Source organism: Devosia honganensis, assembly GCF_042648785.1.
Taxonomy (GTDB): Bacteria; Pseudomonadota; Alphaproteobacteria; order Rhizobiales; family Devosiaceae; genus Devosia; species Devosia honganensis.
The window spans coordinates 239782-296938 of the sequence record NZ_JBHRYD010000013.1; the positions used below are offsets into that span (position 1 = coordinate 239782).

Below are 57157 nucleotides of genomic sequence, written 5' to 3' on the forward strand. Positions count from 1 at the left end.
TTCTTCCAGATCGCCTGCGAGGCTCGGTGATGGCGCGGCTCGGTGGTGCGAATGAAATCGTCATTCGAAAGGTTCAGCACCTGGGCCAGCCTCTGGAATTCGCCGGCATTGCGGTCGGCCAGCTCACGCACCGGAATGCCTTCCTTCGTCGCGGTCTGCGCCATCTTGATGCCGTGCTCGTCGGTGCCGGTGAGGAAATAGACCTCGCGGCCCTCCAGCCGCTTCCAGCGCGCGATGGCATCGGTGGCGATCATCTCATAGGCGTGGCCGATATGGGGCGCGCCATTGGGGTAGGAAATCGCGGTCGTGACGTAAAATGGCTTGGCGGTCATGCTGGCTCGGCGGGGCTGGCGGATAGGGCGCGGTGCTTCCGGATGGCGTCGAAGATGACGGTCAGGGTCTGCTTCATGTCGAGATTGACGCTATCGGCTTCGTCCAGAAGCGCGTGTGCCTTCTCCCATAGCTCGGAAGCCGAGGCAAGTCGCAGGCGGCCGCCCTGCTGCATGGCCGCGTCGCGCATTTCGCCGGCCAGCCAGTCCCCGATTATCTCGCGGGCAAAGGACATGTCCGGTCCCTGCGGGTTGCTCCCAAGTGCCTCGGCCAGTTGCAGGCCGGCGGCAATGGGCGCCTCCTCCGGCTGGCGCAGCCAGGCCTGCAGTGCCCCGACCGGCGAATCCTCCGCGAGGGCAAGGGTTTCGAAGGCCCGGCGCGGTCGCCCTCCGGCCAGTTGCACCGCGCGCTGCCGCGCTCCGATATCGAGTTCGGGCAGGCTGGCCGAAATCACCGCTTCCAGCGATGCGTCGTCGAGCGGCCGCAACGCCAGATTATGGCAGCGCGACCGGATCGTGGGCAGCAATTGCCCCGGCCGGTGCGAGATGAGGAAGAACGTCGTATCGGCCGGCGGCTCTTCCAGCGTCTTCAGCAGCGCGTTGGCCGAGGACGGATTGCACTCGTCGATACTGTCCAGAATGGCGATGCGGTGCCCCGCCCGGCCGCGGGTATGGTTGAGCGCCTCGCGCAGCGCGCGCACGTCCTCGATGCGGATGACCGAATAATAGCCCTTGCCGTCCCTGGGCCGGCGGCGCAGCACCGATAGATTGGGATGAGACAGCGCGGCCACCTGCTCGCGCACCCGCCCGAACTCCTCGTCGCCCGTCGCCGTCAATATGGCCGCGGCCAACTCGAACGCCAGCGTCGCCTTGCCGATGCCTTGCGGGCCGTGTAGCAGGATGGCTCCGGGCAGGCGGCGTTCGGCGAGCTGGGCCGATATGGCAGCCCGCGCGGCGTCATGGCCCTTCGCCTGCTGCCGCTGTTCAGGCAGTTGCAGGCCCTCGAGTGCGGAAGGATCGCTCATGCCTCCGCCCTGCCCTGCAATTCGGGGAAGCGCGTGGCGACAACATCCCAGATCGCCGCTTCCAGTGCCTCCTCGGGCTGTTCGGCGGTGATCACCACGCAGCGCTCCGGATTGTTGCGGGCGATGTCGAGGAAATTCTGCCGTAGCCGCCGGTGCCAGTCGAGCTCCTCCTTTTCGAACCGGTCCCCAGTGAGTTGCAGCCCATCCTCGACGGCACGCTGTTCGACGCGGCGGAATGCGGTTTCGGGGTCCATGTCGAGCATGATGGTGAGATCGGGCGCATGCCCGTCCAGCGCCAGGTTTTCCAGCGCGTCGATCAGCCGGTCGTCCACCCCGCCGGTCAGGCCCTGATAGGCGCGGGTGGAATCGCAGAACCGGTCGGAAAGCACCCAGGTGCCCTTGTCCAGGTTCGGCCCGATAAGCTGGCTGACGTGATCGAGCCGGGCGGCGGCGAACAGCACCGCCTCGGCGCCGGCGCCCCAGGCTTCGGAGCGCCCCTGCAGGATGAAGGAGCGGATGGCCTCGGCCTTCGGCGTTCCCCCGGGTTCGCGCGTGCGCACCGCATCGATGCCATGCTTCGCCAGATTGCCGAGAAGGCGCCGCACCTGCGTGGATTTGCCGACGCCTTCGCCCCCTTCAAAGGTTATGAAGCGGGCGGGACGTCGAGGGGGCGCTTCGAGCATGGTCGAGATCGTATCCGAAAGAGCCGGTCAGAGCCAGCCGAGGGCAAGCTGCTTGAGCGCGTCGGTGGCCCGGCGCAGCAAATCGCCCTGCCGTACGCTTTGCGCGGCATGCAGGGGCGCGGTTTGCACGAGCTGGTCGTTGCAGTAGACTCGCAGTTCGGCCACCTTGTCTCCTTGGTGAACCGGAGGCAAGAGCGGTCCGTTATAGTTGACCGTGGCCGAGAGGCACTGGCGCGATCCGCGCGGCAGGTAAAGCGCGATCTCGCCGTCCCCCACTAGCCCGACGCTGGGAATTTCTCCGCCATAGACGTCGGCATAGGCCACGATCGTGCCCTCGGGATAGGGCGTGAAACGCTCGAAGGCCCTGGCGCCCCAGGTCAGGAGCTTGCGCCCTTCTTCCGCCCGCTCGCGCATGGAGCCGAGCCCGTGCACCACCGCGACCAGGCGTCGCCCGCCTTCTTCTGTCGAGACCACCGATCCGTAGCCGGCAGCCTCGGTATGCCCCGTCTTGAGGCCGTCCACGCCGATGCCCATTTCCACCAGCGAGTTCCGGTTGGACTGCCTTATGCCGTTCCATTCCATGTCCGGCTCGGAAAAATAATGGTAATATTCGGGGAATTCCCGGATCAGGTAGCGGCCCAGATCGGCGAGGTCGCGGGCGCTCGAATACATGGCCGGGTCCGGCAGGCCGGTGGGATTGGTGAAGTGCGACTCGGTCAGGCCGATATCCTGCGCCATCTCGTTCATCATCAGGGCGAAGGTCCCCTCCGAGCCGGCGATCCCCTCTGCCAGCACGATGGCCGCATCATTGCCGGACTGGATGACCACCGAGCGGATGAGATCTTCCACGCGGACCTTGGAGTTGAGCTCGGCGAACATGGTCGAGCCCCCCGACGCCGCCCCACCGGTGCGCCAGGCATGTTCGGAAACGAAGAACTCGTCGTCCATGCCGACCCGCCCTGCCCTGATCTCGTTGAAGACCACCGCGAGCGTCATCAGCTTGGCCATGCTGGCCGGCTCCAGCCGGCCGTCGGCGTCCTTCTGGAAGATCACCGTGCCGGATTCGTAGTCCATCAGCACCGCGAATTTGGCCTTGGTGTCGAATTCCACCTGAGCCGCCGCAGGCATCGCCAGGGCGAGGCAGGCGGCAATGGCGATCAGCAGTCTCACGAGCCGTTTCCCTTGCGTTTCGGGCCGAGCCATGCGTCGCCCCGGACCCGCAAATTAATAGAGAATTATGTCGGCGAGGCCAAGTTCCCGGGCCATGTCGAGCGCGTCCTGCCGGCTGACGCCGGGCTTGAGCCGCGTCAGCGTGAGCCTGGTGGCCGGTCCGCCGGTAAGCGCCACGGCTTCTTCGGAGACGGCGCCCAGCAGGGCGAATTGCTGCGCCAGCCGCGCGGCGTTTTGCGGGTCGGCGTAGACGCCCAGCCCGATGCGGACCGCTCTTGCATCCGCATCCACCGAGGCGGCCCAATCGGCCAGTTCGGTGCCAGCGGCCATGGCGTTGACGGCGGCATGGGCGCTGCCGATTGCGGCGTCGGCCTGTTGCGGCGACGCATCCGCATATGAGAACAAACCATTGAAGAAATTGGTGGTCATGCCGACGAGGCTGCGGCCGCTCTGGCCGCCCTCCGACGCGCTCGCCACGCGGATGGGCCCGCTGTCGTAATTGGCCGGGCCGCTATAGCTTGCCACCAGCATTCTGGTGTCGTCGCCCTCGAGCGGGGCCTGCCCGACATATTCGACCTGCACATTGGCCGAACCCTTGTTGACATAACCCAGCATCGAGGCAGCGCGATGGGACAGGTCGATGATGCGGCCGGACACATAGGGGCCGCGATCGTTCACGCGAACCACCACCGAGCGGCCGTTGTCCTGATTGGTGACACGGACATAGGACGGCAGCGGCAAGGTCGGATGGGCGGCGGTGATGGCATTGGCGGAGAAGATTTCGCCATTGGCGGTGCGGCGGCCATGGAAATCGGCGCCATACCACGACGCTGTCCCGGAGGCGGAATAGCTTGGATCGTGCTGCGGCACATAGGTTTTGCCGCGCACCGTATAGGGCTGCCCAACCTGGTAGCGCCCGCCGCCCTTGGGCGGGTTCGGATTGCTGGTGACGCGTGGCGAGACGGCGACGCCATATTCCTTGGAGGTGAAGGCGGCACGTTTTACCGTGGGTCCCACGCCACCCGTGGCGCAGGCGGCGATCATCGGGGCGATCAGGGCGGCCAGGGCCGCGGCTCGGACGGCGCTGCGCCAGGTGGTCGTCACGGTACGCAATACTCTACTCGACGGAACTCTCGCGCGGAAAGATAACCTTCCCCGGCGCGTCTTCACATAAAGGAACAATTTTCTGGTTTAGGAGCGGTTAAGATCAACGGCGCGTTAGCATCGTGGGTGGCATTTTCATTGAAATGCGCCATTCGCCGGTCATGCTTGGACCTTGACTGATATAAAGATATCTTTATGTGATGCCTCAAGCGCCCGTACGCGCCATCAATCCAGAAAGAGAGGACGGCAGATGAGCCCCTCCCCCGCCCCGATCGACGATCCCGTCCTGCCCGACTGGAAGGAGGTGCGTTCCGCCTTGGCGAGCGCCATGCGGGAGCGCATCCTGATCCTCGACGGCGCCATGGGAACGATGATCCAGCGGCTGGGGCTTGCCGAAGAGAATTTTCGCGGCGAGCGGTTCAAGGACTGGTCGGTGCCGCTCAAGGGCAATAACGACCTGTTGGTGCTCACCGAGCCGCAGATGATCGAGGATATCCACTACGCCTATTTCAAGGCCGGTGCCGATATCGTCGAGACCAATACGTTTTCGGCCACTTCGGTGGCGCAGGCCGACTATGCCTGCGAAAGCGCGGTCTATGACATCAATTATCAGGGAGTGATGGTAGCGCGCCGGGCTGCGCTGCGGGCCCAGGCCGAGGACGGCCGGAGGCGATTCGTCGCCGGAGCGCTGGGGCCGACCACCAAGACCTCCTCCATGTCCACCGACGTGACCAATCCCGGCCATCGTTCCATCACCTTCGACCAGCTGGTGGCGGCCTATGGCGAGGCCTTGCGCGGGCTGATCGACGCCGGCGCGGACCTCTTGCTGTTCGAGACCATCACCGACACGCTCAACACCAAGGCCGGCATTTTCGCCGCCCGCCGCCTGTTCGATGAGCGCGGCATCGACGTGCCGATCATGCTCTCGGGCACCATCACCGACCTTTCGGGGCGCACCCTCTCGGGCCAGACGCCCACGGCCTTCTGGTATTCGGTCCGTCATGCCAATCCGCTGACCATCGGGCTCAACTGCGCCCTCGGCGCCGATCTGATGCGCGACCACATCTCCGAGCTTGCGGCGGTGGCCGACACCTTCATCTGCGCCTATCCCAATGCCGGCCTGCCCAATGAGATGGGCGCCTATGACGAGACGCCCGAACAGATGGCGGCGCAGTTGCAGACCTTCGCCAGCGACGGGCTGCTCAATATCGTGGGCGGGTGCTGCGGCTCGACCCCAGATCACATCAGGGCGATCGCCGAGACCGTGCGGCAATATTCGCCGCGCAAAGTTCCCCATGCCGAGCGCCGGCTGCGGCTCTCCGGGCTGGAAGCCTTCACGCTGACCAAGGACATTCCCTTCGTCAATGTGGGCGAGCGCACTAACGTCACCGGCTCGGCCCGCTTCCGCAAGCTGATCACCGCCGGCGACTACACCGCCGCGCTCGACGTGGCGCGCGACCAGGTAGCCAATGGCGCCCAGATCATCGACATCAACATGGATGAGGGCCTGATCGACAGCAAGCAGGTGATGATCGACTTCCTCAACCTGCTGGCCGCCGAGCCCGATATCGCCAAGGTGCCGCTGATGATCGACTCCTCCAAATGGGAGGTGATCGAGGCCGGGCTGAAATGCGTGCAAGGCAAGGCGCTGGTCAATTCCATCTCGCTCAAGGAAGGCGAGGAAGCCTTCATCCGACAAGCCCGGCTGGTGCGCTCATACGGCGCCGCCGTGGTGGTGATGGCGTTCGATGAGACCGGGCAGGCCGACACTATGGAGCGCAAGGTCGAGATCTGTACGCGCGCCTACAAGATTCTCACCGAAGTGGTCGGCCTCCCCCCCGAGGACATCATTTTCGACCCCAACGTGTTCGCCATCGCCACCGGCATCGAGGAACACAACAATTACGGCGTCGATTTCATCGAGGCGACGCGGGAGATCATCCGGACGCTGCCCCATGTGCATATTTCGGGCGGTATCTCCAATCTTTCCTTCTCGTTCCGCGGCAATGAGCCGGTGCGCGAGGCCATGCATGCGGTGTTCCTCTACTATGCCATCCAGGCGGGCATGGACATGGGCATCGTCAATGCCGGGCAGTTGGCCGTTTACGAGACCATCGACAAGGAGCTGCGCGACGCCTGCGAGGACGTGATCCTCAACCGGCGCGCCGATTCCACCGACCGCATGCTGGACATTGCCGAGCGCTATAGGGGCCAGGGCGGCGGTGCCGGCAAGGCGAGAGACGATAGCTGGCGCGAAATGCCGGTCAACGAGCGCATCACCCATGCGTTGGTCAACGGCATCACCGAATTCATCGAGGCCGATACCGAGGAGGCCAGGCAACAGGCCGAGCGCCCGCTGCACGTCATCGAGGGCCCCTTGATGGCCGGCATGAACGTGGTGGGCGACCTGTTCGGTTCGGGCAAGATGTTCCTGCCGCAGGTGGTCAAGAGCGCCCGGGTGATGAAGCAGGCCGTGGCCTATCTCCTGCCCTATATGGAGGAAGAAAAGGCCCTGACCGGGGCCGTCGAGCGCCAGAGCGCCGGCAAGGTGCTGATGGCGACGGTGAAGGGCGACGTGCACGATATCGGCAAGAATATCGTGGGGGTCGTGCTGGCCTGCAACAATTACGAGATCGTCGATCTGGGCGTCATGGTGCCGCCGCAGAAGATCCTCGAGACGGCGCGGCAGGAGAAGGTCGATATCATCGGACTTTCGGGCCTCATCACCCCGTCGCTGGACGAAATGGTGCACGTCGCCGCCGAGATGGAGCGCGAAGGCTTCGATATTCCCCTGCTCATTGGCGGGGCCACCACCAGCCGCGTGCACACGGCGGTGAAGATCCATCCGCGCTATGCCCGTGGCCAGGCGGTGCATGTCAACGACGCCAGCCGCGCCGTGGGCGTGGTCTCGAACCTGTTGTCGGCCGAGGCCAAGCCCGGCTTCATTGAGCAGGTGCGCGCTGAATATGCCCGAGCCGCTGCCGCGCATGAGCGGGCCGAGGCGGAAAAGAAGCGTCTGCCGCTGCCGGCGGCGCGCGAAAACGCTTTCCGCCCCGATTGGGACGCCTATACGCCGCCCCGGCCAGGCTTTTTCGGCCTGCGCAGCTTCGACGATTTCGACCTGGAGGAACTGTCCGCCTATATCGACTGGACGCCCTTCTTCCAGACCTGGGAGCTCAAGGGCCGGTATCCGGCCATTCTCGAGGACGAGCGGCAGGGCGAGGCGGCGCGGGCGCTCTGGGCCGACGCCAGGAAGATGCTGGCCCGGATCATCGAGGAAAAATGGTTCAGGCCCAAGGCCGTGCTCGGCTTCTGGCCGGCCAATGCGGTGGGTGACGATGTGCGGCTGTTCACCGGCGAGGACCGGAAGGAGGAGCTGGCGACCTTCTATACGCTGCGCCAGCAGCTGACCAAGCGCGACGGCAAGCCCAACATGGCGCTGAGCGACTTCGTCGCCCCGCTCGAAAGCGGCAAGCCCGATTATCTGGGCGGCTTCGTGGTGACGGCGGGCATCGAGGAAGTGGCCATTGCCGAGCGCTTCGAGCGCGCCAACGACGATTATTCCTCCATCCTCGTCAAGGCGCTGGCCGATCGCTATGCCGAGACCCTGGCCGAATTCATGCACCTCAAGGTGCGCCGCGAGCTCTGGGGATACGCCCCCGACGAGGATCTGGCGCCCGACGAGATCATTCTCGAGAAATATCGCGGCATCCGCCCCGCCCCCGGCTACCCGGCCCAGCCCGATCATACGGAAAAGACCACTTTGTTCCGCCTGCTCGACGCCGAGAACACCGTGGGTGTCACCCTCACCGAGAGCTATGCCATGTGGCCCGGGTCCTCGGTCTCCGGTCTCTATTTCTCCCATCCCGACGCCTATTATTTCGGCGTCGCCAAGGTGGAGCGCGACCAGGTGCTCGACTACGCGCAGCGCAAGGGCATGGCAGTGGAGGACGTCGAGCGCTGGCTCGGCCCCATCCTCAACTACATGCCGGGCACGGTGGCCGCGGCATGAGCGAGGTCGTCATCCCCGTCACTCTCCTCACCGCGCCCGGCCAGTTCGTGCCGCTCGATCCCGATACGGCGCTGATCCGGCTGCCGGCCAATTCGGGCCATGGCCATGCCGATGGCGAGGTGTGCATCGCCTGTGCGGCGCAGACCGATGTGCGGGCGCTGCTGCATAATCTTCTCGAGGAACGGCGCCGCGGCCTGCGGCCGCCTTTCACGCGCGTCGTGGTCGACGCCAGCGCCGTCGCCGATCCGCATCAGGTGGTCCTGGCCCTGACCGGAAAACTGCCCGCCCAAGCGCTGCGCGATCACACCGTGGCGCGGAAATTCCATCTGGCTGGATATTCCTCCGCCCCCTAGAACCGGACCAGTGGCGTATCCGCCCGCAGGTAAAGTGGATGCTTGGGCGAGCCGTCGGCATTGGTGCCGAAGCACCAGAGTTCGATGCCGTCCTCGCGCAGCGCTTCGACGATGGCGCGGCCAGCCGGGGCCAGCGCCCGGTTGAGCTTACCATGGCAGAGGACCACCTGCCCCGCCCCGCGCGCGACCCGGCGGATCGTGGGGATATTGGCCTCGGACACCGCCACCACGCCCGGCTGCACCAGCATTTTGGGGTCGGTGGCGCGATAATCGCCAACATTGCATTTGGCCATGCCCGAAAAACCCTCGCGCCGGGCGAAGCTCCATTCGCGGGCACAGGTGGGATCGTCGACATTGGCGTCGGCGGTTGAGGGGTTCATGCCGATGAACATGATGTAGCGCTGGGGAAAGGCGTCTCCGAGCCAGCGGCGCATGAGCTGGCGGTGGCGGCCGTCCGCGCTCATCACCACGTCGCCATGGACGCCCGGGGCGAGACGCAGCCGCACCTTGCCGCCCGGATCGTGGGCCTCGATGGTCATGCCGTGAGGTCGCCCGGGGGTTCGAGGCCGTTGATCAGCGAGGCCGTGGTGATCGTGTTGGCCAGCAGGCAGGCGATGGTCATGGGGCCGACGCCGCCCGGCACCGGGGTGATGGCTGCAGCCACTTCCGCCGCGCCCGCATAATCGACATCCCCGACGAGCCGCGTCTTGCCCTCGCCCTTTTCCGGGGCGGGGACGCGGTTGATGCCGACATCGATGACCACGGCGCCCGGCTTGATCCAGTCGCCCTTGATCATCTGCGGCCGCCCCACGGCGGCGACGACGATATCGGCCCGGCGTACCACCTCGGCGAGGTCGCGCGTGCGGGAATGGGCCACGGTGACGGTGCAGTTGTCGCGCAGCAGAAGCTGCATCATCGGCTTACCCACGAGGTTGGAGCGGCCGACGATGACGGCGTTCTTGCCCTCGAGCGAGCCCAACTCGTCGCGCAGCAACATCAGGCAGCCCAGCGGCGTGCACGAGACCGGGCCGGGCAACCCGATCTGCACCTTGCCCACATTGGCGGGGGTGAAGCAGTCAACGTCCTTGGCCGGATCGATGGCCTCGATGACCTTGTTGGGATCGATATGGTCCGGCAGTGGCAATTGCACCAATATGCCATGCACGGCGGGGTCGGCATTGAGCTGCTCCACCAGGGCTAGCAACGCGGCCTCGGACGTATCCTCGGGCAGTTCGTGCTTGTAGGAATTCATCCCCACTTCGGCGGTCTGCTTGGCCTTGCTCGCCACATAGACCTGGCTGGCCGGGTCCTCGCCGACGATGACCACGGCGAGGCCCGGCGTGACACCGTGCTCCGCCTTGAGCCGCGCGACATGACCCCCGATACGGCGGCGCAGATCCTCGGCAAAGCGTTTCCCGTCGATGATTTTTGCGGTCATGTCGGCCCCGATCTGCTTGAATGGAGACGCGGGAGGCGAGGCCCCCGCGTTTGGCTTCGACATAAGGGATGCGTGATGATCCGTCCATTGCTTTGCCTGCCGTTCGCCGCGCTTTTGCTGGCAACCCCGGCGCTGGCTCAGGAAACTTCGCTGGAGGAGCGGGCCCGCCAACTGCATGCCCTGGCGGGCGGGGACTGGTGCGACGAGCCGGGCGAGGGCTTCGCGCCCGAGGACGATTTTACCAGTTGGACGCTGACCTACCAGCCGAGCTGGAGCGACGAGGCGCCCGAGGAATCCGTCGATCTGGTGCGGCTCTATTGCATGTCGGGTGCCTATAACGTTACCCACAATTACTATGTCCGGACCGAGTTCGAGGGCTTGCGGCCACTGGCACTGGCCGAGCCCGACTACGACGTTCAATATGAAAACGACGATTACGAGGGAGCGGTGGAGGCTATCACCCTCACCGGCATGATCGCGACCACTACGCTGGTCAATTCCGATTTCGATCCCGACACGGGAAGGCTAGTGTCTTGGTCCAGATGGCGCGGCCTGGGCGATGCCAGTGCTTCGGGAACCTGGGAGTTCCGCGAGGGCAATTTCATCCTGGTGAAATATGATGTCGATGCCAGCTATGACGGGGAGATAAACCCCGAAACCGTATTGGACTACACCGGCGCCCGATAGGCCGGCTCCCCAAAAGCATAGGGGCCGCCGCGGCATCTCTGCCGGGCGGCCCCTATGGGAGTGCGGTCCGCCGCGCTGTTGAGGGCTTGGGGGACAAGCGGGGAACCGCCTCCCGCTCACCGGTTGCATGGGTCGCTTGCGTCGCCGATGAACTGCCCTGAAGATGGGCGTCAATTGCGGCGAGAAAAGAGCGGGTCACCGAACTGTGAAGGCTCGATGAAGTGCGATGGCGGCGCGTTGAGAAGCCGTCATGCGGTCCCTATAGTGAAGGCGAAGAACGATACGATTCCCGCCCGGTCCGGGCTGTTGCGCGGCCGGCATCACGAGGAACAGCATGACCGTACTGAGCCCCCCGCGCCTCGAGAAGCAATCTTTCACCGAGCCGGAGGAGGCCTGGGCCCATATCGCCCGAATCTATCACCGCAATTGCGATTTCATCCGCGGCCATCTCGATGGACTGGCCAGGGGCATCGTGCCTCCCGGGCGGGTGCGGGCCTGTTATCCGCAGGTCGAGGTGCGCTCCACCAGCTACTCCAAGCATGAGAGCACCCTGCCCTACGGCTATCTGCACACGCCCGGTCTCTACCGCACCACGGTGACGGCGCCCGATCTGTTCCGGAACTACCTGCAGGAACAGTTCACCGTGCTGCTGCACAATCACGGCGGAACCATCGATATCGGGGAATCGGACACGCCCATCCCCCTGCATTTCGCCCTCAATCCCCACGAGCATCTGGACGGCGCGGCGATCCATGCGCTGGAAGTGCCGCTACGTGACGTGTTCGATGCCCCCGACCTCGCCAATACCGACGACGAGATCGCCAATGGCACCTATGTGCCGCCGCGCGGCGGGCCCTATCCGCTTTCGGCCTTCACGGCGCCGCGTGTGGATTATTCGCTGTTCCGGCTGACCCATTACACCGGCACCGATGCCGAGCATTTCCAGAACTTCGTGATCTTCACCAATTACCAGTTCTATATCGACGAGTTCTGCCGCGTGGCCAAGGCCTGGATGGCCGAGAAGCATCCCCATTACCGGCGCTTCGTCGAGCCGGGGAACGTCGCCACCGACAACGCGCTGACCGGCGGCGGCGTCACCGGCACCCCGCCGCCCCGCAGCCCCCAGATGCCGGCCTATCACCTGATAGCCGACCGTGGCCGCGGCATCACCATGGTCAATATCGGCGTCGGGCCGGCCAACGCCAAAACCATCACCGACCACATCGCGGTGCTGCGGCCCCATGCCTGGATCATGCTGGGCCACTGCGCCGGCCTTCGCAACAGCCAGGATTTGGGCGACTACGTGCTGGCGCATGCCTATGTGCGCGAGGATCATGTGCTGGATGCCGACCTGCCGCTTTCCGTGCCCATTCCGGCCCTCGCCGAGGTGCAGGTGGCGCTTGAGCAGGCGGTGCATGAAATCACCCAGACCGAGGGTGTCGAAACCAAGAAGATCATGCGCACCGGCACGGTCGCCACTTTCGACAACCGCAACTGGGAACTGCTCGACCAGACCGAGATCACCCGGCGGCTGAGCCAGTCGCGCGCCGTGGCGCTGGACATGGAGAGCGCTACCATCGCGGCCAACGGCTTCCGCTTCCGCGTTCCCTACGGCACGTTGCTGTGCGTTTCCGACAAGCCCCTGCACGGCGAGTTGAAGCTGCCGGGCATGGCGTCCGATTTCTACCGCACCCAGGTCAACCGGCATTTGCAGATCGGCCTGAGGGCGATGGAGATCCTGCGGGACGAGCCGGCCGAACGCCTGCACTCGCGCAAATTGCGCAGCTTTGCGGAAACGGCGTTTCAGTAGTCCTTCTCCAACAAAAAGCCCGGCGTCTCCGCCGGGCTTTCCGTAACGTCATGCGAACCGGTCAGCGGCCCTTGACCACCGAGTAGCCGGCATATTTCGCCGAAGAACCGAGCTGTTCCTCGATGCGGATGAGCTGGTTGTACTTGGCCAGGCGGTCGGAGCGCGACAGCGAGCCGGTCTTGATCTGCCCGCAATTGAGCGCCACCGCCAGATCGGCAATGGTCGAATCCTCGGTTTCCCCCGAGCGGTGCGACATGACCGAAGTATAGGCGGCGCGGTGCGCGGTATCGACGGCGCTGAGCGTCTCGGACAGCGAGCCGATCTGGTTGACCTTGACGAGGATGGAGTTGGCCACGCCCATCTTGATGCCGGATACGAGCCGCGCCGTATTGGTGACGAAGAGATCGTCGCCCACCAGTTGCACCGTCTTGCCGATGGCCTCGGTCAGCGCCTTCCAGCCGTCCCAGTCGTCCTCGGCCATGCCGTCTTCGATGGAGATGATCGGATAGCGGCCCACGAGGTCTTCGAGAAACCGTACGTTCTCGTCGGAAGAGAGCGACTTGCCCTCGCCCGCCATTTCGTATTTTCCGCCCTTGTAATATTCGGTCGCGGCGCAATCGAGACCGAGGAAGACGTCCTCGCCCGGCTTGTAGCCGGCCTTTTCGATCGAGCGCATGATGAAACCCAGCGCTTCGTCGGTGGATTTGAGATTGGGGGCGAAGCCGCCCTCGTCGCCCACATTGGTGTTGTGGCCGTCCTCGGCCAGGCCCTTGCGCAGCGTATGGAATATTTCCGAACCGATGCGGACGGCGTCCGCCAGGCTCGTGGCGCCCACGGGCATGACCATGAATTCCTGCATGTCGATGGGATTGTCGGCATGTTCGCCGCCATTGATGATGTTCATCATCGGCACCGGCAGCACATGGGCGTTCGGGCCGCCGATATAGCGGTAAAGCGGCAGCTCGCTGGATTCGGCGGCGGCCTTGGCCACGGCCAGCGACACACCCAGAATGGCGTTGGCGCCCAGCTTGCCCTTGTTGGCGGTGCCGTCCAGGTCGATCATGGCCTGGTCGATGGCGAGTTGGTCGAGCCCGTCCATGCCCAGGATCTCGTCGGCGATGGTGGTGTTGACGTTCTCGACCGCCTGGGTGACGCCCTTGCCCAGATGCAGCTTGCCGCCGTCGCGTAGCTCGACCGCCTCATGCGCGCCGGTCGAGGCCCCTGAGGGAACGGCGGCGCGGCCGAAGCTGCCATCGTCCAGCACCACATCGACCTCGACGGTCGGATTGCCGCGGCTGTCATAGATCTGGCGGCCGTTGACATGGATGATAGAAGACATTCCTGCCCTTCCTCTTGATTTCCGGGGATGTTCAAGCCTGTCTAGACGCGCCGTGTGACAAGGGAAAGAGGGACAGCACAAAAAACCTCGCGCACAGGCCTCTGCCCTTCATATCCCAAGGCGGCTGCCGCGTGAGGAGGCCCCTTCAATCCTCCCGCTTGTGCCCCTCGACATGCTTGTCTGCCCGGGCCCGTTCCGCGTCCTGCCTCTGCCGCTCCGCCTTGGTGCGGCCGAATTTGAGCCGGTTGGCCTCCGCCTTCGCTTCTTTTTCGGCGCGGGCCCTGGCCTTGCGGGCAGTTCGAAGATTGATCGGCTCCGCCATGGCTAGACCAGCCGGCTCTGGTCCAGCGCGGCGGCAACGAAGCTGGTGAAGAGCGGGTGCGGCTCGAAGGGTTTCGACTTCAGCTCGGGATGGAACTGCACGCCGATGAACCAGGGATGGTCGGTGCGCTCGACGATCTCGGGCAGCTTGCCGTCGGGCGAGACGCCGGAGAACAGCAATCCGTTCTTTTCCAGCACTTTGCGATAATCCATGTTCACCTCGTAGCGGTGGCGATGGCGCTCGGAAATGCGGGTGGTGCCATAGATGTCGGCGACGCGCGAGCCGCGGGTGAGCTGGGCCGGGTAGGCGCCCAGGCGCAGCGTGCCGCCCAGATCGCCTTCGGCAGAGCGGCTTTCCGTCTCGTTGCCCTTCACCCATTCGGTCATCATGCCGACGATGGGCTCCTTGGTGGGCCCGAATTCGGTAGAGGAGGCGTTCTTGATACCGGCCGTGTTGCGCGCCGCCTCGATGCAGGCCATCTGCATGCCGAAACAGATGCCGAAATAGGGCACGTCCTTGATCCGGGCGAACCGGGCCGCCTCGATCTTGCCGGCCGAGCCGCGCTCGCCGAACCCGCCCGGCACCAGTATGCCGTGCACATGCTCGAGATAGGGCGCCGGCTCGTCGCGCTCGAAGACTTCCGAGTCGATCCATTGCAGATTGACCTTGATCTTATTGGCGATGCCGCCATGGATCAGGGCTTCCGAGAGCGATTTATAGGCGTCCTTGAGGCCGGTATACTTGCCCACGATGGCGATGTTCACCTCGCCTTCGGGATTGTGGTAGCGGCGCGATACCTCTTCCCAGACGCTCAGGTCGGGCTCGGGCGCATCGGCGATGCCGAAGGCGGCGAGGATTTCCCGGTCGAGGCCTTCCCGGTGATAGGCGATCGGCACATCGTAGATGGAGGCGACGTCGAGGCCTTGGATGACGGCGCTTTCGCGCACATTGCAGAACAGCGACAGCTTCTTCTTCTCGCCGTCCGGGATGGGGCGGTCGCAGCGCACCAGCAGCACGTCCGGGGCGATGCCGATGGATCGCAGTTCCTTGACCGAATGCTGGGTCGGCTTGGTCTTCAATTCCCCCGCCGAGGGGATATAGGGCATCAGCGTCAGGTGCAGATAGGCGGCATGGCCGCGCGGCAGTTCGTTGCCGAGCTGGCGGATGGCCTCGAAGAAGGGCAGTCCTTCGATATCGCCCACCGTGCCGCCGATCTCGACCAGCACGAAATCGAAATCCTCGTTTCCCTCCAGCACGAAATCCTTGATGGCGTCGGTGACGTGCGGAATCACCTGCACGGTGGCGCCGAGGAATTCGCCCCTGCGCTCCTTGGCCAGCAATTCCGAATAGATGCGGCCCGAGGTGATGTTGTCGCGCCGATTGGCCGCCCTGCCGGTGAAGCGCTCGTAATGCCCCAGGTCGAGGTCCGTTTCCGCCCCGTCATCGGTGACGAAGACCTCGCCGTGCTGGGTGGGCGACATCGTTCCCGGATCGACGTTGAGATAGGGGTCGAGCTTCCTCAGGCGGACCTTGTAGCCGCGTGCCTGCAGCACCGCGCCGAGCGCCGCCGAAGCCAGACCTTTGCCAAGGGAGGAAACCACGCCTCCGGTGATAAAAACGTACCGAGCCATGGGCGATCACCATAAGCATATCAGAAACGATTCGCGGAAGTGCCTCCGCGCGCTACACAAAAGAATAAGGGGATGTTGCCATCCCCTTTTCCCGTTTCGCCTCTCGGCGGGTCAGTTGCCCTCGGGCGCGGCGGGCGTTTCGCTGGGAGCCGCGGGGGCGGTGTCGGTGCCTGCGGCGGGAGCCTGCGGAACCGGCAGGTCGCTCTCGATGCCGCCCGGCGCCGGCGTCTGCGCCTCGGCGGGCAGCGGCAGGTCGGAGAAGTCGCCCTGCATGGCGTTGAGCGCGTCCAGGACCGTCGCCGGCTGCTGGCCGTCGGGCATGGTGACGGCGCTGTCCAGGATGCCGCTGGTGCCACGGTCGAACTCGCTCAGCACGGTCAGGCCGATGGCCGCGGCGAAAAACAGCGTCGCCAGGATCGCCGTGGTGCGGGTGAGTAGATTGGCCGAGCCGCGCGCGGTCATCAGCCCGCCGCCGCCCCCGCCGCCGATCCCCAACGCGCCGCCTTCGGACCGCTGGATCAGGATAACGACGATCAGCGCCAGCGCGATCAGCAGATAGGCGACGAGCAGAACGTTGGCCATGAAATTCTTGTCTTCGCTTCGGGCCGGGTCCCGCGCCGAGGCCGGACCCAGGGTTCATGAGGATGCGGGGTCATACACCCCTCGAACGGCGAATACCAGCCGATTGCGGCGATTTTCGCCGCGATCGGGGCATGAGCCGTCCTGCTATACGGCGGAGATAATCGTATAGAAGTCTTTTGCCAAGAGGCTGGCACCGCCCACCAGCCCGCCATTGACGTTCTCGACCGCCAGGATCTCGCGGGCATTGTGGGGTTTCAGCGAGCCGCCATAGAGAATGCGGATGATCTGCCCCCGCTCGCCGAACCGCTCCACCAGCCGGTCTCGGATGACTCTGTGAATCTGGGCGATCTCCTCGAGGCTCGGCGTGCGGCCGGTGCCGATGGCCCAGATGGGTTCGTAGGCGACGATGATCTCGTGCTGCTCGGCCGCGTCGGGAATGGCTCCGTCGATCTGGGCGATGACCACCGCCTCGGCATCGCCGGCATCGCGCTGCTGCTCGGTTTCGCCCACGCAGATGATCGGCTTGAGCCCGGCCCCAATGGCCGCTTCGGCCTTGGCGCGCACCTCATCGTCCGTTTCCGCGTGATCGGTGCGGCGCTCCGAATGGCCCACGATCACATATTGCGCGCCCGCATCGGCCAGCATCCCGGCGGCGATGTCGCCGGTATGGGCGCCCGAGGCATTGACGTGGCAGTCCTGCCCCCCCGCGATGATGCCGCTGGAGGCGCCCTGGGCGGCCACTGCGGCGAGCAGCGTTGCGGGCGGACAGACGACGACGAGGGCCCGGGGCGCCTCGCCGGCAGTCAGCAGCCGCGCCAGCTCAGTCAACTCTCCCAGCGAATGGGTGAGCCCGTTCATCTTCCAGTTTCCGGCGATCAGCGGTGAGATGGTCGTCAATCTTGCTACTCCTGCCTCTTGCGCCGGAGAGGGCTTTGCCCTAACCCCGGCTGTCGGATTGTCTTAGTAGTCTGCCCTTGCTTCTTTGGCAAAGGGTCGGCCCCTGAACTGGAACGCTCGAAGATGCTCGATGGTTTGCGTGATTTTGCAAAATCCTGGCCGGGAAAGATCATGGGAGGCTTCCTTTTGGTCGGGCTCGCAGGGTTCGGCATCAACAATGTGATCCTCGATCTGGGCAGCAATACCGTCGCGCGTGTCGGCAGCGAGGAAATCAACGCCCGCGAATTCCTGCGCGCCTATCAATCCCAGGTGAGCCGCGTGGCCACCCAGCTTGGCTCGGTTCCTACCACCAGCCAGGCCGAAGCCATGGGCCTCCCCTCCGCCGTGCTGCTGGGCCTGTCCGAAAGCGCCGCGCTCGACCTGCTCGCCAATCAGTTCGGCTTGGGCGTATCCGATGCCAAGCTGGCCCAGATGCTGCGCCAGGACCCTTCCTTCCACGGCACGCTGGGCACGTTCGAACCCGGCATCTTCAATCAGGTTCTGCAGGGCGCCGGCTGGACCGAGACCGAATATTTCGAGGCCCGCGGCAGCGAAGCGCGGCGCGAGCAGATCCTCCGCGCGGTGCTGGCCGACACCGCCCTACCCGCCGTCGCCACCGATCTCATCAACGACTACGCCGCCTCCACCCGCACTATCGACTACATCACGCTGAGCGATGCCAATGTCGAGCCGCCGGCGGCGCCCACCGAAGCGGAGCTGGCGGCCTATCTGGCCGAACATCAAGGCGAATATCGCACGGTCGAGACCCGCACCGTGACGCTGCTGGATCTTTCCGTCGCCTCGCTCGCCGCCACCCTGACAGTGGACGATGCCCAGATCGCCGCCGAATATGAGCGTATCCGCGCGACGCTGACGACGCCCGAGCGCCGCACCATCGAACAGCTGCCGCTGAACACGCCCGAATTGGAAGCGCAGTTCGAGGCAGGCCTCGCAGCCGGCACGGATTTCGGCACGCTGATTGCGGAAGTCGGCCTGACGCCCTCGAGCCTGGGCACTCTCACGCGTGGCGAAGTGACCGATGCACGCCTCGCCGAGGCCGCTTTTGGCCTCGATGAGGGCGGTTTCGCCATCATTGCGGGCGTGGGCGGCAAGCGCGCCGTGCATGTCGCCGAAATCCAGCCCGAACGCGCCCCCACGCTGGAGGAGGCGCGCGACGATATCGCCGAAAACCTCGCCACCGCCACCGCGCGCAACCGCGTCAATGAGGTTCTGGACCAGATCGAGGAATTGCGCGCCGCCTTCCGGCCGATCGAGGAAATCGGCGAGCGCTTCGACCTGCCGGTTCGCAAGCTCGACGTGACTTCGGGCGGGGCCGAGCTGGCCGCGGTGCCGGATCTTGATCCTTCCGACTATCAGCGGGTCGCTCAGGCGATCTTCGCCGCGCATCAGGACCGCCTGATCCCCGCCGTGATGCTGAGCGGCAGTGCCCATATCTGGTTCGACCTGGACGAAATCGCCCCGGCCCGCGACCAGACCCTGGACGAAGTGCGCGACGCCGTCGAAACCGCCCTGCTCGAGGAGCGCACCCATAATGCCCTGCTGGCGTTGGGCGAGGACATCGTCGGCCGTCTTGAGGAGGGCGAGGCGCTGGCCGATATCGCCATGTCGCTCAACGTCTTCCCGCAGATCAGCACCGCCTTTTCGCGCTTCGGCTCCGATGATGGTACCATCGACCCCGTGGTCGCCTCGGCCGCCTTCTCGGGCGGCCCGGACCACCGGGGTTCGGTCGTGAGCCAGGGCGGCGATTTCATCGTCTTCGAGGTCGTGGACGGCACCGAGCCTTCCGAGCCGCTGGATGCCGGCACCGTCGCCAGCATCGACGACGAAGCGAGGGTGGGCCTTTACTCCGAATTCATCGCGGCGATCCGCGACGATGCCGGCCTGCGGGTCAACCAGCAGGCGCTGACCCAGCTTCTCGAGCAGAATTACGGCCAATAGAGCCGGCCGCCATCCCCAACCGGAACCAGAGCAAGATGGACGACGAGTTTTCCAAGCGCTTTACCGAGCAATACGATGCCGGAAAGTCTGGAATCGTCTGGCGCCGCATCGTGGCGGATCTGGAAACACCGGTCGGGACGTACCTGAAGCTCGCGGAAGGCCGCCATCATTCCTTCCTGCTCGAGAGCGTTCAGGACGGCACGACGCGCGGCCGCTATTCGATCATCGGCCTGCTGCCCGACCTGATCCTCAAGGTCGAGGACGGCAAGGCCGCCATCAACCGGAACGCGCAACTCGCGCCGGACGCTTTCGAGCCCATGCCCGACATGCCGCTCGACGCGTTGCGCGAGCTGGTGGCGGAAAGCCGCATCGAGGTCCCCGAAGGTCTGCCGCCGCAATCGGCCGGCATTTACGGCTATCTCGGCTATGAGATGGTCCGCTACATGGAGCATCTGCCCACCGACAAAGCGGAAGAACTGGGCACGCCCGAGGCGGTGCTGATGCGTCCCTCCCTGCTGGCCATTTTCGACACGCTCAAGGACGAACTCTATCTGACCGCCCCGGTCCATGTGCGCCCCGGCGTCAGCGCCGCTCAGGCTCTTGCCGCCGCCGAAAGCCGCATCGACGACGCCATCGCGCGCCTGTCCCGCGCCATGCCGGCGACGCCCGCCCTGCCCGATCTCGAATCCATCACCGTCACCAGCAATACGACGCGCGACGAATATTTCTCCATGGTGGCGAAGGCCAAGGACTATATCGGCGCCGGCGATATTTTTCAGGTGGTGTTGAGCCAGCGCTTCTCGGCCGACTTCACCTTGCCGCCCACGGCGCTCTACAGGGCGCTGCGGCGCACCAATCCCAGCCCCTATATGTATTTCCTCGATTTCGGCGGCTTTGCCATCGCCGGGTCAAGCCCGGAAATCCTGGTGCGGGTGCAGGACGGGGAGGTGACCATCCGCCCCATTGCCGGCACTCGCAAGCGCGGCTCGACCCCCACGCGGGATCAGGAACTGGCCGCCGAACTGCTCAGCGACCCCAAGGAACTGGCCGAGCACCTGATGCTGCTCGATCTGGGCCGCAACGATGTGGGCCGCGTCGCCCGCACCGGCACGGTGAAGGTCACCGATCAGTTCTTCCTCGAATATTATTCCCACGTCATGCACATCGTCTCCAATGTGGTCGGCGTGCTGGACCCGCAATATGATTTCGTGGACGCGCTCTCGGCCGGCTTTCCGGCTGGCACCGTATCCGGCGCCCCCAAGGTGCGGGCCATGGAGATCATCGACGAGCTGGAGAAGTCGCGGCGCGGCGTCTATGGCGGCTGCGTGGGCTATTTCGGCGCCGATGGCACCATGGATACCTGCATCGTGCTGCGCACCGGCATCGTCAAGGACGGGAGGCTGCACGTCCAGTCCGGGGCCGGCATCGTCGCCGACAGCCGGCCCGAGCTCGAGCAGCTCGAATGCGAAAACAAGGCCCGCGCCCTGTTCAGCGCCGCCGAGGAGGCGCTACGTTATGCCGGCGAGGCCGGAGTGGGACAATGAATATGGGGCAGGCTGCAATATTCCCTATCGTCGTCTATGCTCGTTTCCCCTCTATCGTCATTGCCCGGCTTGTCCGGGCAATCCAGGGGGTGCCGCATCATCGCATGGGTGTGGGGAAATCCAGTTTTCGATGGCGGGGCTGGTTCTGAACGGCAGCACCAGAACCACCCTGTTGAGGATCATGTGAAATGACCAGAACCCTCGTCATCGATAATTACGACAGCTTTACCTACAACCTCGTCCATTTCCTCGGGGAACTGGGCGCGGACGTCACCGTCAAGCGCAACGACAAGATCACGCTCGACGAGATCGCCGCTATGGCGCCGGAGGCCGTCGTGCTTTCCCCCGGCCCGCGGACGCCCGGCGAGGCCGGCATCTGCCTCGGGCTCATCGACCGCTTCAAGAGTGAAATCCCCATTCTGGGGGTCTGCCTGGGCCATCAGGCCATCGGCCAGGCCCTGGGCGGCGAAGTCGTTCGCGCCCCCAGCCTCTTCCACGGCAAGACCAGCCGCATCGAGCACACCGGCACGGGACTGTTCCGCGGCCTCAATGCCGGCTTCGAGGCCACCCGCTACCATTCGCTGATCGTGCGCCGGGAAACCCTGCCCGGGGAGCTGGAAGTCACCGCCACCACCGATGACGGGCTCGTCATGGGCATGCAGCACCGGCGCCTGCCGCTCCACGGCGTGCAGTTCCACCCCGAAAGCATCGCCTCCGAGAACGGCCATGCGCTGTTGCAGAATTTCCTGAACCTCGCCCGCGATTTCAACACAGGAAAGGCAGCGTGATGGACATCAGGCAGGCCCTCAACAGGATCGCCGACCGCAAGGACCTGACCGGCGAGGAGATGCGCAGCGTCATGCGCATCATCATGGCCGGCGAGGCCACGCCCGCCCAGACCGGCGCCTTTCTCATGGGCATGCGGGTCAAGGGCGAGACCGTGGGCGAGATCGCCGCCGCCGTCTCCATCCTGCGCGAGCAGATGGTCCCGGTCGCGGCCCCGGAAAACGCCATCGACATCGTGGGTACGGGCGGCGATGGCGTGGGCAGCCTCAACATCTCCACCGCTGCCGCCCTCGTCGTGGCCGGCGCCGGCGTGCCCGTGGCCAAGCATGGTAACAAGGCGCTGTCCTCGCGCTCCGGCTCCTCGCAGGCATTGGAGGCGCTCGGCGTCCGGCTCGATCTCGCCCCCGACGAGATCGGCCGCACCATCGCCGAGGCCGGCATCGGCTTCATGTTCGCGCCGCATCACCATCCCGCCATGCGCCACGTTGGTCCGGCACGTTCGGAAATGGGTGTAAGAACCCTCTTCAACCTCTTGGGTCCCCAAGCCAATCCCGCCGGCGTTCGCCGCTATCTGCTCGGCGTCTATTCCCGGGAATGGGTCGAGCCGGTCGCGGCGGCCCTGCTGGCCAACCGCGCCATCAAGGCCTGGGTGGTGCATTCGAGCGAGGGCCTCGACGAGTTGTCGACCTCCGGCCCGAATTTCGTCGCCCAGATCGCCGGCGGCGATTTGCGCAGCTTCGAACTGCATCCCGAACAGGTCGGCCTCGAGCTGACCGATCCCCGGGATCTGCTGGGCGGCGAGCCGTCCGACAACGCCGCCGCCATTTTGGCCCTTTTCGAGGGCGCGCCCGGCGCCTATCGCGATACCGTGCTGCTCAATGCCGGCGCGGCCTTGCTCGTGGCCGATAAGGTGGCCACAATCGAGGACGGCATTGCCCTGGCGCGCGAGACGATCGACAGCGGCAAGGCCGGACAGACCCTCGCCCGCCTGGTGGCGGCATCGAACGGACGAGCGTGATGACCGATATTCTCAAGCAGATCGAAGCCTATAAGCGCGAGGAGATTGCGGCGGCCAAGACCGCCCGCCCCTGGGCGGAAGTGGTGGCCAAAGCCCATGACCAGCCCCCGCCGCGCGGCTTCGTCGAGGCCATCGAGCGCAAGCGCCGCGATGGCCGCTTCGCCCTCATTGCCGAGGTGAAGAAGGCCAGTCCCTCCAAAGGCCTGATCCGCGCCGATTTCGATCCGGCCCGCATTGCCCGGGCCTATGAAAGCGCCGGCGCCGCCTGCCTGTCCGTGCTCACCGACGGCCCCAGCTTCCAGGGCGCGCCCGATTATCTCGTCGAGGCGCGTGCCGCCACCGCCCTGCCCGCCCTGCGCAAGGATTTTCTCTTCGAGACCTATCAGGTCGCCGAGGCCCGGTCCTGGGGGGGCGACTGCATCCTCGTCATCCTTGCCGCCGTGGGCGATGACGCAGCCCGCTATCTGCTCGACGCCGCCCGCGAATGGGGCATGGATGCGCTGGTGGAGGTGCACGACCAGCCCGAACTGGACCGAGCCCTGTCGCTGGACGCCAAATTCATCGGCATCAACAACCGCAATCTGCGCACCTTCGAGACCACGCTGGACACCACGGTCAATCTGGCGTCCGGCGTACCCGATGACGTGCTGCTGGTCAGCGAAAGCGGCATCGTCACCCATGAGCATGTGCTGATGCTGGAGGAGCGCTGCGGCGTCGGCACCTTCCTCGTCGGGGAAAGCCTGATGCGCCAGCCGGACGTGGCCGCGGCCACCCGCGCCCTGCTCACCGGCGCCCCAGAAATGGCCCGCTGATGGCTGGCGGCGGGCTGACCCATCTCGACGAGAAGGGCCAGGCCCATATCGTCAATATCGGCGGCAAGGCGGTCACCAGGCGGCGCGCCGTGGCTCAGGCGCGGCTCGCCGGCGCGGCCGCGACCATGGCGGCCATATTCGGCGGCGGTCTGCAAAAGGGCGATGCGCTGGCCGTGGCGCGCATTGCCGGCATCATGGCGGCCAAGAAGACCGCCGATTTGATTCCGCTCTGCCACCCCATTCCCCTCACCCGGGTCAGCGTCGAGATCGAGCCCGATGGCGACGCCGCCATCCTCATCCGCGCCACTGCCGAGACTACCGGACGCACCGGCGTCGAGATGGAGGCGCTGGTCGCCGCCTCCACCGCCGCCCTTACCCTTTACGACATGGCCAAGGCGCTGGACCGGGCCATGGTGGTTTCCGACATCTGCCTGCTGGAAAAATCCGGCGGCAGGTCGGGCGACTTCGTGCGGGCGCCGTGAGCCTCCTGCCGGTCGAGGAAGCGCTGGCCGCCATTCTGGCGCGGGTGCCGCCGGTATTGGCAGAGACCGTGCCGCTCGGGGAGGCGCTGGGGCGGGTGCTCGCCGCCCCCGTCGTCGCCACGCACGACCAGCCGCCTTTCGATGCCAGCGCCATGGACGGCTATGCTTTCCGCGCCGCCGATCTCGATGCGGGCAAGCCGCTGCGCGTCGTCGGCATGTCGCAGGCCGGCGCGGGCTTTGCCGGCCGCCTCGGCCCGGGGGAGGCGGTCCGCATCTTCACCGGCGCCCCCCTGCCTCCTGGTGCCGATACCGTCATCATGCAGGAGGAAGCCCGGCGCGAGGACGATCGCGTCGGCTTTTCCGTACCCGCCCGCCCCGGCCACAGCGTGCGCGCCAGGGGCAATGATTTTGCGGAAGGTGCGGTGCTGATCGAGACCGGCGCGCGCCTGACGCCCTTGCGGATCACCGCCGCCGCCACCGCCAATCACGCGGCGTTGAGCGTTGCGAGGCGCCCCCGCATCGCGCTTCTGGCCACCGGCGATGAGCTCGTCCTGCCCGGCGAGCCGCTCGGGCCGGACCGGATCGTCGCCTCGAACTCCTTCGGCCTGGATGCCCTGCTGGCGCCCTATGCCGAAACCGTCGACGATCATGGCATCGCCGCTGATGAAGACGACGCGTTGCGCGCCCGCCTCACCGCCATCCTTGCCGGCGAACCCGATATTCTCGTCACCACCGGCGGCGCCAGCGTCGGCGAGCACGATCTGGTGCAGGACGCGCTCAAAAGTCTCGGTGTGACGCTGGATTTCTGGCGCATCGACATGCGGCCGGGCAAGCCGCTGATGTTTGGCACGCACGGCCGCACGCTGGTATTCGGCTTACCCGGTAACCCGGTTTCCGCCATGGTCACCGCCATCGTCTTCATCAAGCCGGCGCTGCGCGCCTTTCTGGGTCACGCCGAGCCACCGAGCTGGCGCCTCCCCCTCGCCGGCCCGACGCCCGCCAACGGCCCCCGCCGCCATTTCATGCGCGCCCGGCTGGTCCACGGCGCCGGAGGCCCCTCCCTCCTCCCCATCGCCCAGACCGATAGCGGCCACACCTCGTCCCTCGCCGGGGCCGACATGCTCATCGTCCAGCCCGGCCACGACCCCGGCCAGCCCGCCGGCACCATCGTCGAGGCGCTGCCCATCGAGGCTTTCTAGCACTTTCAAGTAGCGCAGCTTCGTCTTTCCCGCGGGTTCCAGGTCCCGCCCCGCTGTCACGCAGCATCGGCGTCCATGGCAGGAAACCCCTGCCGGGTCAGAACTGCGCGGCTGCGGTGAAGCCGGTTTTGGCCATAGCGAGGGCGGCGGCCTGGTCTTCGGGGGTGGCGCGGGCGACGGCATGGGCGAGCAGTTCGTCGGCCCGGGCATAGTCGGGCGTGCCGGTGCAGGTGGTGTGCGCGACGTTGAGCCACATCAGGCCCTCGGCCGGACGGGGGGGATAATTGTCCATGCCGTTGAACAGCAGGTCGCCGAGCTGGGCCTGCGCCAGGCAATGGCCCTTATGCGCCGCCGATTGCAGCCAGCGGGCGCTGAGCGCCGGGCTGAGCCCCAGCCCATCCTCCTGCTGGTAGAGCATGCCGACGCGATATTGCGCCTCGGCATCGCCAAAATAGGTGGCCGCGTGCATCAGCATACGGTGGTATTCGCCGGGATTCTGCGAGACGCCGGCCTCGGGCACGCCGATGCGGAAATACTCGCCCAGCTTGATGAAGGAGGAGGCGACGATATCGGCCTCGAGCCCGCGCGGCGCAGTATCGGCGTGCTGATTGGCGATCTGGGCGAAATAGCCGAAGGCCTTGACCGGGTCCTTGTCGACGCCCTCGCCGTTCTCGTACATGGTGCCCAGCTGCCACAGCGCCAGCGGCCGACCGGCGGCGGCGTCGCTTTCCAGCGCCGACAGATAGGTGTCGTTCGAAACGATCGACCCGCCATCGAGCACGCGCGCGAAATCCAGCGCGGCATCGGCCGCCGTCTGCGCATGGGCGGGGGCGACGGCGCAAAGGGCGAGCAGCAATCCGGCGGCGGCACTGGACAGGGAACGATCCCAACTGGTGCGCATGATACTCCTTTCGCCCATGAAGCCATGGGCGGGCGTGGCAGGCGGTTTCCGTTTTCCCGGACCCGTCGCGGCGAAGGTGACGCCGCTGTTCATTCGTGAGTTTGCCCCTTGGATGATCGCGGGCAAAGCAATGTCTGAACAATCAGTAAACGCGCTTTGTGACCGCATTCGGCCAAACCGATCACAACGGCGCCAGCGGTTCGGCCCCTGGCGACGGGAAAGCTCGGCGTTCAGCGGTCCTGCACTCATATCCACCCGTTCCGGCGTCCTGCCGGCCTCGTGTCTAGAAGCGGGGTGAGCGACGGCTCGAACCGGCCTGCCATATGCAGGACCGGGCCAGAGCAGACACCCGCCCCCGAATGTCCAGACCTCTTGTCTAAAAAGAGATTGTGGCGGGAAATGTCGCCAAACTCTTGATGGCGCGCGCCGTCCCATGGAATCGGGGGTTTTGTTGCCGAATCGTCACAGAGACACAGGTGTGACCGCGCGAGGATTGTGCATCCGCTCCGGTCACCTCATAATTTTGCCCTGAAGCGGCGTGCGTTCTACCGAACGCTGCGCGCCGCTCTCGCTCTTTGTTTGCGCATCGGATGGTCTGAAAACCGCGAGACACTTTCAGTCCGATGCCCTAAGCCGAGCCGCTGGAGGCCAAGATGAGAACGACCCTGTCCAATCGCAAGAACATTCGTCTGCAACAGGACATGGTCATTCATGGCTTCAAAATCCTTCGGCGGAGAACAGCGCGCGCAGCCCGGACCTAGCCGCCTCCTCTCCCGCCTCCTTTCGTTCCGCCGCCCATCCTCCAATCGGGCGCGAGTGCGCTTCGGGCGCTTCCTTTCCTATTATCGGCCGCATCTGCCGCTGCTGATCGCCGACCTGCTGTGCGCCGGGCTGGTGGCGGCCACGGCGCTGGCCCTGCCGCTGCTGGCCAATCTTCTGGTGACCCGCCTGCCGGAACTGGCGGCGGCGCCCGACGCCGTGGCCCAGATCATGGCGCTGGGCGCGGTGATGCTGGGCGTTTTCCTCGTCCAGGCGCTCGCCACCTATTTCGTGGACTATCAGGGCCATGCGATGGGCGCCCGCATCGAGGCGCAGGTGCGCCGGGAGCTGTTCGAGCACTGCCAGAAGCTCTCCTTCGGCTTCTACGACCGGCAGCGCACCGGCCAATTGATGAGCCGCATCGGCAACGACTCGCTCTGGCTGGGCGAACTGTTCCACCACGGCCCCGAGGACGTCGCCATCGGCGTGCTGAAATTCGGTGGCGCCATGGCGGTGCTGGCCTATATCGATCCGGTCATCGCCCTGCTGATCGCTTTTCTGATTCCGTTTGCAATCGGTTACGCGATGCACTTCAACCGCCGGATGAATGTCGCCCTGCGCACCAGCCGGGAGCGGATCGGCGATATCAACGAGCGGATGGAGGACGCGTTGAGCGGCATCCGCGTGGTGCAGTCCTTCGCCAACGAGGCGGACGAGCTGGCCCGTTTCGAGCATGAAAACCGCCGCTTTCTCGAAAGCCGCAAGGCGGGCTATCGCAGCGAAGCGCTCCTGTGGGTGGGCATGGACGGCTTTTCACAACTGGTCACCATCGTGGTGATCGTGGCCGGCACCCTCCGCATCCTCACGGCCGAACTGACGCCGGCCGACCTGCTGACGCTGCTGCTTTGCGTGGGCGTGCTGGTCGATCCGGTGCGGCGGCTGGATAACTTCATCCGCCTCTGGCAGGAGGGCTATACCGGCTTCGTGCGCGCCATGGAACTGCTGGAGGAGGAGCCGGACATCGCCGACCGCCCCGGAGCCCGCCCGCTCGGCCAGGTCGCCGGCGCCATCGGCTTCCGCAATGTCGGCTTCCGCTATGAGGCGGAGGGCCCCCGCGTGCTCGACGGCATCTCCTTCGATATCGCGCCGGGCTCGTTCATCGCGCTGGTGGGCCCCTCCGGCGTCGGCAAGAGCACGCTATGCAGCCTGATCCCGCGATTCTACGACGTGCTGTCGGGCAGCGTCACGCTGGACGGGCAGGACGTGCGCGACGTGACCCTCGCCTCGCTGCGGCGCAATGTCGGGGTGGTGCAGCAGGACGTCTATCTGTTCAGCGGCACGGTGGCGCAGAACCTGCGCTATGGCCGGCCGGGAGCGAGCGAGGATGCGGTGGTCGCGGCGGCCAAAGCCGCCAATGCGCATGACTTCATCATGGCGCTGCCCCAGGGCTACGACACCGATATCGGCCAGCGCGGGGTAAAACTGTCGGGCGGGCAGAAGCAGCGCCTGACCATCGCCCGGGCCTTTCTCAAGGACCCGCCGGTGCTGATCTTCGATGAGGCCACCAGCGCCCTCGACAATGACAGCGAGCGCGCCGTGCAGCAGGCTTTGCCGGGCCTGGCGCGGGGCCGTACCATGCTGGTCATCGCCCACCGCCTCTCCACCATCCGCCACGCCGACCGCATCCTGGTGCTGACGCGCGACGGCATCGTCGAGGACGGGACCCACGCGGCGCTACTGGGAAAAGGCGGCGTCTATGCAGGCCTGCACGGCATGCACGGGCGGATTTGAGGAGCCGCCGGAAAAGGCCCGGCATCGCTGCCGGGCCCCGGTTCAGCTCAACCGCTTCAGTGCTTCGAGGATCTTTTCCCGGCGCGCCATGGCGGCGTCGCGGCGGGATTTCTGCTCCTCGATCACCTCCTCGGGCGCCTTGGCGACGAATTGCTCGTTGGAGAGTTTCTTGTCGATCTGGGCGATCTCGGCGTCGAGCTTGCCGATGTCTTTTTCGAGCCGGGCCTTTTCGGCGCCCAGATCGATCACCCCGGCCAGCGGCAGGGCGAAAGTTGCCTCGCCGACCACGAATTGTGCCGACTCGCCGGGCACCTCGCTGCGCGGGGAAATCTCCTCGAGCCGGGCGAGGCGCGAAATCAGCGCGGTGCCGGCGACGAGACGGGCCAGCGTCTGCTCCCCTGCCCCGGTCACTACCAGTTGCAGCCGGGCGCCGGCGGGCACGTTCATCTCGGCGCGCACCGAGCGGATATTGGAAATGACGTCGATCAGCCATGCAAGCTCGGCATCGGCTTCGCTATCCTCGAGACCGGAAAGATCCGGCCATTCGGCCAGGATCAGCATGGTCTCGCGGGCCGGGCCGGACTTGCCGGTTTCCGCCCACAATTCCTCGGTGACGAAGGGCATCATGGGATGGAGCATGACCAGAATCCGGTCGAGCGCCCAGGCGGCAGTGGCGCGTGTCTCGGCCCGGGCCGCCTCGTCCTCGCCGCCGAATACCGGCTTGGCGAACTCCACATACCAGTCGCAGAATGTGCCCCAGACGAATTCATAGGCGGCATTGGCGGCTTCGTTGAACTTGTAGTCCTCGATGCCGGCGCGCACCTCCGCCAGGGCGCGGGCGGTGGCGCCGACGATCCAGCGATTGAGCGGCAGCCGGTTGGCGCGCGGATCGTAGTCGGCGACGCGGCGGGCCTCGTTCAGCTCGAGGAAACGCGCCGCGTTCCAGAGCTTGGTGACAAAATTGCGATAACCCTCCACCCGGCCGATGGCGAGCTTGAGGTCGCGCCCCTGCGCCGCCATGGCGGCCAGGGTGAAGCGGGTGGCATCGGCGCCATATTCGTCGATGAGCTGGAGCGGGTCGATGACATTGCCCCGGGTCTTCGACATCTTCTGGCCCTTCTCGTCGCGGACCAAGGCGTGCATGTAAACGGTGTGGAACGGTTCCTCGTCGAGGAATTCGAGCCCCATCATCATCATCCGGGCGACCCAGAAGAAGATGATGTCAAAACCCGTGACCAGAACGTCAGTCGGATAATAGCGCTTGAGCTCGGGCGTCTCGTCCGGCCAGCCCAACGTCGAAAAGGGCCAGAGCGCCGAGGAAAACCAGGTGTCGAGCACGTCCGGATCGCGGGTCAGCTCGACCGGCTTGCCATAGTGCCGGTCGGCGGCCTCCTGCGCTTCTTCCACGCCATGGGCGACGAAGGCCTCGCCGTCCGGCCCGTACCAGGCCGGAATCTGGTGGCCCCACCAGAGCTGGCGCGAGATGCACCAGGGCCGGATATTCTCCAGCCAGGCGAAATAGGTGTTCTCATATTGCTGGGGCACGAATTTGGTGCGCCCCTCGCGCACCGAGGCCAGGGCCGGCTCGGCCAGCACTTCGGCCTTCACCCACCACTGGTCGGTCAGGAACGGCTCGATGACCACCTGCTTGGACTTTTCGTCATGCGGGACCATGATCTTCTTGTCTTCGATGTGGTCGAGCCCGCGCGCGGAGTTTTCCTCCGCCAGCGCCACAAGGTCGGCAACGATCGCCTTGCGCGCCTCGAAACGATCGAGGCCGCGATATTTCTCGGGAGTGAAATCGGCATCGAGGATGGCGCCATGGGCGGTGAAGACGTTGATGGCTTCAAGTCCGTTGCGAGAGCCTACCTCGAAGTCGTTGAAATCATGAGCCGGGGTGATCTTCACCGCGCCGCTGCCCAGAGCCGGGTCGGCATAGTCGTCGGCAACGATGGGAATGCGGCGCCCCACCAGTGGCAATTCGACGAATTTGCCCACGAGGCCCCGATAGCGCTCGTCCTCGGGATGCACGGCAACGCCGCTGTCGCCCAGCATGGTTTCGGGGCGCGTGGTGGCGACGACGATATAGTCGCGCGTCTCGTGGCCGGTGACTTTGCCCTCCTCGTCGGTGATCGGGAATTGGTAGGTCACACCATCGGCCAGCGGATAGCGCAGGTGCCACATATGGCCCTTGACCTCGATATTCTCGACCTCGAGGTCGGAAATCGCGGTTTCGAGGCCCGGATGCCAGTTCACCAGCCGCTTGGCGCGATAGATGAGCCCGCGCTTGTGCAATTCGACGAAGACCTTGGTGACGGCGCGCACCATCTGGTCGTCCGGCTGGCCCGCCGCGCCCATGGTGAAGCGCTCGCGTGAAAAGTCGGCGGAGGCGCCGAGGCGCTTCAACTGGTTCATGATGGTGCCGCCGCTTTCGGCCTTCCATTCCCAGACGCGCTCGATGAATTTCTCGCGGCCCATGGTCCGGCGGTCGAGCTGCTTTTCGGCAAGCTGGCGCTCGACGATCATCTGGGTGGCGATGCCGGCATGGTCGGTGCCCGGCTGCCAGAGCACGTCCTTCTTCAACATGCGGTTGAAGCGGATCAGAATGTCCTGGATGGTGTTGTTGAGCGCGTGGCCAATATGCAGCGAGCCGGTCACATTGGGCGGCGGAATGACTATAGTGAAGGTCTCGGCCCCGGGCTTCGCCCCTGCCCCGGCCGCAAAGGCATCCGCCTCGAGCCAGGCATCGTAGATGCGGCTTTCCACGGCGGCGGGTTCATAGGTCTTTTCAAGCATCGGTCACTCGCAACAGCAGCCACCCGCCTGGAAGTGGCGGGCCGGAAATCGGTCGGCCGACTTCAAGCAAATGCGCCATGCCGGGTCAACAGAAAGGCGGTTAGCCCCGCGCGGATTTGTCAGAGGATGGCGGGCGGCGGGCGAAAGCGGGCGCAATCGAGCGTAGTTCGATGGGATCGCCATGGGGGCCGCGCGGGTACGGCAGCGCGGGAAGAGGCCCTCGGGCCGAGCCCCGAGGGCAGCATTGGAGGTGGGTGTGTTAGAAATTACTCCCCGCGGGCGATGCGGGAGATTTCCTTTTCCACCATGCGCTCGACCACGGAGGGCAGGTTTTCGTCCAGCCATTCCTTGAGCATGGGTCGCAGCAGGTCGCGCATCATCGCCTCGATGGTGAGGCCAGGATTGCCTATGCCCAGCGCGCTGAGCTTGCCGATGGAGCTGCGCACGGCGGCGCGGGTGGCCGGCTCGAGCAGTTCGTCGGCGATGTCGTCGGTCAGCGTGGGATCGGGAAGCGGTGCAGCTTCCGCGGGCGCGGGCCGCGGAGCGGGTTCCAGCTCGGGCGCCGCCTGTTCCATGACCGGCTCGGGTGCGGGTTCCATGACCGGTTCGAGCTCGGGCGCCTTGGGCGGCAGCGGGTCGAAGCTGGGCAGGTCGTCCCCGGCGTCAAAGGCGACGTCCTCGGGCTCCACCAGTTCCGGCGCGCCGGCTTCCGCCTCGCTTTCGGTGTCGGCAAGGATGGCATCGAAGCTGACATCGTCGCCGTCCTCTTCGTCCCCGACGATCTGCGAAGGCGAGAGCGCCAGCGGCTCGTCATCGTCCAGCATGTCGCTGAAATCGCGATCCTCGTCGGCGAGAGCCCGGGCGGGGGCGGCCTGCATCGGCGGCGGGGCCGCCTGGACGGAGGGCCGGCGCGGCGCCCCGGCGGCATCGTCGTCCGCGATGATCTGTCGGATGGACGAGAGAATTTCATCCATCGACGGTTCTTTGGGAGCCGGCTTGTTCATCAGTGCCTCTTACTCATGCGCCCGATCGGCAGCGGCGGCAATCGCGCCGCGCCACCTGATTCGTTAATTTCAGCTTAGCCGCAAGAGGCCGGATAAGGAATCGCCCCCAGACCGGAACTATCGCTTCTTCCCCGGAAAATCGGGATCACTCCACGACGGTGCGCAATTCCTGCCAGACGTCCTCGACCGCCTGGGTATAGGGCACGGCGGTCTTGATCTCGACCGCCAACCCCAGATCGCGCGCCGTCAGCCGGCCCATGGCGTTGAGCAGGGAGAAGGTGGCGATGGTCTTGTTGCTCGAGGCGTTGATGAGGCTTTCGCGCGCCGTGGTGAGGTCGGCCTGCGCATTGAGCACGTCGAGCGTGGTGCGGGTGCCCAGATCGCGCTCCTGGATCACGCCCTCGAGCACGGTATTGCTGGAGGACACGGCGGCCTGCGCCGCCTGGATCTGCGCATCGGCGCTCTGGATGCCGGACCAGGCGGAAATGACCGCCTCGCGAATCTGGTCATAGGCGGACATGGCGTCCACTTCCGACTTGATCTGCTCGAGATTGGCCTTGCGCACCGCCGAGCCGATCCGGCCGCCCGAATAGATGGGAATGGAGACCTGGAAGCCCAAAGAGGCGGACCAGCCGCCGGTGCCGGCGCCGCCGCGATTGCTCTGGCTCCAATTGGTGCCGAGGCTGCCGCTGACGCTCGCGGTGGGCCCGCCCGCCGCCTGCGCGGCATCGCTCCCGGCCTGCGCGGCGCGGATGCCGGCCTTGGCCAGAAGGATTGCCGGATGGCCGAGTTCAGCCTCGCCCAGCGCCGCCTCCAACGTCCGGGGAATGAGATTGCCGTAATTATGGCCGGGGCTGAGATTTTGCGGCCGCGCGCCGACATAGCGCTGGAAGGTGGCCTGGCTGGTCTCGAGCGTGCCCTGGGCGGCCCGATAGGCAGCCTGGCCCTGCGCCAGGCGAGCCTGCGCCTGCGCCACGTCGATCCTGGTGCCCTCGCCTACATCGAGCCGGTCCTGCGCCGATTGCAGCTGCGCCTCGAAGAAGCGCAGGTTCTCCTCGCGCAACGCCAGCAATTCGCGCCCGCTCAGCACCGCCATATAGGCCTGCACCACCTGCAGAAGCACGTTCTGTTCGGTATTACGCAACTGGTATTCCGCCGCCTCGGCGCCGGCCCGGGCCGCCTCGATCTGCGCGTCGGTCTGGAAATTGTCGAAAATGGTCTGGTTGTAGGAGAGGCCCGCCTGCAACTGGCTCGAGGACACCGGATGGTCCCCCAGCAGCAGCGCCTGGCCGCTGGCATTGGAAAAACTCTGCGTGCCGCCGATGCTGGCCCCCACCGTGGGCAGCTTGCCCGACTTGGCCTGCACGATGTTTTCGGCGGAAGCCTTGGCGCTCAGCAGCGCCGCCTGCAAGTCCGGCGCATGCTCATAGGCGGCGGTCAGGGCTTGGGTGATGGATTGCGCCTGGGCGGCCCCGCTGGAGGTACAGGCCACGATCACGGCAAGCGCGCTCGCCCTCAAAATCCCGCGATACTTCATGCAACGGCCTCCAGGTCCCACTACACTAATGCCGGCCAGATGGGATAGACAACCGAGCCAGGCAATCCCTAACAAACTTTAATCCGCTGTTCATGCTGCGGCGTTACCGGAGAGCAACAGCACGGGGGCCGGCCATGCCCCTCCGGCATATGCCGGACGTGAATATGGCAAGGCCGGGCGCAAGGCAACAAACATCGGCTCGCCGCGCGCGCTTTTCGCATCGCCGGCAGTCGCGTTTCCTGGGATTGCGGGGAAAAGCTGGTTGGAGGCCGCGTCCGGAATTGAACCGGAGTACACGGATTTGCAATCCGCTGCGTAACCACTCCGCCACGCGGCCTCTAGGCGCCCTGTACCTATTTCACCTCAGGCACTTATGCAATAGACTGGAACGGCCGCCGTGAATTTTCCCGATAGAGCGCCGGCAAGGCCCGCCCGGGCGCCGCGCCGGCGATCGAGGAGGAATGGATGAACGTCTCCAATCTGCAATTGCAGGGGCTTTACCTGGCCATCGCGGCCATCAACAACGCGCTGGTGGCCAAGGGGGTGCTGAGCCGGGAGGAGATCGACCTGGCTCTCCAGCGCGCCGAGCAGACCGCACTGGGCGACGACCGGCTGGTCGAGGACATGAGCTCCGCCAGCCGCGATGCGGTGGCCTTTCCGGCACGGCTGCTCATGCTGGCCAACAACAGCGCCTCCGAGACCGAGATCGCCACTTTTTCCGAACTGGCGAAACTGGTGGGACAGACCAAGGGGCGTTATCCCGACGAGGTCTAGACCGGAACCCCATCCCCCTGCCGCGGGTTAGGAAATCGAACGGCAGCGAGGGACGGCATGAAAAGCAAGCTCATTCACGACGCCGATGGCGGGCAGACCTACGCCGTCATCCTGGAAACCGGCGACGAAGTCATGGAGTGCCTCAAGAGCTTCGCGGCGGAGAAAAAGCTGAGCGCCGCCAGCTTCAAGGCCATCGGCGCGTTCGAGACGGCGACCCTGGCCTTTTTCGACTGGCAGGAAAAGAATTATCACGACATCCATGTCGACGAGCAGGTGGAGGTGGCCTCGCTCACCGGCGATATCGCGGCGGGGCCGGACGGCGCCCCGGCGGTTCACGCCCATGCCGTGCTGGGCACCTCCAGCGGTAGGGCCATCGCCGGCCATGTCGCCAGCGGCATCGTGCGGCCCACGCTCGAGATCATCCTCACCGAGGCCCCCGCCCATCTGCGCAAGCGCTTCCACCCCGAAGTCGGCCTGGCGCTGATCGATCCCTCGCTTTAAGGACACCCGCTCATCCGGCTCGGTTGCCAAGCCGCCGATTTTTGAGGATATGGTCGGCAGGGGCGGTCTGGACAGCCTGGCGCGGGATGGCGGATGCAGTTCAAGGTGACCTCGGCCTATTATGACGAGGCCAGCAAATATCTGGTCTATACGGCCAGCGGCGGCCATGAGGGCGCGCGCTATACGGTGTCCTCGCGGGTGAAATGCCTCAAGGCGCCAACGACGCCGGAACGCCTGCACATGGTGGTGCTGCTGGCGCTGGTCGACCAGTTCAAGCGCCCCAGCCCCTCGGGCACGCGCCGCTGGGGCCTCTGAGCCGGAAAGGAAGGGGCGCGACAAATATTTCACGGCGGGCGGATTGAGGGCTTGGCAAACCGCATCAGTTTGGGTACACGGACCTCGCCTTCGCAACGGAAGGCGCGCAATGTTCCGCGATAGCTCAGTTGGTAGAGCGTTCGACTGTTAATCGAATGGTCGCTGGTTCGAGTCCAGCTCGCGGAGCCATTTCTTTCCCAAATCGCCGATATTCGCGCCGGACGATTGCCCTTGCGGCTATGGCGGGGTAGGACGGGACGATCCGTTTTCCCACTCGATTATTTCCATGACCACGATTTCGTCCAGCCCTGCGCCGGATGCGCAGCGCACCGCCTTGTCCATCATCCTGGCCGTCAGCGGCGCGCATCTGCTCAACGACCTGCTGCAATTCCTGCTGCCGGTGCTCTACCCGCTGCTCAAGGAGAATTACGGCCTCTCCTATTTGCAGATCGGCCTGCTCACCCTGGGCCAGCAGATCACCGCCTGCATATTGCAGCCCGCCTTCGGGCTGTCGGGCGACCTCAAGCCCAAGCCCTACTGGCTGGCGCTCGCCATGGCCCTGGTCGGGGCGGGAGTGGCGATGCTCGCCGCGGCCAACGGCTTCTGGCTGCTGTTCGCCGCCGCGGTGGTGATGGGGACCGGCTCGGCGCTGTTCCACCCCGAAGCCTCGCGAGTGGCGCGCATGGCGTCGGGCGGGCGGCTGGGATTCGCCCAGTCGCTGTTCCAGGTGGGCGGCAATGCCGGCACGGCGCTCGGCCCGCTGGCCGCGGCGCTGATCCTGTTCCCGCTGGGCCAGTCGAGCGTCTTCGCCTTCGTCCTCGTCGCCATTGCCGGCCTGTTGCTGATGCTGCATGTGGGCCGCTGGTTCGCCGGGCACCAGCGCCAGGCGGCCGGCCGCCCCAAGGTGGCGCCGGCCCGGCCGGCCCTGCCGCGCCAGCGTCTCGTCCTCGCCTTCGTGGTGATCGGCGCGCTGCTGCTGAGCAAGTTCATCTATATCGAGGGGCTCAAGAGCTATTACACCTTCTTCCTCATCGAGAAATTCGCCGTCTCGGCGCAGGAGGCGCAATATTACCTGTTCGCATTCCTGGGCGCCGTGGCCGCCGGCACGTTTTTCGGCGGACCGATCGGGGACCGCTACGGCCGCCTCGCGGTGATCTGGGTGTCGATCCTGGGGGCGCTGCCCTTCACCCTCGCCCTGCCCTATCTCGACCTGTTCTGGACCGCGGTGATGAGCGTCATGGTGGGGCTCATCCTCTCCTCGGCCTTCTCGGCCATGGTGGTCTATGCCCAGGAACTGGTGCCCGGCAAGGTCGGCATGATTGCCGGCTTCGTCTTCGGCTTCGCCTTCGGCATCGGTGCGCTGGGCGCGGCGGTGATGGGCGCCTTGGCCGACTGGATCGGCATGATCGCCGTATTCCAGATTTGCGCATTCCTGCCCGCATTGGGTATCCTGACGGTGATGCTGCCGAAAACGGCGGAACTGCACCGGGAGATGGTTCCGGCATGAGCAATGGCATGGACGGCGAAAGCCAGATCACCCTGACCCGTACTATCGCGGCCAATGTCTCCGACGTGTTCTCGGCCTGGACCGACCCGGCCCTGATCGAGCAATGGCAGGCCGACGAGGCCGAATTCGACGCCTTCGAGGGCGGCCATTACCGCTTTCTCACCTATGCCGACGACGATGACGAGACCGACTACGAGGTCAGCGGCGAGGTCCTGACCTTCCGCGAGGACGAAAGGCTGGTGCTGTCCTGGGTCTACAAGGACGACGAGGACGACACCGAGATGATCTTCGTCATCGATATCGCCTTCGAGGCGCTCGAGGGGGACAATACCCGCCTCACTCTCACCGAGCGCGGCCTGCCCCATGAGGATGCGCAGACCCGCATCTTCTCCATGGAGGCCTGGAGCGAGGCGCTGGAGAATCTGGCCGAGGTGATGGAGTAGCGGACCGCGCGAACGGTTCCCTGCGAAAACTTATTCCCCGCGGCGGCATGCCGGCGGCCGCCGCTTGCGCATTGCCCGCGGCCCGGGAAAAGCCGTGCCGCGCGGGCCGGTCAGGCCTTGCGGGCCCCTCGCCCCGCCCCTACGATAAGTGCCTGATCCTTCGATATTAGAAATCCATGGCCAAGCACGAAGACCTCATCTCCGCCATCGGCAACACGCCGCTGATCCGCCTCAACCGCGTCTCCACGCTCACCGGATGCGAAATCTGGGGCAAGGCCGAATTCCTCAATCCGGGCCAGTCGGTCAAGGACCGGGCGGCGCTCTTCATCATCCACGACGCGGTCAAGTCCGGCAGGCTGAAGCCCGGCGGCACCATCGTCGAAGGTACGGCTGGCAATACCGGCATCGGGCTGACGCTGGTAGCCAATTCGCTCGGTTTCAAGTCGGTGATCGTCATCCCCGAGACCCAGAGCCAGGAAAAGAAGGATGCGCTGCGCCTTTACGGCGCCGAGCTGATCGAGGTCCCGGCCAAGCCCTACAAGAACCCCAACAACTACATCAAGGTATCGGGGCGGCTGGCGGAAAAGCTAGACGCCGAACTGCCCAATGGCGCCGTCTGGGCCAACCAGTTCGACAATGTGTCCAATCGCCGTGCCCATGCCGAAACCACGGGGCCGGAAATCTGGACCCAGACCAATGGCCGCATCGACGGCTTTATCTGCGCGGTAGGCTCGGGGGGGACGCTGGCGGGCGTCGCCGAGGCACTGCGCGCCCGTAATCCCGAGATCAAGATCGGCCTTGCCGATCCCGAGGGGGCTGCGCTTTACGAATATTACGCCCATGGGACGCTGAAATCCTCGGGCAATTCCATCACCGAAGGGATCGGCCAGGGGCGCATCACCGCCAATCTGGAAGGGCTCGAGGTGGACCTGCCCTACCAGATCCCTGACGCCGAGGCCCTGCCCTATATCTACGACCTGCTGGAGCGCGAGGGCCTGTGCCTGGGCGGCTCCAGCGCCATCAACATCGCCGGCGCGGTGCGCATGGCGCGCGATCTGGGGCCGGGCAAAACCATCGTCACCATGCTGTGCGACTACGGCAACCGCTATGCCAGCAAGCTGTTCAACCCCGATTTCCTCCGCGCCAGGGACCTGCCCGTCCCTGCCTGGATGGACGCCCGCCCGCCCATCGACATTTCCAGCGTGATGGAGCCGGAACCGGCCTGAATTTATAAGGTCCGGCGCCGGCCGATCGCGCGTTTCGGCTTGCCCTGGCATCGGCCGGCGCATGGAGGATCGCCTCCTGGGGTGACAAGCGCAGGAGTATTCCCATCCGCTGCTTTCTGAAATTCCTTCGGCGCCAACAGGAGGATTGCCGCGCCGCCCCGGCCTGATAGAGTGCCCCCGCGAAGCGCTGAAGGATCGAAGTGTTCGGCATAGACGATATTCTGTCGGCCCTCGTGGCGGATCTGCATCTGGTGGCGCTGATCATGGGCGCCATCTATCTGCTGGCCATCGTCTGCGCCATTCGCGAAATCCTCAATTCGCGCACCTCGCAGGGCTCCATCGCCTGGCTGTTGTCGCTGATCCTGCTGCCGATCCCCACCGTGCTGCTCTATCTCATCTTCGGCTGGAAGCTGTTCGACGACTATGCCACCGACCGCATGCAGAACGGTCGCGCCGACCGGCCATTGCGGGCGCGGGACCTGGCGCTGATCGACCGGGAGACCGATGCGAAATGGCCGGTGCAGGTGGCCGTCTCGGAACTGCCGTTCCTCAAGGGCAACGAGGTCGAGCTGCTGATCGACGGCAAGGCGACGTTCGAGTCCATCTTCGCCGGTATCGATGCAGCCGAAACCTATCTGCTGGTGCAGTTCTATATCGTGCGCGACGACCGGCTGGGGCAGGAATTGGCCGAGCGGCTGATCGCAAAGGCGAAATCCGGGGTGGCGGTCTATCTGCTCTATGACGATATCGGCAGCACCGGCATGCCCCGGCGCTTCCGGCGGGAGCTGCGCGAGGCCGGGGTGAAGGTCGCCGGCTTCAATCACCGCCACAAATTCCTGCGCTTTTACGGCCCCACCCGCATCAACTACCGCAACCACCGCAAGATCGTGGTGGCCGACGGCACCCACGCCTGGGTGGGTGGGCACAATGTGGGCGTCGAATATCTGGGCGAGAATCCCCGGGTGGGGCATTGGCGCGACACCCACGTCCGGGTGTCGGGACCGGCGGCGCTGGGCTGCGCCCTGCTGTTCCGCGAGGACTGGGAATGGGCGACGGGTGAATTGCTGCCCAATGCACCGCCCAAGCAGCTCGAAACCTTCGGCGAGGAATCGGTGCTGGTGATGGGCAGCGGCCCGGCCGACAAGCTGGAGGAATGCGCTATCGCCTTCACCGACCTCATCGGGCGGGCGCGCGAGCGGCTATGGATCGTCAGTCCCTATTTCGTGCCCGACACCGATATCCGTACCGCCCTGTTCGCGGCGCGCCTGCGCGGGGTGGACGTGCGCATCATGCTGCCCGACAATCCCGACCACGCGCTGGTCTGGCTCGCCAGCATGGCCCATGCCGACGCCATGGTGGAACACGACATTTCGGTCTATCGCTATACGGACGGCTTCCTGCACCAGAAAGTGGTGTTGATGGACGACCGCATCGCCACCGTGGGCAGCGTCAATTTCGACAATCGCTCCTTCGCCATCAATTTCGAGATCACCCTGTGGTTCACCCATCCCGACACCATCGAGGCGGTGGAGAAGATGCTGCTGGCCGATTTCGAGGCCTGCCGTGAGGTCGGCCGCGCCGAGATCGAGAGCCGTCCCCTGCCCCTTTACGTCGCCACCCAGGCGGCGCGCCTGCTCTCTCCCGTATTGTGAGACCGAAATGACGCAATTCCTGTTTCGCGACGATGCCTATCTGCAATCGAGCGAAGCCCAAGTCACCGCAGTGACGCCCGATGGCGGCATCCTGCTCGACCGGACCGTCTTTTACGCCGCCTCGGGCGGCCAGCCGGGCGACAGCGGCAGGCTGGTGCGGGCGGATGGCAGCGTGCTCGCCATCGCCACCGCCGTCCATCCGGACGGCGACAAGACGCGGATCGTGCATGTCCCAGCCGAGGGGCAGTCCCCGCTCCGCGCCGGTGAGACGGTGCGCGCCGAGATCGACTGGGACCGCCGCCATCGGCTGATGCGCATGCATACCGCGCTGCACCTGCTCTCGGTGGCGTTCCCCTTTCCGGTCACCGGCGGGGCGGTGGGCGAGGACAAGGGCCGGCTCGACTTCGACATGCCCGAGGTCCCGGAAGACCTCGCCGCCATCGAAGCCCGGCTCAACGCCATGGTGAGCGCCGACCACGCCGTCACCACCGAATGGATCACCGACGCCGAGATGGAGGCCAAGCCCGACCTCATCAAGACCATGAAGGTCAAGCCGCCCATGGGGCAGGGCCGGGTGCGGCTGGTGCGCATCGGCCCGGTCGACCTGCAGCCCTGCGGCGGCACCCACGTGACCAGCACCAGCGAAATCGGCGCCCTTGCCCTGGGCCGGATCGAGAAGAAGGGCAGGCAGAACCGGCGCGTCAGCGTGGTTTTCGCGGAGGGGTAAGCCGGGAGGGGCCGGATATTTCCGTCGTCATTGCCGGGCTTGTCCCGGCAATCCGGCGAAGGTGAAGATGCCTCAGGACCACCCGAACAAGTCGGGTGGTGACGGTATTTCGCTTGACGGCGAAGGCTTTAGCTCGGCACCACCAGCGGCGAGACGAGGACCTTGTCGATGCGGTGGCCGTCGAGGTCCACGACCTCGAAACGCCAGCCTTCGTGCTCGAAGGTTTCGCCGATGGCCGGCAGGTGGTTGAGCTGGGAGAGCACGAAGCCGGCCAGCGTTTCGTAGCGCGCGTCCCTCGAGACGCTGAGCCGGAAACGTTCGCTGAAATCGTCGACGGGCATCCAGCCGGCGACCAGCCAGGAGCCGTCCTGGCGCTGCACCAGTGCCGGTTCGTCGCCGGGTTCGGCATTGTAGACGCCGGTGATCACCTCGAGCACGTCGCCATAGGTGATGATGCCTTCGAAATGGCCGTACTCGTCGACCACCAGAGCCATCTGGGCCGCCGAGGAGCGGATGGCCTCGACCACGTCGAGCGCATCGGCATGCTCCATCACCACGGGAGCGGGCTTGACCAGCTTGCGCAGATCCGGCCGCTGCCCGGCCACCAGTGCCGGCAGCAGATCGGCGAGCGAGAGCACGCCGAGGATGGAATCGGCGTCCCCTTCCTGCGCCAGCACCTTGGAATGAGTGGTGGCGAGGATGATTTCGAGATTCTCCTCGTAGGAATCCTCCAGATCGATCGCCACCACGTCGAGCCGCGGCGTCATCAGCCCCCGCGCCGAGCGGTCGGCGAGACGCATGACGCCCGAGATCATCGAATGTTCCTCGGTTTCAAAAACCCCGGCCGAGGTCGCCTCGGCGATGATGGTGCGCACCTCCTCCTCGGTGACCGAATCAGCCGATTCCCCCGCCTGCCCCAGAAGACGCAGCACGAACTTGCCCGAAATATCGAGCAGCCAGACGACAGGCGTGCCCACCAGGGCCAGTGCGGTCATCGGCAGCGCGACGCGCGAGGCGACGGCCTCGGGATTACGCAGGGCGATCTGCTTGGGCACCAGCTCGCCCAGGATCAGCGAGCCATAGGTGATGAGCACCACCACCACGCCGACGCCGCCGACATCGGCGACATTGGCCGGAACGCCCACCTCCCGCAGCCACACGCTGAGCCGCAGGCCTAGGGTGGCACCGGAAAAGGCGCCCGAGAGAATGCCCACGAGGGTGATGCCGATCTGCACGGAAGAAAGGAACCGGCCCGGCTCTTCCCCCAGCTTGATGGCGGCAGCGGCGCCCTTATTGCCCTGATCGGCCAGGACCTTGAGACGCGCGGAACGGGAGGAGACGACGGCCAGCTCAGACATGGCCAGGGCGCCGTTCACCAGAATCAGAACGACGACGATGAGGATTTCTGTAAGCAACAAAGTGCATTGCTGGCACGCCGCGACCAATGGCGGGGTGTTACGACGTGCGCACTATAGGGCAAGGCCCCAAGATGTGAATAGGCCCTTGTGTTCATCCCCGGCTTTGCCGCGGCGGCACCGGCCTATTTCTTGTTCACATAAGGGTTCTTGCCGCCGCGCAGCCACAGGCGGATCGGGGTTCCGGGCATGTCGAAGGCCGTGCGCAGGCCATTGACCAGATAGCGTTGATAAGCGGCGGGCACCGCATCGGGGCGCGAGGCGAAGACGATGAAGCTGGGGGGCCTGGTCTTGGCCTGCGTCATATAGCGCAGCTTGAGGCGACGGCCGGCAATGGCCGGCGGCGGATGCCCCTCGACCATGCCGGCAAGCCAGCGATTGAGCCGGGCGGTGGAAACATGGGAATTCCAGCTCCGCTCGATGGCGAAGATGGCATCCATGAGCCGGTCGATATTACGCCCGGTCAGCCCCGAAATGGTGACCAGCGGCACGCCGCGCAATTGCGGCAGCAGGCGTTCGCAGGCCTCGCGTAACTCGGCCAGGGTCCGGTTCTTGTCCTCGATCAGGTCCCATTTGTTGAGCGCGATGACCATGGCGCGGCCCTCCCGCTCAACGAGATCGGCCAGCGCCAGATCCTGCTTCTCGAAGGGAATGGTGGCATCGAGCAGCAACACCACCACCTCGGCATACTGGATGGAGCGCAGGCTGTCGCCCACCGCCAGCTTTTCCAGCTTGCCGGTGACGCGGGAGCGGCGGCGGATGCCGGCGGTGTCGACCAGGTTGATGGTGCGGCCCTGCCATTCCCAGGGCACGAGAATGCTGTCGCGGGTGATCCCCGCTTCGGGGCCGACGAGTACGCGGTCCGCGCCCACCATCTTGTTGACCAGGGTGGACTTGCCGGCATTGGGACGGCCGACAATGGCGATGTTGAGATAGCGGCGCGGATTCCAGCGCAGCGTGGCCTCGTCGCCCTCGCCTTCGAGCATGTCGGCAGTGATGTCGACATCTACCTCGGGCATGATATCGAGCGCATCGACCGCTTCCTCCGCCGCGGCGGCCTTGGCCTCGGCGGCCTTGTCGATGGCGGCAGAAACGATGGAATAGAGTTCGGACAGGCCCAGCCCGTGCTCGGCCGAAAGCGGGATCGGTTCGCCGAAGCCGAGCTTGAACGCCTCCACTAGCCCCGCCTCGGCCGCGCTGCTTTCGGCCTTGTTGCCGACCAGATGCACCGGCTTGCCGGCCTTGCGCAGCACCTGGGCGAAACGCTGGTCGAGCGGCACGACGCCGGCGCGGGCGTCGATCATGAACAGGATGACGTCGGCCTCGCGGATGGCCAGCTCGGTCTGCTGGCGCATGCGGTCCTCGAGACTGCCATCGCTGACATCCTCATAGCCGGCGGTGTCGAGCACGCGGAAGGTGAGGTCGGCGATGCGGCCCTCGGCCTCGCGGCGGTCGCGGGTGACGCCGGGCGTGTCATCGACAAGGGCGATCTTGCGACCCACCAGGCGGTTGAACAGGGTGGACTTGCCGACATTGGGACGGCCGACAATGGCAACGGTGACCGTCATCGCGGATTCCTTCGGGACAGCGCTGCCTATTCGGCCACCGGCTCGGCAGCGACCGGAGCCGCCTCTTCGTCGCCGGCCAGGGTCGGGGTGTCGCCGGCAACGACGCCATCCGATACCATCTGCGCTAGGTAGAAGGCCATGCGATTGCGGATGGAGGTCTGGGCCAGCGGGTCGTTGAGCACCGCCTCGAAACTGGCCTGGGCGGCGGCGGCATCGCCGGCACGGTACTGGGCGAGGCCCAGCAACTCGCGGGCGACGCGGCGCATATGGTTGTCGTCGGTGGCGATGGTGGCGATGCGCAATTCGACATCGGCCAGCGTGCCGTGGTCCACGAGCAGATTGGCGGCCAGCAGCAGGGCCAGCTCGCGCATGCGCGGATTGGACTGGCTGTTGGCCAGGGCGTCATAGGCAGAAACCGCGGCGGCGACGTCGCCCTCCTCGGCCAGCAGCGCCGCCTTGCGGAACTCGGCCAGCACCGGATAGCCGCCCGAGCCGTTGGAAACGAGCGCATCGAGCTGCGCCTGCGCCCCGGCCAGATCGCCCCGATCCGCCGCTTCGAGCGCCGCATAGAGTTCTTCGGAAGCGCTGGCCGAGCGGCTCTTGGTGTACCAGGACCAGCCTTCATTGGCCGCGACCAGCACCACGATGGCGACAGCCGCGCCGATGACGAAGGGGCCGAAGCGCCTCCACAGCGCCCGCATGCGGTCGCTGCGCAGTTCCTCGTCGATTTCGCGGAAGATATTGTCCTGGGACATGGCCGGCCTGAACTGGTTCGAAAGTGCGGGCAGCTTTATCATGCGTCCCTTGGATTGCAAACCGCGCGCAGCGGCGTGCGGGGCCCTTTGCGGCGACGGTCCGGCGAGGGCGAAACGATCTAGCGGATGGGCGGTGCGTAGAGCAGCCCGCCATTGGTCCAGAGCGCATTCTGCCCGCGCAGCATGGCGGCGCCGGTCTGGCTGCCGAAATGGCGGTCGTAGAGCTCGGAATAATTGCCCGCGGCCCGGATCGCGTCGGTCATGAAGGTCGGCCGCAGCCCGAGGGCGGCGCCGAAATCGCCCTCGATCCCTAAAATCCGCCGCACCGCATGGGTCCGAGCCGCCGACAGGGAATCGATGTTGAGGCTGGTGACCCCGACCTCCTCGGCGCTGATCAGGGCGAACAGCGTCCATCGCACGATGTCGAACCACTGATCGTCATTGTCCCGCACCACCGGCCCCAGCACCTCCTTGGAAATCCGCTCGGGCAGGATGCGGTGCAGGGCCGGATCGGGCAGCTCGCGCCTTATGGCCTGCAATTGCCGGCCCGAAGCCGAAATCACCTCGCACAGCCCGGCCCGGTAGGCGACGGCCAGATCGGCGGTTTCCTCATAGGCGACTTCGCGGAAACGCGTCTGGTTGGAGAAGAAGAATTCGTCGAGCGCCTCCAATTCGCCGAAACCATCGACGACGCAGATGCTCACATCGTCCAGCTCATAGGCCGAAACCACGCCCAGCGCCTGCGGCACGAGGAAGGACTGGCCATCGAAAAAGCTCGGCGCCACATAGCGCGCGCCATAGCGGATGTCGCGCCCGGTGGTCCAGGCGCCATTGCGCATCAGCACGTCCACCACCCCGGTCTGGAGCGGCGCGAACCGCGCCTCGCCGCGATAGGCGCGGAATTCGATGAGGTCCGGATTGCCGAAAATGGCGGCGGCCAGGGCCCGGCACAGATCGACGTCGAAACCCGACCAGCGGCCATCGGCATCCTGCTGGGAAAAACCGGCCAGCGGATTGCTCGACCCGCAAATGAGAAAGCCGCGCTGGCGCACGGTTTCAAGCGTCTGCGCGGCTGCGGGCTGCATCGACAGCGCGAACAGGAGCGCCGCCAGGAACAGCAATGGCTTGGGTGGCTTGAGCAAAATGCCGGCTTTCTTTCGTCTGTCCATATTGGCAGCAGGGCAAAACCGGTCAAGCCGAAGTCCGGGCGGCCCACCGAAAATTTATGACGCCGACCCCCTCGCCGCCCGCCGGATCAGTGCAGGATCTGGCCGAGGAAGAGCCGCGTGCGCTCGTGCCGCGGATTGGAGAAGAACTCCTCGGGATCGTTTTGCTCGATGATCTGGCCCTGATCCATGAAGATCACCCGGTTGGCCACCTGGCGGGCAAAACCCATTTCATGGGTGACGCAGATCATGGTCATGCCTTCCTCGGCGAGATTGATCATCACGTCCAACACCTCCTTGACCATTTCCGGATCCAGGGCGGAGGTCGGCTCGTCGAACAGCATGATCCGCGGCTGCATGCACAGCGACCGGGCGATGGCGACGCGCTGCTGCTGCCCGCCCGAAAGCTGGCTCGGATATTTGCCGGCCTGCTCCGGAATCTTGACGCGCTCCAGATAGTGCATGGCCGCATCCTCGGCCTCGGCCCTGGGCAGGCCGCGCACCCAGATGGGCGCCAGGGTAAGATTCTGCAGGATGGTCAGGTGCGGAAACAGGTTGAAGTGCTGGAACACCATGCCGACCTCGCGGCGCACCTCGTCGATGCGTTTGAGATCGGCGGTCAATTCGGTGCCGTTGACGATGATCCGGCCCTGCTGATGCTCCTCGAGCCGGTTCATGCAGCGGATGAGGGTCGACTTGCCCGAGCCCGAAGGGCCGGCGATGACGATGCGCTCGCCGCGCATCACCCGCAGATTGATGTCTCGCAGGACGTGGAACTCGCCATACCACTTGTGCATGGCGATGACATCGATGGCCACGTCGGTGTCGGAAGCCTGCATATTGCTGGTGTCGATCGCCCGGTCGGCGGTCACTTCGGAAGGCTGGCTCACCCGCATTACCTCTTGTGCCCGGTCTCCGGACGCCGCTCCATCTTATCGTCGCCGCGTCATTCTTGCAGGAAACCGGACTTCGCTGTCCTCAACGACGCCCTAGCGGATGGGCGGGGCGTATTGCAGGCCGCCCTTGTTCCACAGGGCATTGAGGCCGCGCGGCAGGCCGATCGGGCTACTCTCGCCCAGATTGCGATCGAAGCTTTCGCCATAATTGCCGATATGCTTGATGACGCGATAGCCCCAGTCCACCGGCAGGCCGATCGGCGTACCGAAATCGCCTTCGACGCCGAGCAGGCGTTTTACGGCCGGATTGTCCGAGCCGAGCATCTCGTCGATATTGGCCTGGGTCACGCCCAGTTCCTCGGCCTCGAGCAGCGCGAAATACACCCAGCGGTTGATGTTGAACCATTGCTGGTCGCCCTGGCGCACCGATGGCCCCAGCGGCTCCTTGGAGATGGTCTCGGGCAGAAGAACATGGTCGGAGGGATTGGCGAACTTGGTACGATCCGCGGCGAGCTGGGACCCGTCCGAGGTCAGCACGTCGCAGCGGCCGTCCTCATAGGCCTTGAGCACTTCCGGCTTGTCGACGAAGGTAACCGGAGTGAATTCCATTCCATTGGCCGCGAAATACTCGGCGACGTTCAACTCGGTCGTGGTGTCGGCCTCCATGCAGACCGTCTTGCCGTCGAGCTCGAGCGCCGAAGCGATGCCATCGTTCTCGCGTACGAGGAAGCCCTGGCCATCATAATACAGCACGCCGGTGAAGGAGATGCCCATATCGGTATCGCGGCTCATGGTCCAGGTGGTGACGCGCGAGAGAATGTCGACCTCGCCGGCGGACAGGGCCACGAAACGTTCCTGCGAAGTCAGCGGCGTATATCGCACCTTGTCCGGATCATCGAAGATGGCAGCGGCGACCGCGCGGCAGAAGTCCACTTCGAGCCCCGACCAGTTGTTGTTCGCGTCGGGTTGCGACATGCCGGGGACGCCCGAGGTGACGCCACACTGCACGAATCCTTTCGCCATAACGCTATCCAGCGTCGCCGCCTTGGCCGCGGTCCCGACCAAGCCCAACGCGGCAACGACTGCAATCGCTAGGAGCGGTTTTTGCATTTATTCGCCTTTGTCCCCTGCCCTCTGTTCCGGGCCATTTCGAGTCTGTAATTCCCGGACGCATCCCTGCTTTGTCTGCCGGCTAGGATGCTGTTAAACATGCAAACCTCTCTTAGGCGTGACGTCAAGGGCAGGTGGCGCATCAGGACGGCATATCTGTCTCCCGACCGGCCGGATATGCAATGAGATCTGTTTTGAATAGCCTGGAACCATGACCGAAAATTTCCGCCCCGCCGAGACCGAGCCCTCCGTCGAAACGCTTCTCACCCATGCCGGCCGCCGGCCGGAAGACCATTTCGGCTTCGTCAACACCCCGGTGTTCCGCGGCTCGACCGTGCTGTTCAAGACCCTGGCCGACCTCGAGGCCCAGACGCAGCATTATCTTTACGGGCGCGCGGGCAATCCGACCACGGACGGGGTCGAAACCATAGTCAGCGAACTGGAGGGCGCCTATCGGACGAAGCTGGTCCCTTCGGGTCTCGCCGCCATCACCATAGCGCTCATGTCCTGCCTCGAGACCGGCGACGAGGTGCTGATTTCCGACAGCGCCTATGAGCCGGGCCGCAAATTCGCCGACGGCTTTCTCGAACGCATGGGCATCGGCGTACGCTATTACGATCCGCGCTCCGGGGCGGGCCTCGCCGCTCTCATGGGCCCCCGGACCAAGGCGGTGCTGGCCGAAAGCCCCGGATCGCTGACCTTCGAGGTGCAGGACATTCCGGCGCTGGCGGCGGCCGCCCATGCCGGCGGCGCCAGGCTGATCGTCGACAATAGCTGGGCCAGCCCGCTCTATCACCGCCCGCTGGCGCTGGGCGCCGACATCGTCGTCCATGCCGGCACCAAGATGTTCGTGGGCCATTCCGACGCCTTCGCCGGCACCATCTCCACCACCGAGGCGGCCTGGGCCGATGTCGAGCGCATCCGCACGCTGCTGGGCTTCTTCACCTCCGGCGACGAGGCCTTTCTCGTGGCGCGGGGCCTGCGCACCCTCGCCATCCGCATGAAGGAACACCAGGAGCGGGCGCTGCACATCGCCTCCTGGCTGGAGCGCCAGGACGAGGTCTCGGCCGTGCTGCACCCGGCCCTGCCCAGCCATCCCGACCATGAATTATGGAAACGCGATTTCACCGGCTCGGGCAGCCTGTTCGGCTTCGTCCTCAAGCCGGCGCGGCGTGAGGCGGTCGCCGCTTTCGTCGACCACATGCAATTGCTCAGCATGGGGTTTTCATGGGGCGGCTATGAAAGCCTGTGCCTGCCGGTGAACATTTCCCGGGCCCGCACCGTCGAGCCGTGGACGCGCGAGGGCAATCTGTTCCGGCTCCACGTCGGATTCGAGGGGCTGGAAGACCTCAAGGCCGATCTCGCCGCCGCTCTGGAGCGCTACGCCCGCGCCCGCTGAAACAGGCGCGCCACGCCCTCGAACGGCTTGCGGACGATCCGCCCGTCGGGCCGCCGCTCGAACAGCCAGCCCTTGAGCGCGAAGAAATTGCGCACCAGATAGGCGCCCAGCATCCCCACGACGATGCCGGCGAAAACGTCGGTGGGATAGTGCATGCCCACCGGCACCCGCGAAACCGCCACGGCGACGCCAATGACGAGAAACAGCGGGAAAACGCGCGGCCAGACGAAGCCGATGACGAAGGCAAAGGCCACGGCAGTGGTGGAATGGCCGCTGGGGAAGCTCTGGAACGTCCAGTCGTTGAGCAGGTGCTGGAAGGAAAAGGCGCCCGAGGCCTCGAACTCGGTGGGCCGGCTGCGTCCGACCAAGCGCTTGAGCAGATTGGTCAGCAGGCCGGGACCGCCGACCCCCACGAAGACGAAGGCCGAAAGCATGGCCATCTCGCCGGCCGCCTGGCGCCACACGCCGCGCAACGGAAACATGGCGAGGCGCAAAAGGATCATCAGCACTAGGCTGGGAATCAGCATCCAGTCCGACAGGCCGTAATCGGTGATGAAGAAAAACGGCGCCCGCCATGGCTCGGGCCAGCCGATCGCCCCGCGCGAGGCGGCGATATCGACGGCAGCGAGGCCTGCGAGCACGGCGAGCATGGCCAGGAGGAAAAGCGGCCAGGAGGTGCGGCTGAGGCCAAGCGGCCAGGGCTTTTGCAGATCGATCATCCCGGTTTGTCCCCTGCCGCCGCAGGCGCGTCAAGTCGGCCGAGGCGCTTCGACGGCCTTGCCCTTTCAGGGCGAACGCGGTAACGGAAAGGCACGATTTCGGAGTGTAGCTCAGCCTGGTAGAGCACCGGTTTTGGGAACCGGGGGTCCAAAGTTCGAATCTTTGTACTCCGACCAATCGCCCCGCATCGTGTTGAGGACGTCACATGACCGCCCGTATCTACCGCCCGGCCCGAAACGCCATGCAATCCGGCAAGGGCAAGTCCAAGCAGTGGGTCCTGGTCTATGAGCCGACGACCCCGCGCAGCATCGACCCGCTCATGGGCTATACGAGCAGCTCCGACATGCGCCAGCAGGTCCGCCTGTCCTTTGAGACGCAGGAAGACGCCATCGCCTATGCGCAGCGCCACGGCATCGCCTATCACGTGCAGCCCGCGCACGACCCCACGCCCAAGCGCGTCAGCTATCCCGACAATTTCCGGTCCGATCGCAAGACGCCCTGGACGCACTGATTCCCCGCAGGAGAGCGCGACGCTTGTGCGCTGCTTATGCTGTGCGGAAAAGCGCAATTACCCTTTCGGCGCCGATGGGCTAGGATTTTGGACAATCCCTCCCGCCGGAGTTCGCCATGCCTGTCGGTCGTCTCGTCGCTCCCCTGGCCGCCCTGCTGCTGGCCGCCACGCCCGGCCTCGCCGCGCCGGCGCTGTGGCAGGTGAGCGACGCGGACAGCTCCATCTGGGTCTTCGGCTCCGTCCATATGCTGCCCCCGGACACCGACTGGCGCAGCCCGGCGCTCGACAAGATCCTCTCCAAGGCCGATCGCGTCTATTTCGAAACCGATATCGGGCCGGAAGGCCAGGCGCGGATTATCCCGCTGACCTTCGAGCTGGGTTTCAATCGCGACGGGAAACTGCTGAGCGACAAGATCGGGCCGGAACTGACGGCGCGGGTGCGCAGCGCGGCGGAAGAATATTTCATCCCCATGCCGTCCCTGCTCACCATGCAACCCTGGATGGCGGCGACGACGCTGTCGCTGGGGCCGCTGACGAACTCGGGCTACGCGGCGGAGCTGGGCGTGGAAACCGTGCTCTCCGAAGGCCTTCCCGCCGAGCGCAAGGGTTTTCTGGAATCCCCCGAGGAACAGCTCGGCTTCCTGGCCGGCGGCAGCGAGGCGGAGCAGATTTCCATGCTCGAAGCCACGCTCGACACGCTGGACATGATCCAGGACGATATCGGCTTCATGATCGAAGCCTGGCTGGCCGGCGAACCGGAGGCGCTGGGCGAAATCTTCATGGCCCAGATGGGCGGCTATGACGAAGGCATGGTCGAGCGCATCATCGACCGGCGCAACCACAATTGGGTGGCGCAGATCGAAACCATGCTGGCGGAAAACGAAAAGGCCCTACTGGTGGTCGGCGCCGCCCATATGATCGGCGAGGCCAGCGTCATCAGGCTGCTCGAGGCGAGGGGCTTTTCCAGCCAGCGGTTGCAATGAGCGCGACGGTCGCCGCCGCCGCGCCCGAAGCGATGAATCAGACCTCGTCCAGCCGGGTCCACTTGCTGTCGTTCTGGCTGGAGCGGATCGAGGCGGCAATGAACTGCATGCCTTCGACGCCATCTTCCATGCCGGGCAGCAGGCTTTCATAGTCCGCGCCCTCACCCCGGATGACGGCGGCGAACTGGCTGTAGAGCGTGGCGAAGGCTTCCAGATATCCTTCCGGATGGCCGGAGGGAATGCGGACATTCATCGAGGCGGCGGGGGGCACCGAGATGGAGCCGCCGCGCGTCAGCAACTGCTTGGGTTTGCCGAACTCAGTGAACCACATATAGTTCGGGTTGTCCTGCCGCCATTCGAGACCCCCCTTGTCGCCATAGACGCGCAATTGCAGGCCGTTCTCATTGCCCACCGCGACCTGGCTGGCCCAGAGCATGCCCTTGGCCCCGCCGGCGAAGCGCAGCATGATGTTCACGTTGTCGTCGAGCCGGCGCCCCTCGACAAAGGCGGTGAGGTCGGCCGAGACCGCCTCGGTCTCGAGGCCGGTGACGAAACGGGCGAGGTTATAGGCGTGGGTGCCGATATCGCCGATGCAGCCTCCGGCGCCGGACCGGGCCGGATCGGTCCGCCAGGCGGCCTGCTTGTTGTCCTCGCCGGCCGGCTCGGTCAGCCAGTCCTGCGGATATTCGACCTGCACCACGCGCAGTTTGCCCAGCGCGCCCGAAGCCACCAGCTCGCGCGCCTGTCGGACCAGCGGATAGCCGGTGTAATTATGCGTCAGGAGGAATTTGGCGCCGTTCTTCGGCTTGATCTCTGCCAGCTTGCGCGCGTCCTCCAGCGTCGAGGTAACCGGCTTGTCGCAGATCACGTGGATGCCGGCTTCGAGAAACGCCTTGGCCGGGCCGAAATGCATGTGGTTGGGCGTGACGATGGAAACCGCCTCGATGCCGTCCGGACGCGCCGCTTCGGCTTTGGCCATCTCCTCATAGGAGGTGTAGACGCGATCCTCGGCAAGACCGATATTTTTGCCCGACTCCCGGGCCACGTCGGGACGCGACGACAGCGCGCCGGCCACCAGCTCGTAATCCCCGTCGATGCGGGCGGCAATGCGATGCACATAGCCGATAAAGGCCCCCGTACCGCCGCCCACCATGCCCAGGCGAATGCGCCTGGCGCCGTTCTCAGCCATTTGATGCCTCCTCAATATCTATGGTTCGACACCTATCACGGGGTCATTCCCGCGAAAGCGGGAATCCCGGTTGGCGCCGGTAAACAGAGTTTCCCGCTTTCGCGGGAATGACCCTGCTTATGTGACAGCTCAGGACAAGCCCAGCATCTTGCGGTTGGCGGCCTGGTCGGTGCCGCCGCTGGCGAAGTCGTCGAAGGCTTTTTCGGTGACGCGGATGATGTAGCTCTCGATGAGTTCCGCGCCTTCCCTGGCCCCGTCCTCTGGGTGCTTGAGGGCGCATTCCCATTCCAGAACCGCCCAGCCTTTGAAGTCGTTGGCGGCCATCTTGGCGAAGATTGCGGGGAAATCCACCTGGCCGTCACCGATGGAGCGGAAGCGCCCTGCCCGGTTCACCCAGGACTGGAAACCGCCATAGACGCCCTGCCGCCCGGTCGGATTGAACTCGGCGTCCTTGACGTGGAAGGCCCGGATCCGGTCCTTGTAGATATCGATGTAGTCGAGATAGTCGAGCTGCTGCAGAACGAAATGGCTCGGGTCGTAGAGCAGATTGGCCCGGGCGTGGTTGTTCACGCGCTCGAGGAACATCTCGTAGGACACGCCGTCATGCAGGTCCTCGCCGGGATGGATTTCGTAGCAGACGTCGACGCCGGCCTCGTCGAAGGCATCCAGGATCGGAGTCCAGCGGCGCGCCAGCTCGTCGAACGCCTCCTCGACCAGCCCCGCAGGCCGCTGCGGCCACGGATAGATATAGGGCCAGGCCAGCGAGCCCGAAAAGGTGGCGTGGGCATCCAGGCCCAAATTCCGCGACGCCTTGGCGGCGTTGAGCATGGTCTGCACCGCCCATTCCTGCCGCGCCTTCGGGTTGCCGTGGACGCTGGCCGGGGCGAAGCCGTCGAAAGCAGTGTCATAGGCCGGGTGAACCGCCACGAGCTGACCCTGGAGATGAGTCGACAGCTCGGTGATCTCCAGTCCGTGGCTGTTGACGATTCCCCTGATCTCGTCAGCGTAATCCTTGGAACTGGCAGCCTTTTCCAGGTCGATGAAGCTCGAAACCCAGGTCGGAATCTGGACGCCCTTATAGCCGAGCCCCGCCGCCCAGCGGCAGATATTGTCCAGCGTGTCGAAAGGCGCCGCGTCGCCGGCGAACTGCGCCAGGAAAATGGCGGGCCCCTTCAAAGTCGTGGCCATGATCGTCTCCTCTTTCCGCCCCGGCGCGCAGGTGCCGGAGTCCCTCTTCGTGAGCGCGTAGCGCCCCCGCATGGATCAAGAGGCGGCGATCCCCCGCCGCCCCAAAGCTTTCCTTCCGGCAGTTTTGACCGCCATCGGGCACCTGTCAATGATGTACGTCCATCAAGCCCTGAGCAGGGCCTGAGCCTCCTCAATTCCGAGCGCGCGCGGACGCTCGCAGGTAGTGGTGAGCGTCAGCACCTCGCCCGTCTCGCCGGCCTTGAGCAGCCCGGTCATCACCTCCACGACATGCAGCGCCACCTCGATGCCGCAACGCGCCTTTTGCCCGGTCTCGATGGACTGGACCATGTCGGCAAGGCCTGCGCAGCGATAATTGGCGCGCGGCGTATCCTTGTCGACATCCTGGTTCGGCTTGCCGAAGGGATGTGCCCAGGGCTCCACCGGGGTACGAATGCCCTCGATGCCTGTGGTGACCAGGTCGCCGCCGAAGAAATTCGGGTCGGGCACGAAGATCGATCCGTCGGTGCCGTAGAGCTCGATATTGTGGTGGCCATGGGCGGCAACGTCCCAACTCGCGCCTATGGTGACGATGGCGCCATTGTGGAATTCGAGGATGCCGTGGATGGTGGTGGGGGTGCCCACCTTGATGATGCTGCCCTTATAGGGGCCATCGGCGCTGACCACGCGCTCGTTGCGGGCCATGTTGGTGAAGGCGGACAGCCGCTTCACCGGTCCGAGCAAATGCACCAGGTCGGTGATGTAGTACGGGCCCAGATCGAGAATGGGCCCGCCGCCGGGCTGGAAGAAGAAGTCCGGATTGGGATGCCAGTGCTCCATGCCGCGGCTCATCACATGGGTGGTGCCGCTCATGATCTTGCCCAGGCGCCCCGCATCGATGATGTCGCGGGCCTGCTGATGCGCACCGCCCAGGAACGTGTCGGGCGCCGAGCCGACGGCGAGATTGCGCTCGTCCGCCGCCTTCTTGAGGGACAGTCCCTCCTCCACCGACAGGACGAAAGGCTTTTCGGAATAGGCGTGCTTGCCGGCCGAGACGATATCCATCGACACCCGGTAGTGGGTGGAGGGAACGGTCAGGTTGACGATGACGTCCAACTCGCTGTTCTTGAGCAGCTCGTCCGGGGTCTGTGCGGCGACGCCGAACTCCTCGGCCCGCTTGCTGGCTGCCTCGGGAAGAATGTCGGCCACCGCCCGCACCTCGAGCCCCTCGAACAGGGGCGCGAGGCGCAGATAGGCGGAGGAAATATTGCCGGCCCCCATGATGCCGACGCCGTAAGTCTTTGCCATTTCAGCTTACTTCCACTTGCTGGCGGTTGCGATCGAGCGGGTGGCGAAGCGCACCGGATCGGACGGCTTGTCGTGCTCGGCGACGAAATACTGCGCCTTGGTCCGGGCTTTCACCTCGTTGATGAGCTTGTCCCAGCCCACCACGCCGTGACCGATATCGGCCCAGCCGTCCTCATCGGCATTCTCGCCTTCCGGCGCGATGTCCTTGACGTGGACGGCGCTGATGCGGTCGCCATATCTGTCGAACCAGGCCAGCGGGTCGGCCTTGCCGCGAATGACCCAGGCGATGTCGCATTCCCATTCGACCCCGGGCGCGGTGTCGAGGATGATCTCCATCGGCGTGCGGCCAGAGGTCGTGGGCGCGAATTCGAAATCGTGATTGTGCCAGCCGAAGCCATAGCCCTCGGCGCCGAATTTCTCGCCCAGCTCGGCCAGGGTCTCGGCCAGTTCGAGCCATTTGGATTCGTCTTCGCTGCGCTGGTCGGGCATGATGAAGGGGCAGAAAATCCGCTTGACGCCGAGCGCTTCGGCGATCCGGAGGGCGCCGGACGTGTCCTTGAGCTGATCCAGGCCGAAATGGCCGGTCGGCATGGAAAGGCCGTTTTTCTTCAAATCGGCGGCAAGCCCGACCGGATCGGCATAAAGCCCGCCAAAGCCTTCCACCTGCCGGTAGCCGAGCTGGCCGAGCTTGCCGAGAAATTCGGAAAGCGAGGGATAGTTGCGGGCGCTATAGAGCTGGAATGACAACTCGGTCATCTGTGGCCTCTCATAAGGTCGGTGTGGTGCGCAGTCGGATCGGACCCAGAGCTAGCCGGAAGCAGAACCGGCGTCGCCGCCCCCGGACAGATCGACTGCCGCGAAAGTAATGTGGATGCCGGAAACCCGGCGGACGGCGCCCCGTGGGACGCCGCCCGAAGCGATATCGGGCTAGAGCAGCCTGCGTTCTATCGGACGCAGCGTGCCGCTCCAGCTCTTTGCAGGCGCATCGGATTTTCTGAAAACCGCGAATACACTTCTCAGTCCGATGCTCTAAAGCCGGTTCTCGGTCGCGGCGTCGAACAGCGAGCCGCGCGCGATGTCGAAGCCGACATTGACCTTGTCGCCCACCGCCAGCGCCACGTCGCTGCTGCAACGGAAGGTGACGGGCACGCCCGCCACTTTGGTCCAGGCCAGGCTCTCGGAGCCCATGGGCTCGACGATCTCGATTTCGACGTCGGTCTTGAAGGGCATGGCCTGGGCCGCCTCGCCAAGGAAGATATGCTCGGGACGCACACCCAATATCGCCTTGGCGCCGCCGCCGGCGGTGGAGGCATATTCATAGGCGCCTACCGGGATGACGGTGCCGTCATCGGCCACGAAGCTTTCGCCCTCCAGCGTCCCGCCGATGAAGTTCATCGAGGGGGAGCCGATGAATCCGGCGACGTAGAGATTGGTGGGCTTGTTGTAGATGGTGTGCGGATCGGCCAGTTGCTGGATGACGCCGTTCTTCATGATGGCGATGCGGTCGGCCAGCGTCAGCGCCTCGATCTGGTCGTGGGTCACGTAGATCATGGTGTTCTTGAGACGCTGGTGCAGCCGCTTGATCTCGACGCGCAGGTCGCTGCGCAGCTTGGCGTCGAGATTGGACAGCGGCTCGTCGAACAGGAACACCTCCACGTCGCGCACCAGGGCCCGGCCGATGGCGACGCGCTGGCGCTGGCCACCCGAGAGATTGGCCGGCCGGCGGCCCAGCAGCGGCTCGATCTGGAGGATCTCGGCGGCGCGTTTCACCCGCTGGGCGATCTCCTCCTTCTTCATG

General features: G+C 65.4%; 51 protein-coding genes and 3 tRNA genes (2 of these 54 running past the window's edge). 25 read left to right on the forward strand and 29 right to left on the reverse strand.

Translation table 11 applies throughout. The features are described from left to right. The 5 genes in view from metG to ACFOOL_RS14340 are tightly spaced (at most 54 nt apart) and all read right to left on the reverse strand, a layout consistent with a single transcriptional unit that may run on beyond the window. Positions 1–332, reverse strand: partial view of a methionine--tRNA ligase gene (gene metG / locus ACFOOL_RS14320; protein ID WP_380097915.1) — the 5' portion only. The gene continues 1219 nt to the left of window position 1, outside the view; only the first 332 of its 1551 coding nucleotides appear in the window; it begins with the start codon at positions 330–332; the stop codon falls past the left edge of the window. Continuing rightward, a complete protein-coding gene (locus tag ACFOOL_RS14325) occupies positions 329–1354 on the reverse strand; it encodes an AAA family ATPase (RefSeq protein WP_380097916.1) in 1026 nt (341 codons plus the stop codon). Before ACFOOL_RS14325 ends, metG begins: the two co-directional genes overlap by 4 nt. Continuing rightward, positions 1351–2037: a dTMP kinase gene (gene tmk, locus ACFOOL_RS14330; RefSeq protein WP_380097917.1), complete on the reverse strand. Its 687-nt coding sequence runs from the start codon at positions 2035–2037 to the stop codon at positions 1351–1353. The genes ACFOOL_RS14325 and tmk overlap by 4 nt, the downstream gene beginning before the upstream one ends. A gap of 27 nt (positions 2038–2064) precedes the next feature. Then, on the reverse strand, positions 2065–3207 hold the full coding sequence (locus ACFOOL_RS14335; RefSeq protein WP_380097918.1) for a D-alanyl-D-alanine carboxypeptidase family protein: 1143 nt from the start codon (positions 3205–3207) through the stop codon (positions 2065–2067). A gap of 54 nt (positions 3208–3261) precedes the next feature. After that, positions 3262–4311 carry a septal ring lytic transglycosylase RlpA family protein gene (locus ACFOOL_RS14340; RefSeq protein WP_380097920.1) on the reverse strand — a complete coding sequence of 350 codons (1050 nt, stop codon included), beginning with the start codon at positions 4309–4311 and terminating at the stop codon, positions 3262–3264. Between the two features lie 250 nt (positions 4312–4561). On the opposite strand from ACFOOL_RS14340, the gene metH reads away from it, so the two are divergent. After that, a complete protein-coding gene (gene metH / locus ACFOOL_RS14345) occupies positions 4562–8323 on the forward strand; it encodes a methionine synthase (protein WP_380097922.1) in 3762 nt (1253 codons plus the stop codon). After that, positions 8320–8676 (forward strand): hypothetical protein, encoded by a 357-nt coding sequence (locus ACFOOL_RS14350; RefSeq protein WP_380097924.1) that lies wholly within the window; start codon positions 8320–8322, stop codon positions 8674–8676. Before metH ends, ACFOOL_RS14350 begins: the two co-directional genes overlap by 4 nt. On the opposite strand, the gene ACFOOL_RS14355 is transcribed toward ACFOOL_RS14350, so the two are convergent. Next, on the reverse strand, positions 8673–9215 hold the full coding sequence (locus ACFOOL_RS14355; RefSeq protein WP_380097925.1) for a DUF1643 domain-containing protein: 543 nt from the start codon (positions 9213–9215) through the stop codon (positions 8673–8675). The two genes, ACFOOL_RS14350 and ACFOOL_RS14355, sit on opposite strands and share 4 nt — an antisense overlap. Then, the gene (gene folD / locus ACFOOL_RS14360; RefSeq protein ID WP_380097926.1) at positions 9212–10114 is read right to left on the reverse strand and encodes a bifunctional methylenetetrahydrofolate dehydrogenase/methenyltetrahydrofolate cyclohydrolase FolD; all 903 of its coding nucleotides are present in this window, start codon (positions 10112–10114) and stop codon (positions 9212–9214) included. Before folD ends, ACFOOL_RS14355 begins: the two co-directional genes overlap by 4 nt. A gap of 75 nt (positions 10115–10189) precedes the next feature. On the opposite strand from folD, the gene ACFOOL_RS14365 reads away from it, so the two are divergent. Both ACFOOL_RS14365 and ACFOOL_RS14370 read left to right on the forward strand, forming a co-directional pair. Beyond that, positions 10190–10801: a DUF1176 domain-containing protein gene (locus ACFOOL_RS14365; protein WP_380097927.1), complete on the forward strand. Its 612-nt coding sequence runs from the start codon at positions 10190–10192 to the stop codon at positions 10799–10801. A gap of 334 nt (positions 10802–11135) precedes the next feature. After that, positions 11136–12611 (forward strand): AMP nucleosidase, encoded by a 1476-nt coding sequence (locus ACFOOL_RS14370; RefSeq protein WP_380097928.1) that lies wholly within the window; start codon positions 11136–11138, stop codon positions 12609–12611. A 61-nt stretch (positions 12612–12672) separates the two neighbouring features. Here ACFOOL_RS14370 and eno read toward each other — a convergent pair whose 3' ends face one another. The 5 genes from eno to tpiA form a co-directional block, all read right to left on the reverse strand. Next, a complete protein-coding gene (eno, locus tag ACFOOL_RS14375) occupies positions 12673–13950 on the reverse strand; it encodes a phosphopyruvate hydratase (RefSeq protein WP_380097929.1) in 1278 nt (425 codons plus the stop codon). A 145-nt stretch (positions 13951–14095) separates the two neighbouring features. Further along, on the reverse strand, positions 14096–14272 hold the full coding sequence (locus ACFOOL_RS14380; protein ID WP_380097930.1) for a DUF4169 family protein: 177 nt from the start codon (positions 14270–14272) through the stop codon (positions 14096–14098). A 2-nt stretch (positions 14273–14274) separates the two neighbouring features. Further along, complete coding sequence (locus tag ACFOOL_RS14385) at positions 14275–15903, reverse strand: CTP synthase (RefSeq protein ID WP_380097931.1); 1629 nt, start codon at positions 15901–15903, stop codon at positions 14275–14277. Positions 15904–16014: 111 nt separating this feature from the next. Further along, positions 16015–16485: a preprotein translocase subunit SecG gene (gene secG / locus ACFOOL_RS14390; protein WP_380097932.1), complete on the reverse strand. Its 471-nt coding sequence runs from the start codon at positions 16483–16485 to the stop codon at positions 16015–16017. A 144-nt stretch (positions 16486–16629) separates the two neighbouring features. Next, positions 16630–17382, reverse strand: coding sequence for a triose-phosphate isomerase (gene tpiA, locus ACFOOL_RS14395; RefSeq protein ID WP_380097934.1), 753 nt, complete (start codon positions 17380–17382; stop codon positions 16630–16632). A gap of 123 nt (positions 17383–17505) precedes the next feature. Between tpiA and ACFOOL_RS14400 the strand changes: the two genes are divergently transcribed. The 7 genes from ACFOOL_RS14400 to ACFOOL_RS14430 all read left to right on the forward strand — a co-directional run bounded on the left by ACFOOL_RS14400 (position 17506) and on the right by ACFOOL_RS14430 (position 25221). Then, on the forward strand, positions 17506–19380 hold the full coding sequence (locus tag ACFOOL_RS14400) for a peptidylprolyl isomerase (protein ID WP_380097935.1): 1875 nt from the start codon (positions 17506–17508) through the stop codon (positions 19378–19380). A 35-nt stretch (positions 19381–19415) separates the two neighbouring features. Then, the gene (gene trpE / locus ACFOOL_RS14405; protein ID WP_380097936.1) at positions 19416–20924 is read left to right on the forward strand and encodes an anthranilate synthase component I; all 1509 of its coding nucleotides are present in this window, start codon (positions 19416–19418) and stop codon (positions 20922–20924) included. A 188-nt stretch (positions 20925–21112) separates the two neighbouring features. Next, positions 21113–21712: an anthranilate synthase component II gene (locus tag ACFOOL_RS14410; protein WP_380097938.1), complete on the forward strand. Its 600-nt coding sequence runs from the start codon at positions 21113–21115 to the stop codon at positions 21710–21712. Next, positions 21709–22728: an anthranilate phosphoribosyltransferase gene (trpD, locus tag ACFOOL_RS14415; protein ID WP_380097939.1), complete on the forward strand. Its 1020-nt coding sequence runs from the start codon at positions 21709–21711 to the stop codon at positions 22726–22728. The genes ACFOOL_RS14410 and trpD overlap by 4 nt, the downstream gene beginning before the upstream one ends. Then, complete coding sequence (gene trpC / locus ACFOOL_RS14420; RefSeq protein ID WP_380097941.1) at positions 22725–23540, forward strand: indole-3-glycerol phosphate synthase TrpC; 816 nt, start codon at positions 22725–22727, stop codon at positions 23538–23540. Before trpD ends, trpC begins: the two co-directional genes overlap by 4 nt. Further along, a complete protein-coding gene (gene moaC / locus ACFOOL_RS14425) occupies positions 23540–24022 on the forward strand; it encodes a cyclic pyranopterin monophosphate synthase MoaC (protein ID WP_380097942.1) in 483 nt (160 codons plus the stop codon). The genes trpC and moaC overlap by 1 nt, the downstream gene beginning before the upstream one ends. Further along, a complete protein-coding gene (locus ACFOOL_RS14430; protein ID WP_380097943.1) occupies positions 24019–25221 on the forward strand; it encodes a molybdopterin molybdotransferase MoeA in 1203 nt (400 codons plus the stop codon). Before moaC ends, ACFOOL_RS14430 begins: the two co-directional genes overlap by 4 nt. A 97-nt stretch (positions 25222–25318) precedes the next feature. On the opposite strand, the gene ACFOOL_RS14435 is transcribed toward ACFOOL_RS14430, so the two are convergent. Continuing rightward, the gene (locus ACFOOL_RS14435; RefSeq protein ID WP_380097945.1) at positions 25319–26215 is read right to left on the reverse strand and encodes a tetratricopeptide repeat protein; all 897 of its coding nucleotides are present in this window, start codon (positions 26213–26215) and stop codon (positions 25319–25321) included. A 618-nt stretch (positions 26216–26833) separates the two neighbouring features. Here ACFOOL_RS14435 and ACFOOL_RS14440 point away from each other — a divergent pair. Then, positions 26834–28672, forward strand: a complete 1839-nt coding sequence (locus tag ACFOOL_RS14440; protein WP_380097946.1) for an ABC transporter ATP-binding protein — start codon at positions 26834–26836, stop codon at positions 28670–28672. A 42-nt stretch (positions 28673–28714) separates the two neighbouring features. Here ACFOOL_RS14440 and ACFOOL_RS14445 read toward each other — a convergent pair whose 3' ends face one another. The 4 genes from ACFOOL_RS14445 to ACFOOL_RS14460 form a co-directional block, all read right to left on the reverse strand. Next, complete coding sequence (locus ACFOOL_RS14445; RefSeq protein WP_380097947.1) at positions 28715–31468, reverse strand: valine--tRNA ligase; 2754 nt, start codon at positions 31466–31468, stop codon at positions 28715–28717. 266 nt (positions 31469–31734) lie between these two features. After that, positions 31735–32442: a DUF2497 domain-containing protein gene (locus ACFOOL_RS14450; protein ID WP_380097948.1), complete on the reverse strand. Its 708-nt coding sequence runs from the start codon at positions 32440–32442 to the stop codon at positions 31735–31737. A 175-nt stretch (positions 32443–32617) separates the two neighbouring features. Further along, positions 32618–34009 (reverse strand): TolC family outer membrane protein, encoded by a 1392-nt coding sequence (locus ACFOOL_RS14455; RefSeq protein WP_380097949.1) that lies wholly within the window; start codon positions 34007–34009, stop codon positions 32618–32620. Positions 34010–34272: 263 nt separating this feature from the next. Next, positions 34273–34346 (reverse strand) — tRNA-Cys (locus ACFOOL_RS14460). Between the two features lie 128 nt (positions 34347–34474). Here ACFOOL_RS14460 and ACFOOL_RS14465 point away from each other — a divergent pair. The 9 genes from ACFOOL_RS14465 to ACFOOL_RS14505 all read left to right on the forward strand — a co-directional run bounded on the left by ACFOOL_RS14465 (position 34475) and on the right by ACFOOL_RS14505 (position 41154). Continuing rightward, positions 34475–34783, forward strand: coding sequence for a hypothetical protein (locus tag ACFOOL_RS14465; RefSeq protein ID WP_380097950.1), 309 nt, complete (start codon positions 34475–34477; stop codon positions 34781–34783). A gap of 57 nt (positions 34784–34840) precedes the next feature. Next, the gene (locus ACFOOL_RS14470) at positions 34841–35284 is read left to right on the forward strand and encodes a PPC domain-containing DNA-binding protein (protein WP_380097951.1); all 444 of its coding nucleotides are present in this window, start codon (positions 34841–34843) and stop codon (positions 35282–35284) included. 93 nt (positions 35285–35377) lie between these two features. Then, positions 35378–35599 (forward strand): hypothetical protein, encoded by a 222-nt coding sequence (locus ACFOOL_RS14475; RefSeq protein ID WP_380097953.1) that lies wholly within the window; start codon positions 35378–35380, stop codon positions 35597–35599. A 113-nt stretch (positions 35600–35712) separates the two neighbouring features. Then, positions 35713–35788 (forward strand) — tRNA-Asn (locus ACFOOL_RS14480). A gap of 97 nt (positions 35789–35885) precedes the next feature. Continuing rightward, complete coding sequence (locus ACFOOL_RS14485) at positions 35886–37106, forward strand: MFS transporter (RefSeq protein WP_380097954.1); 1221 nt, start codon at positions 35886–35888, stop codon at positions 37104–37106. Next, complete coding sequence (locus ACFOOL_RS14490) at positions 37103–37549, forward strand: SRPBCC family protein (protein ID WP_380097955.1); 447 nt, start codon at positions 37103–37105, stop codon at positions 37547–37549. Before ACFOOL_RS14485 ends, ACFOOL_RS14490 begins: the two co-directional genes overlap by 4 nt. 176 nt (positions 37550–37725) lie before the next feature. Further along, positions 37726–38775, forward strand: coding sequence for a cysteine synthase A (locus tag ACFOOL_RS14495; protein WP_380097957.1), 1050 nt, complete (start codon positions 37726–37728; stop codon positions 38773–38775). Between the two features lie 200 nt (positions 38776–38975). Then, positions 38976–40427 (forward strand): cardiolipin synthase, encoded by a 1452-nt coding sequence (gene cls / locus ACFOOL_RS14500; RefSeq protein WP_380097958.1) that lies wholly within the window; start codon positions 38976–38978, stop codon positions 40425–40427. A gap of 7 nt (positions 40428–40434) precedes the next feature. After that, positions 40435–41154: an alanyl-tRNA editing protein gene (locus tag ACFOOL_RS14505; protein ID WP_380097960.1), complete on the forward strand. Its 720-nt coding sequence runs from the start codon at positions 40435–40437 to the stop codon at positions 41152–41154. 128 nt (positions 41155–41282) lie between these two features. Here the strand turns inward: ACFOOL_RS14505 and ACFOOL_RS14510 are convergent, their stop codons facing one another. The 6 genes from ACFOOL_RS14510 to ACFOOL_RS14535 all read right to left on the reverse strand — a co-directional run bounded on the left by ACFOOL_RS14510 (position 41283) and on the right by ACFOOL_RS14535 (position 47977). After that, on the reverse strand, positions 41283–42569 hold the full coding sequence (locus ACFOOL_RS14510; protein WP_380097961.1) for a hemolysin family protein: 1287 nt from the start codon (positions 42567–42569) through the stop codon (positions 41283–41285). Between the two features lie 125 nt (positions 42570–42694). Beyond that, a complete protein-coding gene (der, locus tag ACFOOL_RS14515; protein WP_380097962.1) occupies positions 42695–44137 on the reverse strand; it encodes a ribosome biogenesis GTPase Der in 1443 nt (480 codons plus the stop codon). Positions 44138–44163: 26 nt separating this feature from the next. Beyond that, positions 44164–44934: a tetratricopeptide repeat protein gene (locus ACFOOL_RS14520; RefSeq protein WP_380097963.1), complete on the reverse strand. Its 771-nt coding sequence runs from the start codon at positions 44932–44934 to the stop codon at positions 44164–44166. A gap of 77 nt (positions 44935–45011) precedes the next feature. Beyond that, positions 45012–46034: an amino acid ABC transporter substrate-binding protein gene (locus tag ACFOOL_RS14525; protein WP_380097964.1), complete on the reverse strand. Its 1023-nt coding sequence runs from the start codon at positions 46032–46034 to the stop codon at positions 45012–45014. A gap of 113 nt (positions 46035–46147) precedes the next feature. After that, the gene (locus ACFOOL_RS14530) at positions 46148–46897 is read right to left on the reverse strand and encodes an amino acid ABC transporter ATP-binding protein (protein WP_380098023.1); all 750 of its coding nucleotides are present in this window, start codon (positions 46895–46897) and stop codon (positions 46148–46150) included. 150 nt (positions 46898–47047) lie between these two features. Then, positions 47048–47977, reverse strand: a complete 930-nt coding sequence (locus ACFOOL_RS14535; RefSeq protein ID WP_380097965.1) for an amino acid ABC transporter substrate-binding protein — start codon at positions 47975–47977, stop codon at positions 47048–47050. Between the two features lie 298 nt (positions 47978–48275). Here ACFOOL_RS14535 and metC point away from each other — a divergent pair, with 298 nt between their 5' ends. Further along, positions 48276–49463, forward strand: coding sequence for a cystathionine beta-lyase (metC, locus tag ACFOOL_RS14540; protein ID WP_380097966.1), 1188 nt, complete (start codon positions 48276–48278; stop codon positions 49461–49463). Here the strand turns inward: metC and ACFOOL_RS14545 are convergent. Further along, positions 49445–50182 (reverse strand): phosphatase PAP2 family protein, encoded by a 738-nt coding sequence (locus ACFOOL_RS14545; RefSeq protein ID WP_380097967.1) that lies wholly within the window; start codon positions 50180–50182, stop codon positions 49445–49447. The two genes, metC and ACFOOL_RS14545, sit on opposite strands and share 19 nt — an antisense overlap. 100 nt (positions 50183–50282) lie before the next feature. On the opposite strand from ACFOOL_RS14545, the gene ACFOOL_RS14550 reads away from it, so the two are divergent. The 3 genes from ACFOOL_RS14550 to ACFOOL_RS14560 all read left to right on the forward strand — a co-directional run bounded on the left by ACFOOL_RS14550 (position 50283) and on the right by ACFOOL_RS14560 (position 51677). After that, positions 50283–50359, forward strand: a tRNA-Pro gene (locus ACFOOL_RS14550). 29 nt (positions 50360–50388) lie between these two features. Next, positions 50389–50694 carry an ETC complex I subunit gene (locus ACFOOL_RS14555; protein WP_380097969.1) on the forward strand — a complete coding sequence of 102 codons (306 nt, stop codon included), beginning with the start codon at positions 50389–50391 and terminating at the stop codon, positions 50692–50694. A gap of 116 nt (positions 50695–50810) precedes the next feature. Beyond that, positions 50811–51677 (forward strand): TraB/GumN family protein, encoded by an 867-nt coding sequence (locus ACFOOL_RS14560; protein ID WP_380097970.1) that lies wholly within the window; start codon positions 50811–50813, stop codon positions 51675–51677. A gap of 37 nt (positions 51678–51714) precedes the next feature. Here the strand turns inward: ACFOOL_RS14560 and ACFOOL_RS14565 are convergent, their stop codons facing one another. From ACFOOL_RS14565 to ACFOOL_RS14585, 5 genes are all read right to left on the reverse strand, one after another. Continuing rightward, positions 51715–52866: a Gfo/Idh/MocA family protein gene (locus ACFOOL_RS14565; protein ID WP_380097971.1), complete on the reverse strand. Its 1152-nt coding sequence runs from the start codon at positions 52864–52866 to the stop codon at positions 51715–51717. Between the two features lie 129 nt (positions 52867–52995). After that, a complete protein-coding gene (locus ACFOOL_RS14570; RefSeq protein WP_380097973.1) occupies positions 52996–54054 on the reverse strand; it encodes a sugar phosphate isomerase/epimerase family protein in 1059 nt (352 codons plus the stop codon). Positions 54055–54216: 162 nt separating this feature from the next. Continuing rightward, positions 54217–55359, reverse strand: coding sequence for a Gfo/Idh/MocA family protein (locus ACFOOL_RS14575; protein ID WP_380097974.1), 1143 nt, complete (start codon positions 55357–55359; stop codon positions 54217–54219). A gap of 6 nt (positions 55360–55365) precedes the next feature. Next, positions 55366–56115 (reverse strand): sugar phosphate isomerase/epimerase family protein, encoded by a 750-nt coding sequence (locus tag ACFOOL_RS14580; protein WP_380097976.1) that lies wholly within the window; start codon positions 56113–56115, stop codon positions 55366–55368. Positions 56116–56388: 273 nt separating this feature from the next. Further along, on the reverse strand, positions 56389–57157 hold the 3' portion of the coding sequence (locus tag ACFOOL_RS14585; protein WP_380097978.1) for an ABC transporter ATP-binding protein. It continues 314 nt past the right edge of the window; 769 of the gene's 1083 nt are visible here — the last part of the coding sequence; its start codon lies off the right edge, out of view — the gene reads right to left on this strand; the stop codon is at positions 56389–56391.

Coding starts and splice junctions, on each gene's coding strand:
- moaC (WP_380097942.1), top strand. CDS start 23,540: ATGGCTGGCGGCGGGCTGACCCATCTCGACGAGAAGGGCCAGGCCCAT.
- der (WP_380097962.1), bottom strand. CDS start 44,137: ATGACGGTCACCGTTGCCATTGTCGGCCGTCCCAATGTCGGCAAGTCC.
- ACFOOL_RS14440 (WP_380097946.1), top strand. CDS start 26,834: ATGGCTTCAAAATCCTTCGGCGGAGAACAGCGCGCGCAGCCCGGACCT.
- ACFOOL_RS14385 (WP_380097931.1), bottom strand. CDS start 15,903: ATGGCTCGGTACGTTTTTATCACCGGAGGCGTGGTTTCCTCCCTTGGC.
- ACFOOL_RS14485 (WP_380097954.1), top strand. CDS start 35,886: ATGACCACGATTTCGTCCAGCCCTGCGCCGGATGCGCAGCGCACCGCC.
- ACFOOL_RS14535 (WP_380097965.1), bottom strand. CDS start 47,977: ATGGCGAAAGGATTCGTGCAGTGTGGCGTCACCTCGGGCGTCCCCGGC.
- ACFOOL_RS14325 (WP_380097916.1), bottom strand. CDS start 1,354: ATGAGCGATCCTTCCGCACTCGAGGGCCTGCAACTGCCTGAACAGCGG.
- ACFOOL_RS14400 (WP_380097935.1), top strand. CDS start 17,506: ATGCTCGATGGTTTGCGTGATTTTGCAAAATCCTGGCCGGGAAAGATC.
- trpE (WP_380097936.1), top strand. CDS start 19,416: ATGGACGACGAGTTTTCCAAGCGCTTTACCGAGCAATACGATGCCGGA.
- ACFOOL_RS14520 (WP_380097963.1), bottom strand. CDS start 44,934: ATGATAAAGCTGCCCGCACTTTCGAACCAGTTCAGGCCGGCCATGTCC.
- ACFOOL_RS14355 (WP_380097925.1), bottom strand. CDS start 9,215: ATGACCATCGAGGCCCACGATCCGGGCGGCAAGGTGCGGCTGCGTCTC.
- ACFOOL_RS14545 (WP_380097967.1), bottom strand. CDS start 50,182: ATGATCGATCTGCAAAAGCCCTGGCCGCTTGGCCTCAGCCGCACCTCC.
- ACFOOL_RS14495 (WP_380097957.1), top strand. CDS start 37,726: ATGGCCAAGCACGAAGACCTCATCTCCGCCATCGGCAACACGCCGCTG.
- ACFOOL_RS14560 (WP_380097970.1), top strand. CDS start 50,811: ATGCCTGTCGGTCGTCTCGTCGCTCCCCTGGCCGCCCTGCTGCTGGCC.
- ACFOOL_RS14565 (WP_380097971.1), bottom strand. CDS start 52,866: ATGGCTGAGAACGGCGCCAGGCGCATTCGCCTGGGCATGGTGGGCGGC.
- folD (WP_380097926.1), bottom strand. CDS start 10,114: ATGACCGCAAAAATCATCGACGGGAAACGCTTTGCCGAGGATCTGCGC.
- ACFOOL_RS14575 (WP_380097974.1), bottom strand. CDS start 55,359: ATGGCAAAGACTTACGGCGTCGGCATCATGGGGGCCGGCAATATTTCC.
- ACFOOL_RS14465 (WP_380097950.1), top strand. CDS start 34,475: ATGAACGTCTCCAATCTGCAATTGCAGGGGCTTTACCTGGCCATCGCG.
- ACFOOL_RS14350 (WP_380097924.1), top strand. CDS start 8,320: ATGAGCGAGGTCGTCATCCCCGTCACTCTCCTCACCGCGCCCGGCCAG.
- eno (WP_380097929.1), bottom strand. CDS start 13,950: ATGTCTTCTATCATCCATGTCAACGGCCGCCAGATCTATGACAGCCGC.
- ACFOOL_RS14445 (WP_380097947.1), bottom strand. CDS start 31,468: ATGCTTGAAAAGACCTATGAACCCGCCGCCGTGGAAAGCCGCATCTAC.
- ACFOOL_RS14490 (WP_380097955.1), top strand. CDS start 37,103: ATGAGCAATGGCATGGACGGCGAAAGCCAGATCACCCTGACCCGTACT.
- metH (WP_380097922.1), top strand. CDS start 4,562: ATGAGCCCCTCCCCCGCCCCGATCGACGATCCCGTCCTGCCCGACTGG.
- secG (WP_380097932.1), bottom strand. CDS start 16,485: ATGGCCAACGTTCTGCTCGTCGCCTATCTGCTGATCGCGCTGGCGCTG.
- ACFOOL_RS14365 (WP_380097927.1), top strand. CDS start 10,190: ATGATCCGTCCATTGCTTTGCCTGCCGTTCGCCGCGCTTTTGCTGGCA.
- ACFOOL_RS14380 (WP_380097930.1), bottom strand. CDS start 14,272: ATGGCGGAGCCGATCAATCTTCGAACTGCCCGCAAGGCCAGGGCCCGC.
- ACFOOL_RS14435 (WP_380097945.1), bottom strand. CDS start 26,215: ATGAACAGCGGCGTCACCTTCGCCGCGACGGGTCCGGGAAAACGGAAA.
- ACFOOL_RS14475 (WP_380097953.1), top strand. CDS start 35,378: ATGCAGTTCAAGGTGACCTCGGCCTATTATGACGAGGCCAGCAAATAT.
- ACFOOL_RS14470 (WP_380097951.1), top strand. CDS start 34,841: ATGAAAAGCAAGCTCATTCACGACGCCGATGGCGGGCAGACCTACGCC.
- ACFOOL_RS14555 (WP_380097969.1), top strand. CDS start 50,389: ATGACCGCCCGTATCTACCGCCCGGCCCGAAACGCCATGCAATCCGGC.
- ACFOOL_RS14455 (WP_380097949.1), bottom strand. CDS start 34,009: ATGAAGTATCGCGGGATTTTGAGGGCGAGCGCGCTTGCCGTGATCGTG.
- ACFOOL_RS14580 (WP_380097976.1), bottom strand. CDS start 56,115: ATGACCGAGTTGTCATTCCAGCTCTATAGCGCCCGCAACTATCCCTCG.
- ACFOOL_RS14505 (WP_380097960.1), top strand. CDS start 40,435: ATGACGCAATTCCTGTTTCGCGACGATGCCTATCTGCAATCGAGCGAA.
- tmk (WP_380097917.1), bottom strand. CDS start 2,037: ATGCTCGAAGCGCCCCCTCGACGTCCCGCCCGCTTCATAACCTTTGAA.
- ACFOOL_RS14530 (WP_380098023.1), bottom strand. CDS start 46,897: ATGCAGGCTTCCGACACCGACGTGGCCATCGATGTCATCGCCATGCAC.
- ACFOOL_RS14570 (WP_380097973.1), bottom strand. CDS start 54,054: ATGGCCACGACTTTGAAGGGGCCCGCCATTTTCCTGGCGCAGTTCGCC.
- metC (WP_380097966.1), top strand. CDS start 48,276: ATGACCGAAAATTTCCGCCCCGCCGAGACCGAGCCCTCCGTCGAAACG.
- ACFOOL_RS14410 (WP_380097938.1), top strand. CDS start 21,113: ATGACCAGAACCCTCGTCATCGATAATTACGACAGCTTTACCTACAAC.
- ACFOOL_RS14450 (WP_380097948.1), bottom strand. CDS start 32,442: ATGGATGAAATTCTCTCGTCCATCCGACAGATCATCGCGGACGACGAT.
- ACFOOL_RS14370 (WP_380097928.1), top strand. CDS start 11,136: ATGACCGTACTGAGCCCCCCGCGCCTCGAGAAGCAATCTTTCACCGAG.